Consider the following 57,671-nt stretch of genomic DNA (forward strand, 5'->3'; position numbering starts at 1 on the left):
GGCTCCGGCCCCGACTTCGGGTCCGACCGCGGCCCCGGCTCCGGCTCTGGCTCCGGCCCGGGAGCCGGTCATGGTCTCGCGCCGAACCTGCGGGCTGACGACGGAGCGGCGACGGTGTTCGCGTGCCTCGCGCTGGCCGGACTCATCGTGGCAACGCTGATGATCGGGCAGGTGGGTGTGGTGGTTGTAACCCGGCATCAGGCGCAGGCCGCCGCGGACTTGGCGGCACTCGCGGCGGCGGGTGCATTGACCGAAGGGGCTGATGCGGGATGCGCGGCGGCGGGTGAAGTCGCACGCCGGATGGGAACGCGCATGCAAGAGTGCGAAGTCGCAGAGTGGGATGCCACTGTGATTGTTAACAGGAATGTACCAATGAGTCTGTTAGTCGTCGGCATGGTGCGCGCAGTGGCACGGGCCGGACCCGTTGAAGACTGAGAGAAACCTAAGTGCGGACGCGTCCCGTTGTCGTTGTCCCGAGTAGCGGAAATCGGCAATTGCCCTGGCCGTTTAATTTCAGACGGCACAATTGTCCGCAGGCGCGCGGATAAAGTATCTAATGAATGCGCATGTACGCAGGCGGCGATGTGGCAATAGCGCAGTTAACCTGAATAAATTCCTCTTTATTCGACCACCGCTCCTGGACCGACGTCCAGGCATACTGCCCGCCGCCGTCACCCGGTCCGCGCAGGTCAGGTCGATATCCGGTCACGCGTCGAGCTCGGCCCCGTCACGAACCGAGCTCGACGACGTCACCGGACGGACAGCTCGGCCAGCACCGCGGTGAGTAATCGTGCGGCGCAGGCCTTGTCGAGCGGATGGTTCCCGTTCCCGCACTTCGGCGACTGCACGCAGGACGGGCAGCCCGCCGCGCACCCGCACGACTCGATCACCGCGAGGGTCGCCGAGAGCCAGCGCTGCAGCTGGGCGAACCCGCGCTCGGCGAACCCCGCACCACCCGGCTGACCGTCATAGACGAACACCGTCGGCAGTCCGGTATCCGGATGCTCGGCGGTGGAGACTCCGCCGATATCCCAGCGATCACAGGTCGCCACCAGCGGCAACAGCCCGATCGCCGCATGCTCGGCGGCATGCAGCGCGCCCGGCACGTCCGCCGCGTCGATCCCGGCCAGCGCCAACAACTCCGGACTGACCGTGTACAGCACCGCCCTGGTCACCAGCGTGTGCTCGGGCATATCGAGTTCGACCAGGTCGAGCACCTCGCCGCTGACCAGCGTGCGCAGATACCCGACCACCTGACTGGTCACCCTGACCTGCGCCAGCGCCGTCATCACCCGGCCGTGAACGCGCTGCTCGGTCAACTCGTCGATGGCGATCGAGGTGACCGATCGGGCACTGGTGGTCCACCCCGGCTCAGCGGCGTGCACGAACGCGACACCGTCCTCGAGCTCCAGCTCATCGACCACAAAGGTCTCCCCTTGATGCAGATGCACCGCCCCCTGATGCAACGTCGCCGGCGCCCGCCCGGCATCGGCCGTGCCGAGCAATCGGCCCGTCTCCCCATCGACAATGGCCACCGGCGTACCGATCCCGCCGCGCACATCCACGGCGTCGTGCGGCTGCGTCTCGGCGGTCACGTACCAGCGCCCGCGGTCCTCGGCCCCCACCCGCCGCCTGATCAGCCCTTTCTCGGCCAGCCCGGTGAGCACCTCGAGCGCGCCGAGCTCGTCCACCTCCGCGTCGGTGAGCGGCAGTTCCAAGGCGGCACAGAGCAATTGCGGGCCCAGCACATAAGGGTTGCGCGGATCGGTGATGGTCGCCTCGACCGGCTTGTCCAGCAACGCTTCCGGATGATGCACAAGATAGGTATCCAGCGGATCGTCCCGAGCTACGAGCAGCACCAACGACCCCTGCGTGCGTCGCCCTGCCCGCCCGGCCTGCTGCCAGAACGACGCGACCGTCCCGGGAAAACCGCAGATCACCACCGCATCGAGCCCCGCGATATCCACCCCGAGCTCGAGCGCGTTGGTAGTCGCCGCCCCGAGCAACGAACCATCCGACAACGCCGTCTCCAGCGCCCGCCGATCCTCCGCGAGATACCCGGCCCGATAGGCGGCAACCCGCTCGGCCAGGTCCGGATCGACCTCGCTGAGCAGCCGCCGCGCATCCATCGCGGTCAGTTCGGCCCCGCGCCGCGACCGCACGAAAGTCAGCGTCCGCGCGCCCTCCACCACCAGGTCCGCCATGATCCGGGCGGCCTCCGTGGTGGCCGCTCGCCGGACCGGTGCACCGTTTTCCCCGGTCACTGTGGTGAGCAGGGGCGGCTCCCACAGCGCGACGGTGCGCGGCCCCTGTGGCGACCCGTCCTCGGTGACCGCGACGCACGGCGCCCCGATCAGCCGCGAGGCAGCGGCCGCGGGCTCGGCGGTGGTCGCCGAGCACAGCACGAACACCGGATCGGCTCCGTACCGTGCGGCGATCCGCCGCAACCTGCGCAGCACCAGCGCCACGTGCGAACCGAAAACCCCGCGATAGGCATGGCATTCGTCCACCACCACGTACTGCAACCTGCGCAGCACCCGGGCCCAGCGCTGATGCGAGCGCAGGATCCCCACATGCAGCATGTCGGGATTGGTGAAAACCCAGCGTGCGTTGGCCCGCACCCACTGCCTGATCTCGGCCGGCGTATCGCCGTCATAGGTTGCTGGATGAATATCGCGCAGCGGTCCCTCGTGGGTCAGCGCGCCGACGGCCCGCAGCTGATCGGCGCCGAGCGCTTTGGTCGGTGACAGATAAATAGCCGTGGCGCGCGGATCCTCGCGCAACGCGGTCAATACCGGCAGTTGATAACCCATCGACTTGCCGGACGCGGTCCCGGTGCTGACCACGACGTGCGCGCCGCCGTGGGCGAGGTCGGCGGTGCGGGTCTGATGACTCCACGGCGCGTCGACTCCGGTGTCCTGTAATGCCGAGATCACTTCTGCCGATGTCCAATCGGGCCAGGTGGTGACCTCGGCGGCGCGTGCCGGTAGCTCTACGACATGGGTCAGCCGGGGGTCGTCGGCAGGGTCACCGGCTAGGACACGATTCAGCAACGATGTCCCGTAGCCGAGGCCGTTGTCCGGCGTTGTCCGTGCGGTCGAGTTCGCCGGATTCATGCGGCGCGCGCCGCGACACGCTGAGAAAGTGTGAAACGTGCGCGAGTAGGAAGCCCTACCTGCCAATTCGATACCAAATAGCGACCTGGGTCACAGGCTGTTTGCCATACGCGCACTCGGTTATCGGGAGGCAAACGAACCTCAAGTCTGGATTCTGGCATTGTGTCCCTCACCTGCGCATTCGCAAGATCAACTTTTTTGCAAATTGTCGGTAACTCGACTGTTGAATTGCTCGAAGACATGGTTCACTGGTTCCTGGTCGCAAGCTTCTGTGTTCGAGGGTCGGATCCAAAGTCCAAACCGTCAGCAGGATCGATGTTGCGAACGGTGTGCTTGGTGCTTTCCTGCAGGGGGAACCAACAGTACAGCGGTCGGAACGGGCCCGGTGGACGAACCCAGTTGTCCGCCGTTCCGGTAAGAAAAGAGAAGGAACAGAATGGCACAGGGAACTGTGAAGTGGTTCAACGCGGAGAAGGGGTTCGGCTTCATCGCGCCCGAGGACGGCTCCGCTGACGTCTTCGTCCACTACTCCGAAATTCAGGGGTCGGGCTTCCGCACCCTCGAAGAGAACCAGAAGGTCGAGTTCGAGGTCGGCCAGGGCACCAAGGGCCCGCAGGCCACCGGAGTTCGCGCGCTCAGCTGAGCGACGCAATCCAACTCTCGTCCCTCACCGCCGGTAACCCGGGGGTGGGGGACGAGCTATATCTAGGGCAAAGACACACCCAGGCGACTCGGGTTCGACGCTGGTGAACACGCCGTGGCACAGCCGGGGCCTGAACACAAGGCATACTGAGTCGCAGTGACGCGCGTACGCTCTGTGGTTCAAGTCGCAAGCACTCGACCACACGTAGCGTCAAGGTATAAACGTGTCTGGTGGCGACGCCCAGCCGTCGTCCCCGCTTGCCCCAGCCGCGCACAGCGCCGAAAAGCGCCGACGCGGGTCGACAGGAAAGGTGTATTCGCCGGTGGCAACACGAGACCGCGGTGCAGCCGACCAGGGCCGTCCCCTGCGTCGTCTCGTGATCGTCGAGTCCCCAACCAAAGCCCGAAAAATCGCGCCCTACCTAGGCCGTAACTACACGGTCGAGGCCTCGGTGGGACATATCCGGGACTTGCCACGTGGGGCGGCGGACGTTCCCGCCAAATACAAGGGTGAGTCCTGGGCGCGCCTCGGCGTCGACGTGGACCACGACTTCGAGGCCATCTATGTGGTGAGCCCCGATAAGAAGGCCAAGGTCGCCGAGCTCAAGAGCTTGCTGAAGGACGCCGACGAGCTCTACCTCGCCACCGACCCCGACCGGGAGGGCGAGGCGATCGCCTGGCACCTCCTGGAAACGCTCAAGCCCAAGGTCCCGGTCCGGCGCATGGTCTTCCACGAGATCACCGAGCCGGCCATTCAGGCGGCCGCGGCCGACACGCGAGACCTGGACAACGATCTGGTCGACGCGCAGGAGACCCGCCGCATCCTGGACCGGCTCTACGGCTATGAAGTCAGTCCGGTGCTGTGGAAGAAGGTCATGCCCCGGCTCTCCGCCGGTCGCGTGCAGTCGGTCGCCACCAGGGTGATCGTGCAGCGCGAGCGCGAACGGATGGCCTTCCGGTCGGCCGAATACTGGGATATCGCCGCGAAGCTCGACGCGGGCCCCGGCGAAGACGGCGACACGAGCAACCCGCGGACCTTCGGTGCGCGGCTGGTGAATGTCGCCGGCGCGCGCGTCGCGACCGGTCGCGACTTCAGCTCGGACGGTCAGCTCAAGACCGCGTCCGGCGTGGTCGTGCTGGACGAGGGCTATGCCCGCCGGTTGGCGCAGGCGCTCGACGGCGCCGATCTGGTGGTCTCCTCCGCGGAGGCCAAGCCGTACACCCGCAAGCCGTATCCGCCGTTCATGACCTCGACGCTGCAGCAGGAGGCCGGGCGCAAACTGCGCTTCAACTCCGAGCGCACGATGCGGGTCGCGCAGCGGCTGTATGAAAACGGCTACATCACCTATATGCGTACCGACTCGACCACGCTGTCCGAGTCGGCGATCGCCGCGGCCCGGTCGCAGGCGACTCAGTTGTACGGCGCCGAGTATGTGCACCCGACCCCGCGGCAATACACCCGCAAGGTGAAGAACGCGCAGGAGGCCCACGAGGCGATCCGCCCGGCCGGCGACACCTTCGCCACCCCTGGTCAGTTGCACGCGCGGCTGGACAACGACGAGTTCCGGCTCTACGAGATGATCTGGCAGCGCACGGTCGCCTCGCAGATGGCCGACGCCAGGGGCACCACGCTGACGTTGCGCATCACCGGCACCGCCACCACCGGCGAGGAATGCGTGTTCTCCGCCTCGGGCCGCACCATCACCTTCGCCGGCTTCCTCAAGGCCTACGTGGAGAGTGTGGACGAGGAGGCGGGCGGTCAATCCGACGACGCCGAATCCCGGCTGCCCGCGCTGGCCGAGGGCCAGGGCGTCACCGCGGTCGAGCTGAATCCCGATGGGCACAGCACGAATCCGCCCGCGCGATACACCGAAGCGTCGCTGATCAAGACGCTCGAAGAACTCGGCATCGGCCGTCCGTCGACCTACGCGTCGATCATCAAGACGATTCTCGACCGCGGCTATGTGTACAAGCGCGGTAGCGCGCTGGTGCCGTCGTGGGTGGCGTTCGCCGTAATCGGTTTGCTGGAGGAGCATTTCGGCCGGCTGGTCGACTTCGACTTCACCGCGGGCATGGAGGACGACCTCGACGCCATCGCCGGCGGTCGTGAGCAGCGCGGAAGTTGGCTGTCCAGCTTCTATTTCGGCGGCGAGACCGGTGTCGAGGGTTCGGTCGCGCGCTCCGGCGGCCTGAAGAAGATGGTCGGCGAGCGCCTCGACGACATCGATGCGCGAGAAGTCAACTCCATCAAGCTCTTTGCCGACGACGAAGGCCGCGACGTGGTCGTCAGGGTCGGCCGGTACGGGCCGTACCTGGAGCGAATGGTCATCAATCCCGATGACCCCGAAGGCAATTCGATCTCGCAGCGGGCCAACCTGCCCGACGATCTGCCGCCGGACGAGCTGACCATCGAGGTCGCCGAGAAGCTGTTCTCGACGCCGCAGGAAGGTCGCTCACTCGGTATCGATCCGGCGTCCGGGCACGAAATCGTCGCCAAGGAAGGACGTTTCGGCCCGTACGTCACCGAGGTGCTGCCCGAACCGGCCGCCGAGGAGACCCCGGCGCCCGCCAAGAAGACGGCGAAGAAGGCGGCCGCGCCCAAGCCGCGCACCGGGTCGCTGTTCAAGTCGATGGAACTGGCGAGCGTCACGCTCGACGACGCGCTCAAGCTGCTGTCGTTGCCGCGCGTGGTCGGCGCGGACCCGGCCTCCGGCGAGGAGATCACCGCGCAGAACGGCCGTTACGGCCCATACCTGAAGAAGGGCACCGATTCTCGCTCGCTCACCAGCGAGGATCAGATCTTCGACGTCACCCTCGACGAGGCGCTGAAGATCTACGCCGAGCCGAAGCGGCGCGGACGGCAGGCCTCGGCCACGGCGCCGCTGCGCGAGCTCGGCAACGACTCCGCCTCCGGTCAGCCGATGGTGATCAAGGACGGACGGTTCGGTCCGTACGTCACCGACGGCGAGACCAACGCCACCCTGCGCAAGGGCGACGAGATCGAGTCCATCACCCCGGAGCGGGCGATGGAGTTGCTCGCGGATCGACGTGCGCGCGGACCGGTGAAGAAGAAGGCGGCGGCCAAGAAGGCGCCCGCGAAGAAGACCGCGGCGAAGAAAACCGCGGCCAAGAAGGCCACCGCGAGCAAGTCGACGACGACCAAGACGGTCGCCAAGAAGACCGCCGCGCAGAAGACGGCGGCGAAGAAGACCGGCGTCGGGAACTCCTGAGTTCGCGGGTCGGGCGGACGGCCGTAATCTACGGTCCGAATGCTCGACCTGCGAAAGGATCCACCCATGGCCGACCAGGAACGCGAAGACCTGATCAGCATCCTCGCCAACCAGCGCGATCTGTTCCGAATCACGGTGCGCGGCATCGACGATGAGCAGGCACGCCGGCGCACCACCGCCAGCGAACTCACCCTCGGCGGGCTCCTGCATCACCTGATCAGCTGCGAGCGGCACTGGACCACGGTGCTCGTCGAGCGGGACGAGACCGCGGCACTCGATCCCGCGCAGTTCGACGGCGAGTACGTGATGGCCGAGGGTGAGACGGTCGCGGGGTTGCTCGCCGAATGGGACGAGGTCGCGGCGGCGACGGCGGAACTCATCCGCACGGTGGACAGCCTCGACACCTCGGTCCCGACGCCGACCGCTCCCTGGTCGCCGGAGCGGATCTGGTGGACCGTGCGCTACACGCTGCTGCACATCCTGCGGGAGATCGCACACCATTCCGGGCACGCCGACATCATCCGCGAAGAACTCGACGGCGCGAACAGCACCTACTCGCGGATCGCGTGAACCGCGCTATTTGCCCAGCACCCTGAGGAATTCGCGCATCCAGGCCGGGTGATCGGGCCAGGCGCGGCCGGTGACGATGTTCTCGTCGACATAGGCCTCGCTGTCCACGAACTTGCCCCCGGCCGCCTCGATGTCCGGCGCCAGCGCCGGGTACGCGCTGCACGAACGGCCGACCAAAATGCCTGCGGCAGCGAGGATCAGCGGTCCGTGACATAGCGCGGCGATGGGTTTGCCCGCCTCCGCGAAGTGCCGGGCCAGGCGCTGGCAGTCGGGGTTGTTGCGCAGGTACTCCGGCGCTCGGCCACCCGGCACCACCAGCGCGTCGTAGGTGGCCGGGTCGACATCGGCGAACGCGACGTCGGCCGGCCAGCTGTGCCCGAGCTTTTCGGTATAGGTATCGAAGCCGTCGACGAAGTCGTGCACCACGAACTGCAACTTCTTCACGGCCGGGGCCGCGATGTGCACCTCATGGCCCTCTTCGAGCAGACGCTGATACGGGTACATGACCTCGAGGTCTTCGGCCGCATCGCCGGTGATCAACAGGATTCTCACGGTGATTCCACCTCCTTCTCGAGGATCCGCCCGGCCGGCGGCCCGGTCAATACCGGTCCGCGCGTCGCCCGGACCCCGACCGGGCGATCCGTGTCGGTGCGGGCCGCTAGGGTGTACGGCGTGGCAGGAGTCTTCGATCGATTGGTCGGCCAGGAGGCGGTCGAGTCCGCGCTCACGACTGCCTCGGTCGCGGCCCGCGCGGAGGTCGTCCAGGGCGCGATGACGCACTCGTGGCTGTTCACCGGGCCACCCGGATCGGGCAGATCCGTTGCGGCACTGTGCTTTGCGGCCGCGCTCCAGTGCACCGATCCCGGCACGCCCGGCTGCGGGCACTGCCATGCCTGCACCACCACCATGGCGGGCACACACGGTGACGTGCGCCGGGTGATTCCGGAGGGGCTGAGCATCAGCACCAAGGAGATGCGCGAGATCGTGCAGATCGCCTCGCGCAGGCCGAGCACCGGCCGCTGGCAGGTGGTCGTCATCGAGGACGCCGACCGCTTGACCGAGGCCGCGGGCAACGTGCTGCTGAAGGTGGTCGAGGAGCCGCCGGACCGGACGGTGTTCCTGCTGTGCGCGCCGTCGGTCGACCCCGAGGACATCTCGGTGACCCTGCGTTCGCGCTGCCGGCACGTGCACCTGGTGACCCCCTCGGTGCCGGCCATCGCACGGGTGCTGCGCGAACGCGACAACCTCGACGAGAAGACCGCGAACTGGGCCGCCTCGATCAGCGGCGGACACGTCGGCCGGGCCCGCCGCCTGGCCACCGACGCGGAGGCGCGCGAACGTCGCCAACGCGCACTGGCTTTGGTCGCCGCCGCCTCGAAACCCGGCGCCGCCTATGCCGCCGCCGACGAACTGGTCAAGGCAGCCGACGACGAAGCCAAACAGATGAGCGCCGGCCGCGACGACCGCGAACGCGAGGAACTGGCGACCGCGATGGGCGCGGGCGGCACCGGTAAAGGCGCTGCGGGCGCCACCCGTGGTTCGGCCGGCGTATTGAAAGATCTGGAACGCCGCCAGAAATCCCGCGCCACCCGAACCGGCCGCGACTCGCTCGACCGTGCCCTCATCGACGTGGCCGGCGTCTACCGCGACGCCCTCGCCGTCCGCTTCGGCGCCGCCCGCAACGGCTCCGGCGTGGCCCTCACCCACCCCGACCTGTCCGACCAGATCCACGACCTGGCCGACCGCGTCCGCCCCGAGGGCCTGCTCAAATCCATCGACGCCGTCCTGGCCTGCCGCGAAGCCCTCGACGTCAACGTCAAACCACGCTTCGCCCTGGCCGCCCTGGCCGCCGCGTTGACCGCCGCCCAAACCACCTGACCCAGCCCCCGATGACCACCCGTTTTCGCGATCCAGCCCCCGAGACGATAGACTCGCCACGCCGAAAGGCACGCCGCCTTAGCTCAGTCGGTAGAGCGCTTCACTCGTAATGAAAAGGTCGCGAGTTCGATTCTCGCAGGCGGCTCCATACCCCAGGTAGGGCCGATTTCGGCCCTCACCGGAGTTCCACCTATCTGGCTGAACTCCCAACTAAGTCACTCAACGCCCGCTGATCAGGTGGGATCACTTACCGCACGGTTCAAGGCATCAGCCGTCGCGTGATGCACCCGGCCGCGTGCCATGTGGCGCCGCTGGGTCATCGCAGGATCACATCCTGAAGTTGCCGACTTGGCCTACGCGCGCTCAGGTGACCTGCGCGGCCACCAGGGTCTCGAAGGTATAGGGCCGCAGGCCATCGGTACGGCCGGTGAAGTACCGCTGCTGGAGGTCGGCACATGTGGGGTGGTCCACGACCTTCAGCCCGCAGCGGCTGATCAGCCGCTCGATCTCCGATGCCGGCCAGCCAGGCTGAAGCGGCTCGCCGACGGAAGCTGCGATCGGCGTATAGATACGGGCGAATTCCGTTCCCCTGTCATCGAGCGCAGAGTCCTCGGCCCGGTAGGAGAACACCACCTCGGACCCGGGAGCAGCCGTCGCGATCGTGCGCAACGTCGACTCGATCGCCTGTGCCGTCAGATAGGGGGCGACGCCCGTCCAGCTGAACATCGCCGGCTGTGCCCAGTCGAATCCGGCCGGGCCCAGCGCATCCTGAATAGATTGGGCCTCGAGATCAACCGGCACGAATACTTGTGAGTCGCTGAGCGGCAGGCCGAGCTCCCGGACCCGCTCGAGCTTCCAGGCCTGGGAGGCCGGGTGATCGATCTCGAACATCGTCAGCGAGCCGAGCAGATCTGGCCGCCGCCACGCGAACGAGTCGAGGCCCGCGCCGAGGATCACGTACTGGGTGAAGGCGCCGGCAGCCAGCCGGTCCTCGGCGTACCGGCTGCGGGTGCAGACAGCCGCGCGGGACTCGCGGCGGACCGGGTCGGGGAACAGCGGATCGAACCGGTCGCGCAGCTGCTGCCATACCGGGCCGACGAGCACCAGTGCCAGCGCATCGTCCAGTACCCACGGCGACGCCGTCTCCAGGCGAAATAATCCACGTGACACGGCCGCAAACATCGCCGTCCTGCTCGGTGTGCTTTCCATGCACTCCTCCTCGCCGGCCAGAACCCCGCATGCCGGCCACGCCCGCCCACTCCGTGCACTACACAGGATGCGCCTGAAGGGCTCTGACTGCCATAGCGAGATGGCCTGGCCGCCAAGATCTGTCGCCATCGGGGCGCTCGGGCATCGCGAGCGAGGCGAGCCAATGGCACGGGCCGAATGTCGGATCCGGGGCGCCCGATCCCGGAGCTACGCGTCGGCGTGCTCGCTCGTCGCGTCGCGGACCCCCGGTTCGATAACCCCTGCATGCGGATTGCATGCGGATTCGCATGCAGGGGTTGCTCGTCGTTACTCCGCGTCGTTCTTGCTGTAGTAGACCGTGATCGACGGCCAGTCACCGTCCGCGGTGACCTCGGTGTGCAGGATCAGGTCCGCCACCGTGATCGGGCCGAGGGTTTCGATCGTGGACGCGATGGTGCGCAGCAGTGCCGGCACGTCCCCTTGGCCGGGGCCGGCGGGGTTCGCCTGGGAGAAGTGCAGTGCCTGGTAGTCGGTCGATGTCATGAAGGTCCCCTATGGTTCTGCTCGAACTACTTGCGGCCGCGCTTCTGCTTGTTCCGGTCGCCATCGTACTTTTCGGCCTGCTTGATCTTCTGCATCGCGCTGTTGTACGCGGCCCGGTCGTACGGGCGGCCGGCGTTCTTGTTATCGACGGCTTCCTGCTCCGCGGCCGACAGTTGCGCGCCCTGCGGCGCCTTCTGCGCCACCACGATGCTCGTGGGCGCGGCGCTGGCCAGCTGCGCCTCGACCACCGACCCGATCGAGAGTGCGGCGAGCACGGTGAACGCGGCAGCGGCAGACTTTGCGGAGTACTTCAATTCGGTTCCCACCCTTCGAATTTGCCCGACGTGACCGGTGCCCCCATCGGAGTGACGCAATCAAATTCCTTGCGCTACTACAGGATTAGATGCGGCACTCGGCCGGTCGGTTCCCTCCGGGCGTTGTGCGGTAGCTCACATTGCTCGCCGGCGGCAGGGCTCGTCGCACAGCGGTGGATTCAGGCCTCAGCGGTCGCTGCCATGTCTCGTTCGATCCACGAAAAAAGAAAGTTCGAGGGCGTGTCGATCTTCGGTCACCCCCGTTCGACCTAAGGGTGAAAGGGTCCAGCAGGGATCCGGATGAACCGAGGAGACAAACCATGAAGTACATGCTGGTGATGCGCGCGACGGACGAGGCCTACGCCGGGATGGGTGAGGTCGACTTCGAGAAGATGCTGGAAATCGTGGGGCAGTTCAACGAGGAGCTGATCCGGGCCGGGGTGCTGCTCGCGGCGGAGGGGCTCACGGATCCGGCCGAGGGCGTGGTGGTCGATTACTCTGCCGAGCAGCCGATCGTCACCGACGGCCCTTACGGTGAGACCAAGGAGTTGTTCGGCGGCTTCTACATTCTCAACGTGGCGTCGAAGGAGGAGGCGATCGAGTGGGCCAAGCGGATGCCGATGGCCGCGCCGGGATTCAAGACCGAGATCCGGCGGGTCGCCTCGATCGAGGAATTCCCGCAGGACAACGAGTGGGTCAAGAAGGAGCGGGAGTGGCGCGAAGCCACCGGCCAGCTCTGACCGGGACGGCGGGCGATGGCCGAGCACACCGGTCGTGAGGCCGTCGCTGCCGTCTGGCGGATCGAATCCGCGCGGATTGTCGGCGCGCTGGCGCGCTACACCGGCGATTTCTCGCTCGCCGAGGACCTCGCGCAGGAGGCACTCGCCGAAGCGCTGGTGACCTGGCCGCGCGACGGGGTGCCGAACAATCCCGCGGGCTGGCTGCTCACCGTCGGCCGGCGGCGCGCCATCGACGCGTTTCGGCGGCGCTCGGCCCTCGACGACCGGTACACGGCCCTTGCCCACAACTTGAGTGAAGGCGGCGCCGTGTCGGGTAGCGAACCGGCCGAGCCTCCGGCGGCCGGTGACGTGCTGTGGGATCCGGATCAAATCGATGACGACATCCTCGCGCTGATGTTCATCTCCTGCCACCCGACGCTGTCCCGGGACGCCCGGGTCGCGCTCACACTGCGCGTCGTCGGCGGCCTGACCAGCGACGAGATCGCCAAGGCCTGCCTGGTGCCGACGGCGACCGTGCAGGCGCGCATCACCCGGGCGAAGAAGACGCTGGCCGCGGCCAGGGTGCGGTTCGAGGTGCCGTCCGCGCAGGAGCGGAGCGAGCGGCTCGGCTCGGTGCTCAACGTGGTCTATCTGATCTTCACCGAAGGATCCTCGGCCAGTTCCGGCAGCGAACTGATCCGGTCCGAGCTCGCGGGCGAGGCGCAGCGCCTGGCCCGGGTGCTCGCCCGGTTGGTGCCGAACGAGCCTGAGGCACAAGGACTTCTGGCGCTGTTGGAACTGACCGCGGCGCGCTTTCCCGCCCGCACCGGACCGGACGGACACCCGGTCCTACTGGCGGACCAGGACCGCCGACGCTGGGATCGCGCCGCGATCCGCCGTGGCCGTGCGGCTTTGGACCGCGCCGTGCGAGTCGGGCGAGGTCTCGGCGCTTACGGCCTACAGGCCGCGATCGCCGAATGTCACGCTGTCGCACCGTCAGTCGAGGAAACCGCGTGGGAACGCATAGTGCTGCTGTACGAAGCCCTCGGCCGACTAGCCCCTTCCCCGGTGGTCGACCTCAACCGCGCGGTCGCGGTCTCGATGGCACAGGGACCAGCCGCCGCCCTCCCGATCGTCGACGAATTATCCTCCACCCCAGAACTTTCCAGCACCCACCTGCTCCCGAGCGTACGCGGCGAACTCCTGATCCAACTGGGCCGAAACGCCGAAGCCCGCACCGAACTAACCCGAGCAATCACCCTGTGCGGCAACGACCGAGAACGCGCCGTCCTCACCAACAAACTCACCACCCTGGACTAACCACCGCCAGCCCGCCCAACGGGACATGATGGCGCAGACACGCCGCAGCGGCCGCCACCATGTCCCGTTCGATGACCTTGCGAGCAAACTCCCTGGTTAGGCGGGCAGTTGCACCACTATTATTGCGGCATGTCTCTCCCGAGCATCGAGCGGCCGGACCTCCCTGAGTTCATGACCTGGGAGGAATTGCAGCGCCTTCCCGAGCAGATCGCCGAGCAGATCGAGCTATGGGACGGCCGAGTGGTTTGGGTCCGTCGTGGGCCTGCCGAACATCAGACCTTCATGCGCCGTTTGACGAATTCCATCGAGCGTTGCGCGTGGAAGGTCATGTCCGAGAGCCCGGAGCATTGCTGGCAGGTCAATCTAGAGACCAATGTCTTCTTGGGTGCCAACGGGAAGTCCAACTTCTTGACGCCGGACTTCCTGGTTCACCGCTGTCTGGAATCTGCGTACCAAGATGTACGCGCCGCAGATGTCCTGTTGGTCGGTGAAGTGTTGTCCCCGTCCAACACGCAGACCGACGTCGAGGCCAAGAAAGGCCGGTACGCCGGTGCCGGGATCCCTTGGTACTGGGAGGTCAGGTTGGCACCCGAGTCGAGTGCCATTGCGACCGTCCGTGCCTACGCGCTGGAGTCGGGGCACGGGCATCTGCCGGACGGCGTGCACCCGCTACGCACGAACAACTACCTGCTGGCCGGCGAATGGACCCACGCCGACGAGGCGGGCATCGAGATCGAGTTCCCGTTCTCGATCGCCATCCCATGGACCGAGCTCGAATTCTGACCTAGCCCGTCCAACGGGACATGGTGGCTCTGACACGCCGCAGCGGTCGCCACCATGTCCCGTTCGATAGAAGCGGGTCAGCGGGGGCAGTGGACGGTGTAGTTCCAGTCGGTGCCGCCGGGGCCGGTGACGCGGACGAGGACGGCGGTTGCGGTGCCGGGCGGGATGTTGATCACGGCTGAGCCGGTGCCCTCGTTGATGTCGTCGCCGATGTAGCCGGTGTTGTGGACGCGGGCGCCCTGGTAGAAGACCTCGATCTGGTCGGGGATGTTGAAGGTTTCGTAGGACAGGACGAAGGAGGCCGGGCCGGGGCGGCCGAGCTGGTGCATCGTGTTGGTGACGCCGGGGCCGCCGGCCTGGGTCGATTGGTTGCACTGCTGGGTCGGCGGGGCCGGGGTGCCGGGTCCGCTACCGCTGCCGCTGCTGCCGGGTCCGCCACCGCTGCTGCCACTTCCGCTGCCGCTGCTGCCCGACGGCGGAGCCGCGGACACGCCCGCGGCCACCGCCGTGGTCACCGCTGCCGCCAGGACAACCGCCGTTGCTGCCGTGCGAATGCCGAGAAGTCGAAAACCTGAAGTACTCAACGTATTTCCTTAACAAAATGTTTGGGGAATGTACGTTGAACACGATCCCATCGGGATCGATCGGCGGATATCCGCTGTTCAGGCGACAGTTGTTCAGACGACAGCGCCGACTCAGTCGAACGGCGGACGCTCGTCGGTGACGGTGTACTTCATGACGTAGGTGTTCTTGATGGTGATGTCGAGGGCGGGGGCATCGGCCACCGCGCGCCAGGCTTCGAGATTTTCCGGGGTGTCCCAGCGTTCGTACACGTTCACCCGGTCCGGGTCGACGGGATCGGCGGTGATGGCGCAGTCGAGGCAGCCGGGGGCGGATCGGCTGCGGCTGAGCAGGTCCTGGAACGCGCTGACGTACGCGTCGCGCTGGGCGGGGTCGACTTCGGCGTAACCGGCGATGATCAACATTCGCGAAACCTCTTCTGCTGAGGGGGATTGCGTGCTCAGCAGTAAGGACGATCGCGCGGCGGGGAACTCATCGGTGCGTGGGTGTTGCTCCTGGGCCGGGCGCCGTTGACCGGCCCAGGAGAACGTTCGGGGGTCAGCCCGCGACGGCCGTGCGGACCGTGGCCTGCTGGGCGACCAGCTCGAGTTCGGCGTTGAAGCGGTCGGCGGCCTCGATATTGCCGAGATGGCCGGTGGGCCAGCTGTGGTACGCGGCGAGGTGGCCGGTGCGGGACAGGGTGTCGGCGATCCGGCGGGCCATCCGCTCCGGCAGCAGCCGGTCGAAGCTGCCGGAGATGACCGTGGTGGGGATGGTCAGGTGTGCCGCGCCGTCGCTGACGTCGAGGTCGGCCAGGGCGGCGGCGTGCTTGCCGCGGGCCAGCGGGCGACAGGAGCGGACGATGCCGAGGGCGAAGTTCACCTCGTCGGCGCTGGCGTGCTTGCTCATCACCCGGTCCTTGAGCACCGCGCCGACCAGCCAGCCGCCGGGCAGCGGGACCGGGCTGGTCAGCACGGTCTCGGAGACGAAGGTCGGCAGGCGCAGCGGGGCACCGAGCACGGTGACCGGCTTGTTCTGCACGGTGAGCTGCTTGTTCAGCAGCGGGAGCAGGTCGGTGTCGTAGCGGATGTTACCCGCGGTGGTGTTCAGCAGGATGGCGGCGGAGGCGCGGCGGGTGACCTGCTCGGGATAGCGAGCCGCCCACGCCTGCACGGTGATTCCGCCCATGCTGTGGCCGGCGAGCACGGCGCGCTGGCCGGGGCGCAGGGTGGCGTCGAGGACCGCGGACAGGTCGTCGGCCAGGGTGTCCCGGCTCGGCATGCGCCGGCCGAGCTCGCTGGCGCCGTGCCCGCGCTGGTCGTAGCAGACCACCCGATACCGGTCGGCGAACGCGTTGATCTGCGGGTTCCAGTACTCGATGCTGCAGCTCCAGCCGTGGATCAGCACGATCACCTCGCCGTCGGCGGGGCCGTACGCGTGCACCCGCAGGCGGGCGCCGTCCACGGTGGTGACCGGGATGATTTCCAGGGGAGCTGTGGGAGCGTTCAACGACGCGGTCCGGAAGGTGCGTGATCGCAATCCGGCACGGTAACCGGCGGTCAGGGCGCCATTACGCGCGTCCGCCAAAGTCTTCATCGACTTCACCAGCATCGGGCACTCCTTTGTGTCTGCCGCCACAGTACAGTGCAAGCTGAGTGCTTGCTAGTGCAAGCGCGCCGCAGCGGAACTTCTGGCTCGTAGGCTTGAATACCCGGAATTCGGTGCAGTGACACTGTCTGTTTTCACAAAGAATTAACGTCCGGAGCAGGCCTCTGCTGTCTTCATCGCCAACGGCGCGGGAGCGCGTTAGCCCGCGAAAGTGGCGATCCAGTAACGGTTTCCGCGCGCCCGCTCAGTCGGCGGGGTAGAGCGCGGCGATCACCTCGGGGATCACCAGGCACACCTGATCGTCCGGATGGAAGTCGTTCGGCACGTCGCTGCGGTTGGGTGCGCGGACGAACACCACGACCGAGGAGCCGTCGCCGGGATCGATCTCGACCGCGACCATTCGCTGGCTGCCATCGTCGAGATCGCGATGCCCGGGTGCGGACCAGTGCCCCACATGCCCGAATTCGAGCTTGCGAGTCGCGTTGACCGTGAATCCGTCGAGCCTGGCAGAACCAGCGGCGTCCACAGCGGAAATCATACTCTACCTGCGCAAATAGCAAATATATTCGATCTTGTCGGACCCCGGTGCGATGATCGTGGGGTGGCTTCCGACGAGATCGGCTTCGCAGCACCCATCCCCGTCCTGCGCATGTTCGACGTCGCGCGGGCATACGAGTTCTATCGCGACTACCTGGGTTTCACCGTCGACTGGGAGCACCGGTTCGGCGACGACTTCCCGCTGTACGCGCAGGTCTCCCGGGGCGCGGCGGAACTACACCTCAGCGAGCACCACGGTGACGGGACCCCGGGCACAGTCGTGTGGTTGGCCGTCGCCGACGTCAAGGCGTGGTACGCCGAGCTGACGAAGAAGGAATACCGCTACGCCAAACCGGGGCCGCCCGAGGCCGGCCCGGGCGGACTCGGCTTCGAGCTGATCGATCCGTCCGGCAACACCCTGCGCTTCGCCCAGCCCGAGTAGGACCTGTGGCGGTGACCGGCGGCACGCAGTTACCGTTGGTGCTGTGGACAGCACGCACGTCGCACCGGAACCGGCGGCGCACCAGCAATCAGCGCCCCCGACCAGGCAGGGTCTGCGTGGCGTAGGAGTTCCGCTGCTGGTGGCCGGCGTGGGCATCGGGATCGGCGTGCTGCTGCACGTACGCGACCCGCACGTCGAAGGCTCCTACGGTGTCTGCCCGGTCTACGCGCTGACCGGATTCTGGTGCCCCGGCTGCGGCGGCATGCGGGCGATCCACAACCTGACCGACGGCCACCTGCTGGATTCGTTGCACAGCAACCTGCTTGCGGTTCCGCTGGTGCTCGCGTTCGTCCTGTGGATAACCGACTGGACCCTGCGCGCCTGGCGCGGTCAGCGGATGCGCCTGCCGTCGATCAGCCGCGCCACGATGTGGACCTTCTTCGCGCTGCTGACCGTCTACACCGTGCTGCGCAACACCCCGTGGGGAACCTGGCTCGCCCCGGTGTGATCAGGCCCGGCGTGCCGAGACGATTCCGCCGCCGCGAACCGGGCAAGCTGCACCCATGAGCGATTCCTTGAAGGACCGGGTCCGCGCGAAGCTACTGCGCCAGCTCGCGGAGGATGGTGTGCCGGACACCGAACACGACGACACCCGTCAGCTCTCGGTCGAATCCGATCTCGAGGCGCTCAACAGCGTCCCCGACGACGACCCCCTCGTCGAAGAACTCGCGTCGCGCTACCTGGTGTTCTGACCTACGCCGCGGACGGCGGGAGTTGCGGCAGCGGCTTGCCGACCAGCCAGCTGTCCCACAGCGGCCGCAACGGAATCCGGCTGTAATGCCCGGCCAGATCGGTGAACTCCTCGGTACTCACCGAGCCGTGCCGGTAGCGAATCGTCCACTCCCGCAACAGATCGTAGAAACCCAGATCGCCCAGCTCCAGGCGCAACGCGTGCAACGTGAGCGCACCGCGCTTGTACACCCGATCGTCGAACATGTGCTGCGGGCCCGGGTCGCCGACCGCGATGTCCTGCGGCTGCCTGGACAGATTGTGCCGGGCCGCGCGGGCCAGCTGATCGGCCGTCGGCCCGCCCGCCTCCTCGGACCAGATCCACTCGGCGTAACAGGCGAAGCCCTCGTGTAGCCAGATGTCGCGCCACTGCCGGATGGTCAGGCTGTTGCCGAACCACTGGTGTGCCAGCTCGTGCGCGACCAGTCGTTCGGCGCCGCGCCTGCCGTCGCAGTGGTTGGCGCCGAAGATGGAGATGCCCTGCGCCTCGATCGGGATCTCCAGCTCGTCGTCGGTGACGACCACGGTGTAGCCCTCGAACGGGTACGGCCCGAACCGCTCGCTGAAGACCTCCATCATCTGCGGCTGCCGGGCGAAGTCGTGTTCGAAGTTGGCGCGCAACCGGACCGGGGCCACGGCGTGCATGGGCACCGAGTTGGCCGGGGACACGATGCGGTGCTTCTGATACGGCCCGATCTGGATGGTCGCCAGATAGGTCGCCATCGGTTCGGCCTGTTCGTACACCCAGGTGGTCTGGCTGGCCTTGACCTGCTTGCGCAGCAGTGTGCCGTTGGCCAGCGCGTAGTACGGACTGTCGGTGGTGATCGAAATCCGGTAGCTGGCTTTGGAACTCGGATGGTCGTCGCACGGGAACCAGGACGCCGCGCCGTTCGGCTGGCTGGCCACCAGCGCGCCCTCGGTGAGTTCCTCCCAGCCGACCGCGCCCCACGGTCCGCGCACCGGGCGCGGGATGCCGCCGTACTGCACGACCAGCGAGAGCACGCCGCCCGCCGGAATCCGCTGCTGTGGGGTGATCACCAATTTGCCGCGCTGGTGGGTGTATTTCGCGGCCTTGGCGCCGTTGACGAACACCTTGGCCACGGTGAGCGCCTGGGACAGATCGAGCGCGAAGCGCGGCTGCACGGCGGTGGTCACCGCGGTGATCTCGGCGCGACCGGCCAGCCGGTTGCCGGTGACCTTGTAGGTGAGGTCGAGCTCGTACCGCGATACCCGGTAGCCCCGATTTCCGTTCTGCGGCAGGTATTCGTCGATCGGCGCTTCGTAGAACTTCCCCGGCATCAGCGGGCCGCTCCCGGGTCGCCTCCGAACCAAGGCGCGATCGGGTTGCCCCACCAGCGAGTGGACGGGGGAACGGTGTCGCCGCGCATCACCAGCGAGGCGGGGCCGATGGTCGCGCCCTCGCCGATGGTCGAGGCGGGCAGGGCGACGCAGTGCGGGCCGAGGGTGGCGCCGGCCCCGAGGGTGACCGTGTCCATGGACATGATGCGGTCGTGGAACAGATGGGTCTGCACGACGCAGCCGCGTTCCACGGTCGCGCCGTCACCGAGTGTCACCAGGTCCGCCTCCGGTAGCCAATAGGACTCGCACCATACCCCGCGGCCGATCTTGGCACCGAGTCCGCGAAGCCACAGGTTCAGCACCGGAGTACCCGTCGCGGCGCGCGCGAACCACGGCGCGGCAACGGTTTCCACGAAGGTGTCGGAGACCTCGTTGCGCCAGACGAACGAGCTCCACAGCGGATGTTCCTCGGCGCCGATCCGGCCGACCAGCAGCCACTTCGCGGCCACCGAGCTCGCGCCCGCGATCGCGCCGGCGGCCAGCAGCACCACACCGCTGAGCAGCGCGGCGGGCAGGTGACCGAGGCTCTGCGCGAGCCAGGCGAGGGTGAACAGCACACCCAGCCCGATGGCGAAGGTGACCAGCACCGGGAACAGGCGGCAGGTCTCGACGACGGCGCGGGCGATCCGCAGCTTCGGCGGCGGATCGAAAGTGCGTGCGGTGTCCGAGCTTTCCGGCGCGCGGCGCAATCGGACCGGCGGGCTGCCCAGCCAGGACGAGCCCGCCTTGGACTTGGACGGCGCGGCCGAAAGGACCGCGACCAGACCGTTTTTCGGCACCCGGCGACCGGGCGCGGTCATGCCCGAGTTGCCGAGGAACGCGCGCTTGCCGACCTTCGCCTCGCCGATGCGCAGCCAGCCGCCGCCGAGTTCGTAGCTGGCGATCATGGTGTCGTCGGCCAGGAACGCGCCGTCGGCCACGGTGGTGAACTTGGGCAGCAGCAGCACGGTCGACGCCTCGACGCCCTGGCCGATCTTCGCGCCGAGCAGGCGCAGCCAGATCGGCGTCAGCAGGCTCGCGTACAGCGGGAACAGGAAGGTGCGCGCGGAATCGAGCAGGCGCTCGGTGGACCAGACCTGCCATCCCGTCCGGCTGCGCACGGGGTGATAACCCTCGCGCAACCGGAAGCTGAGCAGCCGCACCAGGATGATGGTGATCGCCGCGTAGACCGCGAGACTGAGCAGCGTCGCGACCGGCAGGATCGCGAACGCGCGGCCCAAACCGCCCGCGAGCGTGCGGGTATCGCGGATGAACCAGGCGATGAACAGCCCGCCCGCGCCGAGCCCGAGGATGGGCACCGCGGCCAGCGCCATCGAGGTGACGCCGAAGATCGCCACCCAGTGCGCCGCCCGGTCGGGCGTGTGCCCGGGCCAGCGGTGCTGTGCCTTACCGATTTTCGCGGCGGGCGAGCCCGCCCACTCCTGCTCGGCCTTGACCTTGCCTGCGACCGCGGAGCCGGGGGCGACCTCGGCGTTCTTGCCGATCCTGGTGCCGGGCAACAGGATCGAGCGGGAGCCGACCACCGCGCCCGGTCCGACGGTGACCGGGCCGATGTGCACGACGTCGCCGTCGATCCAGTAACCGGACAGGTCCACCTCGGGTTCCACGCTGCACCCGTCGCCCAGTTCGAGCATGCCGGTCACCGGCGGCAGCGTGTGCAGGTCGACGCCCTTGCCGATCTTCGCGCCGAGCGCCCGGGCGAACGGCACCATCCACGGTGCGCCGGAAAGGTTTTCGGCACCGCTGGCCTCGGACAGGCGCACCGCGGCCCACAGCCGCAGGTGCACCGCGCCGCCGCGCGGATACCGGCCGGGTTCGACCCCGCGCAGCAGCACCCGGGCACCGGCCACGCAGATCGCCATCCGGCCGGGCGGGGAGATGAAGAGCAGGAACGCCGCCAGGGTCCACCACCAGGACAGGTGCGGCAGCCACGGCAGCGAGCCGGACCAGCCCGCGACATTGCCGACGATCGCCAGCCAGGTGAGCCATTGCAGGCCGGTGAGCGTGGTGAGCGGGATGGTGGCGAGGACCTGCGTCCACTGTGCGCGTCGCGGCGTCGGTTGTACGACGCGTTCCTCGACGGCGACGGCCGGTGTGCTCTGCTCCAGCAGTTCCACCAGCGCGCCGAGGCGGGGATGGTCGTAGAGGTCGGCGACGGTGATCTGCGGATAACGCGCACGCAGCGCGGTGACCATCTGGGCCGCCGAGAGCGAGCCGCCGCCCAGGTCGAAGAAGTCGGCGTCGAGATCGGTGACCTCGCCGCCAAGCACCGAATCCCACAGCTGCGCAACCCATTGCGCGGTGCCGGTGAGATCGTTGTCGTTGTCGTCCTCGGTGCTGTTCGGCAGCGGCCACGGCAGCGCGTTGCGGTCGACCTTGCCCGAGGTGCGGGTGGGCAGTTCGTCGACGATCGCGAGCCGGGGGACCAGCGGGGACGGAAGTTGTTCGGCGAGTTGGGCTCTGGCCGCCTTGGTATCGAAGTCGGGGCCCGGTCCGGTGAGGTAGCCGACCAGGATCTTGTTGCCCGCCTTGGTCGTTCGGATCGCGGCGGCCGCGCCGGTGACGCCGGGCAGGTGTTGCAGCGCGTTGTCGATCTCGCCGAGTTCGATGCGGCGGCCGCCGAGCTTGATCTGGTCGTCGGCGCGGCCGAGGAACACCAGGCCGGCGCTGTCGTTGCGGACCAGATCGCCGCTGCGATAGGCGCGCTCCCAGCCGACCGAGGGCAGCGGCGCGTACTTCTCCGCGTCCTTCGCCGGATCGAGGTAGCGGGCCAGGCCGACGCCGCCGATCACCAGTTCGCCGGATTCGCCCTCGCCCACCGGGTTTCCGGCCGCGTCGATCACCACCAGGTCCCAGCCGTCGAGCGGCAGGCCGATCCGGATCGGCCAGGAGCCGTCCAGCAGCGCGGCGCAGGCGACGACCGTTGCCTCGGTGGGGCCGTAGGTATTCCAGACCTCGCGATCCGTATCCCCGTTTCCGGCAAGGCGTTCCGCGAGTTCCGGCGGCACCGCCTCACCGCCGAAGATCAGCAGCCGGACCGCGTCCAGCGCCTCGGCGGGCCAGGTCGCGGCCAGCGTCGGCACGGTGGACACGATGCTGATCTCCCGGCGGACCAGCCAGGGGCCGAGGTCGGCGCCGGTGCGCACCAGGTCACGCGGGGCGGGGACCAGGCAGGCGCCGTTGCGCCAGGCCAGCCACATCTCCTCGCAGGAGGCGTCGAAGGCGACCGAGAGCCCGGCCAGCACCCGGTCGCCCGGGCCGATCGGGGCGTTCGGCAGGAACAGATTGGCCTCGGCGTCCACGAACGCGGCGGCGTTGCGATGAGTCACCGCAACACCTTTCGGCGTTCCGGTGGAGCCGGAGGTGAAGATGATCCAGGCGTCGTCGGCGGGGGTCGGCAGCGTACTCTTGCTCGCGTCGGCCGGGTTGTCCGCGGTGGCCCGGATGCCCGCCGGTGTCGTCTCGATGCCCGCGCCGGTGACGATCGCGGTGACCTGCGCCTCGCCGAAGACCAGCTGGGCTCGTTCGTCCGGGTCGTCGGCGTCGACCGGCACATACGCCGCGCCCGCGTACAGGACGGCGAGGATGGTCAGGTAGAGCTCCCGCGAGCCGGACGGCATCCGCACGCCGACCCGGTCGCCCGGCCGCACGCCCGCGTTGGCGAGCCGGGCCATGGTCTTCTCGATCTCGACGACGAGTTCGAGGTAGCTGAGCACCACCTGGCCGTCGTCGATGGCGGGGGCGTCGGGGTGGGTCAGCGCGGTCGCGGTCAGGATGTCGACGAGGGTCCGGGCCGGTGGCGTGTGCGCGGTCCGGAGCAGGGGATCAACCGTCGCATCAACCTGTGGTTGGAGCATGACGCCCTGCCCACCTCCCATTCGACCTGCCTCGCACTTCCCTGATGTTGTTTGTGTCATAGCTGGGTTACCAGTTGGCAAACACTGTGGTGACCAGTTGTCCACGGTACTCGGGGTTGTCGACGTTTGTTGTTCACCGGCGCGGTTGCCTACGGCTCGACGGCAGGCCGGGTTGTTGCAGGTCGTGGCGATTTCTGCCGGGCACGCCGAAGCAATGCCTGGTGGACGGGCCGCGCGGCGGGTTCGCCGGGCGGTCGCTGCGCCGGTCCGGTCAGCGCGGTGTGATTCCCCACATGAGCTTGGTGATCTTGCAGCTCAGGGCGTTTCGGGGCGGATCGGCTCAGGCCGCGGAGGCGGCGGTGCCGAGGCCGAGGGTGGCCAGGATGGCGGCGCTGATCTGTTCGAGCCGATCCCGGAGCTTCGGGCGGCGCAGCAGCGCGACCGCGCGGGAGGCCGCCAGGGCCAGGAGCACCATCGCTACCGCGGCGATCGACGATTCGACCGCGCCGAGCGCGAGCGTGTTGGCGAAGGTGACCTCGGTCAGGAACTGGGGCAGCACGGCGAGGTAGAACAGGCCGACCTTCGGGTTGAACATGCACGAGACGACGCCCGCGGTGAACGCCGAGCGAACCGAGGTGCGGGTGCCGCGCGCGGCGGCCGGCAGGTCCTCGGCGGCGCCGGATTCCCGGGCCGCCCGGCGCTGCCGCCGCTGATCGAGCAGCGCGCGAATACCCAAGTACACCAAGTAGATTCCGCCGATCAGCTTCAGCATGCGGTACGCGGTGGCGGACTGCTCCAGCAGCGCGGCGACACCCGCGGCGACCACCACCGCCCACAGGATCCCGCCCAGCGCCGACCCGATCGCGGCGGCGATCCCCGGTCGCGCGTCCACCAGCGAGAACCGCAGCACGAGGAACGAATCCGGCCCCGGCGTCAGCGCCAGCAGGACGCACAGGCCGATGAAGCTGATCAGCAGCGAAAGTGACACCCCACGAATGTGAACCCATGCCGGGCGAATTGGCAACGGCTTTATCGACCGCCGACACACGCGACGAAGTCATGGTTGACAGCGCGGGGGACCGTCTGCCAATCTCGGTTCAGGTCATGAGTACCAGCGTTCAGCCCCGGCTTGCTGGTCGGCAACCCTCCTCCGCGGTGGGGTGCTCCGGGTGACGACCAGGCCGACGCCCGACCGGGTGCGGCAAGCGCGGACTCGACGAATCTCTTGATCCCGGGTCCCAGAGCCGACGGGAATTCGTGATGACTGCTGTTGTGACCCAGGACTGTGCCCCCCTCGCCCGGGTTTCCGGTGACGACCTCCAGGTGCCGCTGGTCCAGGGGGGGACCACCGCCTACGCCAACTTCGACTACGCCGCGAGCGCGCCGGCCCTGGCCCAGGTCACCGACCGGATTCAGCAGCTGCTGCCGTTCTACGCGAGCGTCCACCGCGGCGCCGGCTACGCCTCGCGGATCTCCACCGAGTGCTACGAGGCCGCCCGCGGTTCGGTGACGCGCTTCCTCGACGCGGCCGACGACCAGGTCGTCGTGTTCACCCGCAACACCACCGACTCGCTGAACCTGCTCGCGTCCTGCGTGCCCGGCGACACCGTGGTGCTCGACATCGAGCATCACGCCAACTTCCTGCCCTGGACCAGGCACGGCCGCCGCGTCGTGCAGGCCGCGGCGACGGTCGAGGAGACCATCGGGCGGCTGGTCGCCGAGCTGTGCAGCAAGCCCGCCGCGCTGCTCGCGGTGACCGGCGCGTCCAATGTCACCGGCGAGGTGCTGCCGCTCGAGCGCCTGGCCACCATCGCGCACCAGTGCGGCGCCCGCATCCTGGTCGACGCGGCTCAGCTCGCGCCGCACCGGCGAATCAGCCTGCGCGACACCGGTATCGACTACCTCGCGTTCTCCGGACACAAGCTGTACGCGCCGTTCGGCGCCGGCGTGCTGGTCGGCCGTCGCGACTGGCTCGACCGCGCGGAGCCGTACCTGGCCGGCGGCGGCGCGGTCCGTGAGGTGACTACCGCCGGGGCCGAGTGGGCGCCCGCGCCGCAGCGGCACGAGGGCGGTTCGCCCAACGTGCTCGGCGCCGCCGCGCTCGCCGCCGCCTGTGACGCGCTCTGTGCGATCGATGCGGAAACCCTCGCCGCCACCGAACATCAGCTCGCCGATCGACTCCGCGCCGGTCTCGCCGCCATCCCCGGCGTCAACCTGCTGCGCATCTGGTCCGACGCCCCCGACACCGTCGGCATCGTCGCCTTCACCCTGGACGGATTCGTCCCCGGCCACGTCGCCGCCTACCTCTCCGCCGAGCACGGCATCGGCGTCCGCGACGGCCGCTTCTGCGCCCACCCCCTGCTCGCCCGCCTCGACCTCGACGGCGCCCTCCGCGCCAGCATCGGCCTCGGCACCACCCCCGCCGACGTAGACCGCCTCGTCCAAGCCATCGCCACCCTCGTCCACACCGGCCCGTCCTGGAACTACGCCACCACCCAAGGCCTCTGGAACCCCACCCCCGAAACCCGCCCCTTCACCTCCGAAGCCCCCACCGGCGCCGCCCCCTGCCTCATCGGCTAGACACCCGGCCGCGGTCGCCCGCCGTCGAAAGTGCTGTTCAGTCGCCGAGTTTGGTGGGGCGGTGGTAGCGGCCGTTGTAGTAGAGGAGAGGGGCGGCGGCGGGGGAATCGTTGGTGTTGTCGTGGACTCGGGTTACCAGGCCGACGACGAGGGTGTGGTCGCCCAAGGGGATCAGTTGGTGAATGGTGGCGCGGAGCCAGATGGGGGTGCCGTGCAGGACGGGCTCGCCGGTGTCGAGGGTGGTCCAGAGGGAGCGGTCGGTGAAGCGGTCGGCGGCGGTGCGGGCGAAGCGCTGGGCCAGGTCGTGCTGGTGTTCGCCGAGGAAGTGGATGACGACGGAGTCGGCGTCCAGCAGGGCGGTGAGGCTGGATGAGGTGTGCGCGATGTTGAACGAGACCAGCGGCGGGGCCAGCGACAGGGACGCGAACGAGGTCGCGGTGAAACCGATCGGGCCGTTCGGGGAGTTCAGTGTGACGACGGTGACGCCGGCCGGGTAGTGGCGCATGGACGCGCGGAATTGCTCGGCGGTGATCCCGCTCAGATCATCGGGGATCTGGAAATCCGTGGCGGGCCGTTCTGCTTCGGTCACCAGTCCAAAACTACGCTCCGCCGCCTCTCCGCGTATTCAGGCCAGATCTAGGTGCATCGACAGCGGCGTCGGCGACCGGCGGAGATATTGGTGTCGAGTTAGCCCGTGCCCGGGGAGTTACCCATGTTCTTGCGAGATCAGTCGACGTCTATCGGGAGACCTGCCGTGATCCGGACCAGCTCGTGAAATGACGTGCGGAAGACGGTGTTCGGGTGCCCGCCCGCGGCCCATACCTCGCGATGGTTGGACAGGGCGGTGTCCACCCAGGTGGGGAGGTTGGTGGGGTGGCCGACCGGGGCTACGCCGCCGAGCGGTTGGCCGGTGACCTCGCGGATCATGTCGGCGGGGGCGTGGGTGAGGGTGCCTTCGAGGCGTTTGCCGGTGGACTCCAGGTCTACCTCGTGGGCGCCGGAGACCAGCAGCAGCACCGGGTCCTCGTCCAGCAGGAACACCACGGAGCTGGTGATGGCGCCCACTTCGACACCGAGGGTTCGGGCGGCATCCGCGACGGTGGGGGTTGGTGCCGGCTGGGTCACGATGACACCGTGATGGCCTCGGGCGATGAGGGTGTCCGCGACTCGGCAGGCGATCGGTGGCAATGTCGACCTGCGCATGCCACCAGAGTAGAGCGATTGCGGATGGTGCGCCGGGCTACTCGGCGAATGCGTCAGTATTCCGGGTAACCCTCACTCGGCCCGAGCATCTGCGCGATGCGCGTCCGCGTGATCTGCGCCAGCTCGGTCACGCTGCCGCCCGAGACCTGTTCGTGCACAACCGCTTCGAGCGCCCGATCCAGATCGCCCTGGGACAGCGCGAGCAACTCGACATCGGCCGTGGCCAGCAGCGCGTCCCGATCCGAATACGGCCGGGCGTCGGCGAGCACGGCGGCCCAGGTGACATTGGCGCAGCAGGCGAAGAGCGCGTGAATCGCACGGGCCCGGGAGATTTCGTTGAACCGGTCGAGGCCGATTCCTTGATACATCAGCATGATCGCCTCCGAATCTATGAACGAGGTTTGCTGACGGTCTCCATGATCCGCTCGCGGACGAGCTGGGACCTAGTGCGCCGCACCGATTTTGCGCAGCGTTTACATGGGGCGCGATTGTGCGTCGCGACGCGAACCCGAACGGGCCGGCCGGGTCTGCACGAAGCGGACGCACCTGGTCCAGGCCTATTTCCGGGATGCGGAGTATCGGCGTCCAGCATCCTCGATACGCTGTAAGAATGACTGATTGGCAGGCGTTCACCGTAGAAACGAAGGACCACGTCGCGCAGGTGACGTTGACCGGTCCCGGCAAGGGCAATGCGATGGGCCCGGATTTCTGGCGGGAGCTGCCGGAGATCTTCCAGGAGCTCGACACCGACGCCGAGGTGCGCGCGATCGTGCTCACCGGTTCGGGCAAGCATTTCTCCTACGGCCTGGATCTGCCGGCCATGGCCGGCACGTTCGGCCCGCTGATGGCCGACCGGGCGCAGGCCGCGCCGCGCACCGAGTTCCTGGTGGAGCTGCGCAAGATGCAGGCCGCGGTGACCGCGGTGGCGGACTGCCGCAAGCCGGTGATCGCGGCGATCTCCGGCTGGTGCATCGGCGGCGGGCTGGACCTGATCGCCGCCGTGGACATCCGCTACGCGAGCGCGGACGCGAAGTTCAGCCTGCGCGAGGCGCGGGTCGCCATCGTCGCCGACATCGGCTCGTTGCAGCGGCTGCCCGGCATCATCGGCGAGGGCCAGCTGCGCGAACTCGCCTACACCGGCAAGGACATCGACGCGGCGCGGGCGGAGAAGATCGGCCTGGTCAGCGACGTGTTCGAGGACCAGGAAGCGGTACTGGACGCGGCACACGCCACGGCACGCGAGATCGCCGTCAATCCGCCGCTGGTGGTACAGGGTGTGAAGGACGTGCTGGATCAGCGGAACAAGGACGAGGTGGCCGCGGGGCTGCGCTACGTGTCCGCGTGGAACTCCGCGTTCCTGCCGTCGGAAGACCTCGCCGAGGCGCTCAAAGCGGTGTTCGAGAAGCGGGCACCGGAGTTCAAGGGCAGGTAAAGCTCGGTATATCACTTGCCCCAGTAGGAGGCTCGTCCGCATACTTGCATCGCGCAACTAATTGATTGATGCAAGCAAAGGTTTGGGTTTGGACGAGCAAACGGTCGACACGATCGCGATGCAGCTTTCCCGATTGCAGCGAATCCGTGACCGCACCGCGGCCCAGATCGGCACGTGGACCAAGGACGGTCTCGATCCCGCGGCATACGGCACGCTGCTCCGGCTGTGCTGTGACGGCCCGATGCGCTCGGGCGCACTGGCCGGTGCGTTGCATTCGGACGCGTCGACGGTGAGCCGCCAGGTGGCACAGCTGGTCGCCAAGGAATTGGTCGAGCGGCAGGCCGACCCGGCGGACGGCCGGGCCACGGTGCTGGTCGTGACGGAACGTGGCCGGACGGTCGCCGAAGAAGTCCGCAGGCGGCGCAACGAGAACCTGTCCCGGGTGATGGCCGAATGGGCGCCGCAATCCCGGGCCGAGTTCGCCGAACTGCTCCGGCAGTTCGTCGACGACTTCGAGCGCACCAGACCCGAGATGATCGCCGCGATGCGCCGCAATTGGGATCAGACCTTTACTGGGACGGAGAACACGTGAGCGAGCTACGCGAGCGAACCGAAGACACAGCCGCCGTAGGCACGACGGAGCCGAGCGTTAGCGAGGCGCAGTCGTGACTACCGCTGAGAAGGTGGAGGCGCCACCCGCGTTCACCCACCGTCAGATTCTGGTGATCCTGAGCGGGCTGATGCTCGGGATGCTGCTCGCAGCGCTGGACCAGACGATCGTGTCCACCGCGATCCGCACCATCGCCGACGACCTGGACGGCTACTCGTTGCAGGCGTGGGCGACCACCGCCTACCTGATCACCGCGACGCTGGCGACGCCGCTGTACGGCAAGTTGTCCGACATGTTCGGCCGCAAGCAGTTCTTCATGCTGGCCATCGCGATCTTCATCGTCGGCTCGCTGCTGTGCACGATGGCCCAGTCGATGTATCAGCTCGCGGCGTTCCGCGCCGTGCAGGGCATCGGCGCCGGCGGCCTGATGTCGCTGGCGCTGACCATCCTCGGCGACATCGTCGGGCCGCGCGAGCGGGCCAAGTACCAGGGTTACTTCCTGGCCGTGTTCGGCACCTCCAGCGTGATCGGCCCGGTCCTGGGCGGCGTGCTGGCCGGGCAGGACACCATCCTCGGGGTCAGCGGCTGGCGCTGGGTGTTCCTGGTGAACGTGCCGATCGGCCTGATCGCGCTCGCGGTGGTGTACCGGGTGCTCAAGCTGCCGAAGCGGCCGCATTCCACCGACCGGGTGGACTGGTGGGGCGTGTTCGTCCTCGCGGTCGGCCTGGTCCCGCTGCTCATCGTGGCCGAGCAGGGGCGCGAATGGGGTTGGGCCAGTGGGCGTTCCATCGCCTGCTACGTGATCGGCGTGCTCGGGGTGATCGGCTTCGTGTTCGTCGAGAAGGCGCTGCGCGACGCCGCGCTGATCCCGCTGCGGATCTTCAAGAACAAGACCTTCGCGCTCGGCGTGGTGATCTCGTTCGTGGTCGGCGCGGGCATGTTCGGCGGCATCTCGCTGCTGCCGCAGTACCTGCAGGTGGTGCGCGGGGCCAGCCCGACAATGGCGGGTCTGCAGATGCTGCCCATGGTGCTCGGCCTGATGACCGGTTCGGTCGTGTCCGGCCAGCTGATCTCGCGGACCGGCCGCTACCGCAGCTTCACCATCATCGGCGCGAGCATGCTGACGCTGGGCCTGTTCCTGCTGCACTTCCTGACCGCCGACACCCCGCTGTGGCTCGCGATGATCTTCATGGCGTGCACCGGTTTCGGGCTCGGCAATCTGATGCAGCCGCTCACCCTGGCGTTGCAGAACGCGTTGCCGCCCAAGGACATGGGCGTGTCCACCGCGGCCGCGACGTTCTTCCGGCAGATCGGCGGCACGCTCGGTGTCGCGGTGTTCCTGTCCATCCTGTTCGCCCAGCTGACCCCGAACATCTCCGACGAGATGCGCAGTGCGGCAGCCGATCCGCAGTTCCAGCACGCGGTGGTCGAGGGTGCGCAGAGCAGCAACCCCGCCGATGCCGCGCTGGCGAAAGGCCTGCTCGCGCAGGACACTTCGGCCGCGGGTTCGGTGCTCAAGGACAGCTCGGTGATCCAGCAGCTGAGCCCGGATCTGGCCCGCCCGTTCAAGGTCGGCTTCGCCGAGTCCATGTCGACGGTGTTCCTGTCCGCGACCGGGATCGCGTTGCTCGCGCTGATCCTGGTGCTGTTCTGGCGGGAGGTGCCGCTGCGCATGGTCAGCGGCATCCAGGCGGCCAAGGACGCGGCCGCCGACGAGTCGAATTCGGTACTCGACGCCGAGGCGCGGGTGGTGGATCAGGCTGGGCTGCTGCTCGGCGGCGGCGAGGCGGTGAGCCCGCCGAACGGCAGCGGCCACCGCGACGGCGCTGCGGGGAGATCGACGGACGGTTCCGGTTCGGCGTGACCGAACCCGGTCCCGCCGCGCCCGGGTCGATGAGGGACTCGGGCGCGGCGGCGACCGTGCGGGCGCACCCGCCTGCCGTTCTGACAGCATGACCAGGGTGATGGTGGCCCTGCGCGCGTTGCGCGATCGATTACGGCACCTGCCTGGTGCGATCGGGTACCTGGCGGTCGGCGCCGCGACGTCGGTGCTCGCCATGTTCGCGGTGATCGGCCTGCTGCTGGTCGCCGCGTTCTGCTTGATCGGCGTGGGGATCCCCGCGCTGCCCGAGGCGGTCCGGTTGGTCCGGCCGCTCGTGGGGTTCGAACGCCGCAGGGCGGCAAAGCGACTCGGTGAGCCGATCATCGAGGCCTATCGGCCGCTGACGGGTGGGCTGCGGCAGCGGGTGACGGCGGTGTTCACCGATCCGGCGAATCGCCGGGATTTCGCCTGGCTGGTCGCGCATACGCTGACCGGAATCTATGTCGGGCTCTTCGCTGTCGCGCTGCCGATCAGCGCACTCGTTCAGTTGGCCACCCCGGTGATTTGGCAGCGTGTTCCGCCGGGCGAGCTGACCAGTTATGGATTCGAGGTCGACTCCTGGCCGCGGGCGGCGTTGAGTTTCCTCATCGGGATCCTGGTCGGCTTACTGGCCTTGCAGATCCCGCTCGTCGCGCGCTGGCAGGCGCTGCTGGCCCGGACCCTGCTCGGACCCGCCGAGGGCACCGTGCTCGCCGACCGGGTCGCCGCGCTGACCGCCACCAGGGCCGCCGCGCTGGACGCGCACGGCGCGGAGCTGCGCCGGATCGAGCGCGACCTGCACGACGGCGCGCAGGCCAGGATCGCGGCGGTGATCATGCAACTCGGCCTGGCCGATCAGCTGCGTGACCAGGATCCCGAGGCGGCGCAGGGGCTGGTGCGCAAGGCGCAGGACACCGCGACGGCCGCGCTCGCCGAACTGCGTGACGTGGTGCGCAACGTGTATCCACCGGTGCTTTCGGATCGAGGCCTGGTGAGCGCCATCTCGGCGATCGCCGCGCGCAGTCCGATCCCGTGTGTGCTCGACTCGAGCGAGATCGGCAGGCGGCCAGCGGCGGTCGAGGCCGCGGCCTATTTCGTCATCACCGAGGCGCTCACCAATGCCACCAAACATTCCGGCGCCGAAGGCCTTTCGCTGACCATCGGCGGCCCGCCGGAACTGCTGCGGATCGAGATCCGCGACGACGGCGTCGGCGGCGCCGTGGAAACCTACGGCGGCGGCCTGGCCGGCATCCGGCGCCGGGCCGAGGCGCTCGACGGCAGCATGGTGCTGACCAGTCCGCCCGGTGGCCCTACTGTGTTGCGGGTGGAGCTGCCGTGCGGGTCATGATCGCCGAGGACGACGCCCTCCTGCGGGAGGGTCTCGTGCTCTTGCTGAGCACCGCGGGCATCGAGGTGGTCGCCGCGGTGGACAACGCGGACGATTTCCTCGCCGCGGTGACCGCGGACCGGCCGGACGCGGTGGTCGTCGACATCCGATTGCCGCCGACGTTCACCGACGACGGTTTGCGCGCGGCGGTCCGCGCCCGCAAGATCCATCCCGGCCTGCCGGTGCTGGTGCTGTCGTCCTGGGTGGAGGACAGCTACGCCGCCGAACTGCTCGGTGACGGCGCGGGCGGGGTGGGCTATCTGCTCAAGGAGCGGGTCGGCAAGGTCGATCGCTTCCTCGATTCGCTGCGCCGGGTCGCCGCGGGCGGCACCGCGATGGACCCCGAGGTGATCTCGCAGCTGCTGGTGCGGCGCAAGTCCGACGATCCGCTGGCGGCATTGACCGCGCGCGAACGCGAGGTGCTCGCCCTGATGGCGGAGGGGCACAACAACGCGACCATCGCCGAGCGGATGGTGGTCAGCGAAGGCGCTGTGCACAAACACATTCGGAGCATCTTCGCCAAGCTCGGACTGTCCACCGAGGATGTCGGGCACCGCCGGGTGCTGGCCGTACTCGCCTATCTGAACGCGTGAAGGCCTGAACCCGTTGGGGCTCAGGCCTTCACGCCGGGTCTAGTCCGCCTGGCAGGTGAGGTCGGCGGCGGGCAGCGTGCCGTCGCGGAAGTAGGTGTTCACCGCCGCGTAGGTGCAGGAGTTCTGGTAGCGCCCGAAGATCCAGTGGATCGGGACATCCTGCAACGTGACCATGCGCGACGCGCTCAGGTCGTGGTGCATGGCGACCGCGCCCGCGTAGGCGGTCCGGGTGTCACCGGTGGACTGCACGATCAGGGCGGGTACCGAATTCCGCACCACGGTGGCGGGTTCGGCGGGCGGGGCCCAGAACGCGCACGGGGTGATGTTATTGCTGAACGCGCCGAACACCGGTTGCGCGGCCCGCGCGGCTTCGATGTTGCGCCAATAGAATCCGGGATCGCGCGGGGCGGCCACGTCGCCGCACAGGATCGCCATCTGGGACGAATTGTCTTGCGGCCGTGCCTTCAACGCGTATCCGAGGGTGGCATCCAGGGTCGGGTCGACATCGACCGGCTTGCCGTCGGCGGCATCGGCGATCTTGCGGATCTGCCCGGCCAGCATCTCGTACTGGTTCGGGGCATCCAGCCCGACGAACAGCACCAGCGGTATCCAGTGATCGTCGACCTCGTACTCGCCCAACCGGATCGGCTTGTCCGCGCCCCGGCGAATCAAGTCCTGCACCGCGCCGCGAACCTGGGCCCGGCTGGTGCCGAAATGGTATTCGCCGTCGCGCGCGGCGACCCAGTCCGCCCACAGGTCGAGCGCGGCCTCGTTGGGCGGCCCCATCGCCTGCATCATGCCGACCGTCCCGTAGTTGTCCGGATCGGCCGCGCTGTCCAGCACGATCCGGTCGCTGCGCTCGGGGAACATCTGGGTGAACACCGCGCCCAGGTAGGTGCCATAAGAGGTGCCGTAGAAGTTGATTCGCTCCTCGCCGAAGATGCCGCGGATGACGTCCATGTCGCGCGCGGTGTTGCGGGTGGTGATGTAGGGCAGCCGGGCCGCCTCCGTGGTGGCGCAGCGGGCGGCCAGTTCGCCTTGCATCGCCACGGATTCGGCGAAGCTCGCCGCGTCGACGCCCGCCGATTGCAGGCCGATGCCGCGGGGCCAGCGGCACTGCACGGGGGAGGAGCGGCCGACGCCGCGCGGGTCCATGCCGATCAGGTCGTAGCGGGCCCGCACCTCGGGCGTCATCGCCTTGCTGACGGTGACCATGAAGTCCAGGCCAGCGCCGCCCGGCCCACCCGGGTTGGACAGCATGACGCCGCGCTTCTGCGCGGGATCGGTGGCGGCCAGCCGGGAGATCGCCACGGTGAGGGTGGGGCCTTGCGGCTCAGCGTAATTCAGCGGCACGGTGACATCGGCGCACTGCGCACCCGCCCCGTCCAATTGGGGTTCGCCGCATGCCTTCCAGTCCAGCTGCTGACTGTAGAAGCGGTCCAGCGCGGGCGGTTCCGCCTTCGCGGCGGGCCCCGCGCAGCCGATCAATCCGGCGCCGGCCACCAGGCTGGTGACCGAGGCCAGGACGGCCGTCAGCGCTCGTGTGCGTTTCACTGATGATCCTTCGATGTCGTTCGGCCGCAACCGATATCGGCGCGGTGGGTCAGGCGGAGCAGAGCGCGGCGTCGAGCACCCGGTTGACCGCGTCGGCGGTCTCCTCGGAGGTCGGCAGCTGATTCACGGTGACAGTGACCGCGGTGCCGTCGGCGGTCACGCCGTTGCGCGTCTCGAAGCCGGGAATGCTGCCGCCGTGGCCCCACACCTCTTTGCCGCACGGCGTGGTCCGATGGATGAGCGCGAGACCGTACTCGGCGCCCGGCATCCGATCGAACGGCACGGTGCGCTGCATCTCCGCCAATTGTGCTGGGGCCAGCAGCTTTCCGGTCAGCAACGCGGTGAAGAACCGGTTCAGGTCGGTCGGCGTGGCGACCATGTCGCCGGCCGTGCCGCCCCAGGACGGGTCGAGATCGGTGAAGTCGACCGACTTGCCGCCGAGCAGGTGGTAGCCCTGGGGATGCGAGCCGCGGATGGTCGTTTCGCGCGCCGCCGGCACATAGGTGTCGCGCAGGCCGAGCGGTTCGATGATCCGGCGGCCGATCTCCTCGGCGGCCGGATGCCCGGTCACCCGCTCGATGAGCAGGCCGGCGATCAGGTAGTTGGTGTTGGTGTAGACCGATTTCGCGCCGGGTTCGAAGTTCGGCGGCGCGGTCATCGCCCGGCGGACCAGTTCGGCCATCTCGAAATGCTGCCAGCGCAGCGCCTCGTCGTCCGGGTTCAGCTGCTCGGAATGGTCCTTGACCACGCCGTCCGCGGAGCCGTGCCCGAGGTAGTCCGGCAGGCCGCTGGTGTGCTGCAACAGCTGGCGCACCGAGATCCGATTGCCGTCGTTGCCGCTGCCCTGCACCAGGCCGGGCAGGTAGCGTTCGATCGGCGCGTCCAGCTCGACCTTGCCCTCGGCGACCAGCTGCATGATCACCGTCGCCACGAATGTCTTCGTGTTGCTGCCGATCCGGACGCGACCGTCCTCGGGGAACGGCGCGCGGGTGTCCAGGTTGCCCGCGCCCGCGGTGAAGGTGCGATGGCCACCCTGGCCGTCGATCACCACCTGCACGCCGGGCGTTCCGGTGCGCACCACGTCGTCCATCGCGGTGGCGACCGCAGCCGGTGCCGGCTTCGCCGAATCCTTCGGCGTGGGGTCCGAAGTGTCACCGCCACACGCGGATACGGCGAGTACCGCACCGACCATCGCGGCCGAAAGGACCGCTTTCCCGCAGTTACGGCGAAATGGGTTCATGAGCAGTGATTTCCTCCTGTTCGAGCCGGAAGGCATGGGTGCGTCCCCGACGGTTTCGAGCCTAGGAATCGGCGGCCGTCCGGCCCATGCCACGCGCACCCGAATCCGGGGTAGGGCCTACTGGGGACGGTTGGTGGTGCTAGCACCACCAACCGGCGGTGATTCGCCGAGCGCGGTGGCCGCCGCCCGGAGCGCGTGCAAACATACGGTGACCGGGATCTGTACATCTACAACCGATCTCGACCCATCGAGGGTGGACATCCGGCCTGGTCCGATGTCCGCTCCCGTGCCCTATACCAGCGCCCGATCAGTTAGTTGTCATGAAAACCTCATGAATCCATTGCTTGGATGTCTGAACGACGACGTCGGATCGGCAGTGGCTCATCGGTGACTTCGCGCGGGGCTGGTCGTCGAGACGTCCGACGATTGTCTACGTTCATCGTTGAACGATCGACGGTCAGAGAGAGAGGACCGAATGCTGAAGTTCGCGGTACTCGGCGAGGTGCGTGCGTGGCGCGACGAGCTGGAGCTCGATCTGGGCTCCAAACAGCGCAGAGCCTTGCTGGCGGCCCTGTTGCTGCGCAGCGGACGTTCGGCGACGGTGCCCGAACTGATCGACGGCGTCTGGGGCGAGCATCCGACGCCGAGCGCGATCGGCGCGCTGCGCAACCACATCCTGCACCTGCGCCGGGCGCTGGAGCCGGACCGGCCGACCGGAGCGGCCGCCACGGTGCTGGTCGGGTTCGGCGGCGGCTACGCGCTGCGGCTGGCCCCCGGCGTGGTCGATGTGGAGCAGGTCGAGGACATGCTGCTCGACGTGCAGCCGGAGCGGATCGGCACCGAGCCGGAGCACACGGTCGAGCGGGCCCGCGAACGGCTCGACGCCGCGCTGCGGCTCTGGTCCGGCACGCCGCTGGCCGGGCTGCCCGGCCCCTACGCCGAGCGGCAGCGCACCCAGCTGGTCGAACGGCGAATCGCGTTGCTGGAGCAGCGAATCGAGCTGGACCTGCGCCTGGGCCGCTACCCCGAGGTGATCGCCGAACTGACCCCGCTGTGCGGCGAGCACCCGATGCGTGAGCAGATCCGCGGCCTGCTGATGACCGCGCTGTACCACGCGGGCAGGCAGGCCGAGGCGCTCGCGGTGTACGCCGACACCCGCAAGGTGCTGATCGAACGGCTCGGCATCGAGCCCGGTCAGCAGCTCGCCGAACTGCACCAGCGCATCCTGCGCGCGGATCTTAGGGTGCCCCAGCGCGATACCGACAACGCGGGGGTCAGCGTGCGCCCGCCGCGGCGCACGGTCGGCCGGGTCGCCCAGTTGCCCGCCGACGTCGTCGACTTCACCGGCCGGGCCGACACGGTCCGGCAGATCAGCGAATGGCTCACCCGGGCAGACGGTTTCGCGGTGCCGGTGTGCGTGATCGCCGGCATGGGCGGGATCGGCAAGAGCGCGCTCGCGGTGCACGTCGGGCATCGGGTGCGCGAGCAGTTCCCGGACGGGCAGTTGCACGTCGACATGCGCGGCTTCGCGCAGGCCCGCGGCCCGGCCGGGCAGTCGGGAACCCCGGCCGCGGACACCCTCGGCGATTTCCTGCGCGCCCTGGGCATTCCGGAGGGCGAGATCGCGCCGACGCTGGCCGAGCGCTCGGCCCAGTTCCGCAGCTTCCTCGACGGCAAGCGGATGCTCGTCGTGCTGGACAACGCCCGCGACGTCGATCAGGTCACCCCGCTGATCCCCGGCACGCCCGGCTCCGCGGTGTTGATCACCAGTCGTTCGTCCATGCCCGAATTGCCGTGCGTGGTCGGCATTCTCGGGGTCCGGCTCGATGTGCTGGAGCGGGTGGAGGCGCGCACGCTGCTCGCCGGGATCGCCGGGCTGCGCCGGATCGGCACCGAGTCGGCCGCGGTGGACAGCGTGCTCGACGCGTGCGGCGGGCTGCCGCTCGCCGTCCGGATCATCGGCGCGCGATTGGCGGCCCGGCCCAACTGGAGCGTCGCCAGCCTGGCCGAGCGGCTGGCGGACGAGAAGCAGCGGCTGGGCACGCTGCGCAGCGGCGACCTCGCCGTGGAGGCGGCGTTCCGGCTCAGCTACGACCAGCTCGATTGCGCACAGGCCAGGGCATTCCGGATGCTGGCGGTGCCGGAGGTCGCGGAGATCTCGCTGGACGGCGCGGCCGCGATCCTCGGCTCGGACCGGATCCTGGTCGAGGAACTCTGCGAGTCGCTGGTCGATCTGAACCTGATGGAGACCAGCGCGTCCGGGCGCTACACCTATCACGATCTGCCCCGGCTGTTCGCCCGCGAACTGCACCTCGGCCCGGATGCCGGCGAGCCGGTGTCCGGCGCGCTGGTCCGCCTGCTCGACTTCTATCTCGCCACCATGAAAAACCTGATGGCGGTGTGTAATCCGGGGTCGCGGCTACCGGAACATCTGGGATCAACGGTGGCCGAAGGACTCTCGTTCCGGGACACCATCGCCGCGCAGTACTGGCTCGATGTCGAGCGACCGAACCTGATCTCGCTCTACGAACAGACCGCGCGGGTGGGCGGCGCCGCGCTCGCGCCGGCCGCCGACATCGCCTGGGCCACCGCGGAATTGATCGATGGCGGGCCGCACTGCCAGGAGCTGTCCCGGGCGCTGGACAAGCTGCTCGGCGCGGCCCTGCGGGCGGGTGACCGCCGGGTCGAATGCCGGATCCGGGTGACGCTCGGCGCGATCTACAGCTATTCGCTCGGCACGCTGCGCCAGGGCCGCGATCATCAGCGCATCGCGCTCTCGCTCACCCCCGACTCGGCGGACGACGTGCGGCTGACCGCGTTCGCTGCGCAGCTGCTCGCCTCCTCGACCAGGATGGGCACCGAAACCGCGGCCTCGCTCGGGCACGCCGAACGCGCGATCCGCCTGGCCCGGCGGGTCGAGGATCCGGCGGTCGAATGCGCCAGTCTGGTGCATATGGCCAAAACCCTGTCCGACGCAGGCAAATTCGCCGAGTCCCAGGACCGGGCGACCGAGGCGAAGACGCTGGCCGCGAAGATCGGCAACGCCGCACTGGAGGCGATGGCGACGCACGAGCTGGGCGTGAGCCGCGGCTTCCAGGGCGACCACGCGCAGGCGATCGAGCTGTGCCGCGAGTCGCTGCGACTGGCCCGGCTCAGCGGGGTGGAACTGCGCGAAGGCTGGGCGCTGGCGCGGCTGGCGCACGTGCACATGATGGCCGGGCAGCTGGAACAGGCGGAGCCGATCGCCGAGGCGGCGGTGCGGATGCTCAACCGCGCCATCGGGCCGCTGTCGCGGGCCCGGGTGCTGGTGATGCACGGGCTGATCCTGCAGGCGCTCGGCCGGACCCATCAGGCCTACTGCGTATACCGTTCGGCGGCAGAGGCTTTCGCGCCGATGGAGGACGCGCACTTCACCCACGAACGGCTCGACGGCGAGGTGGAGGCGCCGATCCTCGCGCTGCTCGGGGAACACCTGGACCAGGTGATCGCCGAACGCAATCAGCGGCGCGCCGCCGGATAGCACGCGAAAAGCGGGAAGCCCGAAGGACTTCCCGCTTTCCAGGCCGTACGGCTCAGTGGCCGCCGTTGTCCTTCAGCCGCTGGATCGAGGCGGTGATCTCCGTCTCGGCCTCGGCGCGGCCGACCCACTCCGAGCCCTTGACGTACTTGCCGGGCTCGAGATCCTTATAGCGCTCGAAGAAGTGCTTGATCGCGGCCAGCTCGAACTCGGGCACATCCTTCAGGTCCTGGATGTGGTCCCAGCGCGGGTCGCCGGCCGGCACGCACAGCACCTTGTCGTCGCCGCCTGCCTCGTCGACCATCTTGTACATCGCCACCGGGCGCACCTCGATGAGGCAGCCGGGGAACACCGACTCGGGCAGCAGGACCAGCGCGTCCAGCGGGTCACCGTCCTCGCCGAGGGTGTTCTCGATGTAGCCGTAGTCGGCGGGGTAGACCATGGAGGTGTAGAGGTGCCGGTCGAGCCGGACCCGTCCGGTCTCGTGATCGACCTCGTACTTGTTCCGAGAGCCCTTGGGGATCTCGATGGTGACGTCGAACTCCACGCCATCTCCTTCGGTGCATCTATGAGCATGAGCAGTCACGACTGCCGACTCGCCAGGTTGTTCGGGGGAACGGTTGCGCAACGAGGATAGTGTGGTCGGCGGGGACATGGGTGCGGCAGGCGGCTGCTGCGGAAATCAGTCGAGGAGAGCTGCGGGCTGTGGTTGGTAAGAACATCGGTGGCTTGGCTGCCCGGCGGCGCCGCAACATCTGGATCGGACTCGGCGTGACGCTCGCCGTCGTCCTCGCGGCGGGTGGCGGCGTACTGCTCACGGTGAAGCCGTGGACCGACGAATTCCGGCACGGCGGGCTGACCACGGCCGCGCCGCCGGCGCCGGTCCGGCCGTTCCCACAGGTCGTTCCGGCGCCCTCGAACGCGCCCGCGCCGAGCCCGGCCGGCATCGCCGCCGCGCTCGCGCCGGTCATCGGCAATCCCGATCTGGGCTCGTTCTCCGGGCAGGTCACCGACGCCGACAGCGCGACGGTGCTGTGGAGCGGCGATCCGACCCGGCCGATGATCCCGTCCTCGACCGCGAAGATCCTGACCACGGCCGCCGCGCTGCTCACGCTGCCGGACAACCACCGGCTGATCACCAAGGTGGTCGCCGGGGCCGCGCCGAACGAGCTGGTGCTGGTCGGCGGCGGCGATCCGACGCTGACCGCGGAGCCGGAGGGCAAGGGCTACTACCCGAATGCCGCGCGGGTGTCGGATCTGGTGACCCAGATCAAGAACTCCGGCCGCAGCATCGACACGATCGTGGTCGACACCTCCGCCTACCCCGGGCCGAGCATGGCCAAGGGCTGGGATCCGGTCGACATCCACGACGGCTCGATCGCGCCGATGGAGTCGGTGATGATCGACGGCGGCCGGTTGCAGCCGCTGGTCGAGTACTCGCCGCGCACCCCGACGCCCGCGCTCGACGCCGGGCGCAGGCTGGCCACCGAGCTCGGTCTCGATCCGGCCCGCGTGCGGATCGGCAATGCGGCGCCTGGCGCGGCCGAAGTGGCGAGCGTGGAATCCGCGCCGCTGCGCGACCGCCTGCGCGACATGATGGTCTACTCCGACAACATTCTCGCCGAGGCGGTCGGGCGGGAGATCTCCGTGGCGAACGGCGGCGAGGCCTCGTTCGCCGGCGCGGTCGACGCGGTCCGCACCGCGCTCGGCAAGGCCGGTTTCGACCTGGCCGGGCTGGACATGCAGGACAACAGCGGCCTGTCGGTGGACGACCGCATCCCGGCCAAACTGCTGGACCGGGTGGTCGCGACCGCGGCCAAGCCGAACGCGTCGACCGCGGTGCAACCGGCCGGCACCAAGGCCAGGCCCGAGAACGACCGCCTCGCATCGACTTTGGCGCCACTGCTCGACGACCTGCCGATCGCGGGCGCGACCGGGTCGCTGACCAGCCGCTATGTCGAACGCAATCGGCAGGGCGCGGGGTTCGTCCGGGCCAAGACCGGAACTCTGTCGGTGTCCAGCGCGTTGGTCGGGTATGTGCTCGACGCCGATGGGCGGGTGCTGACCTTCGCGTTGATGTCGAACGATCGACCGCCGGAGGTGAGCAGACCGGCATTGGATGCGATCGCAGGCACGCTACGCAACTGTGGATGCTCGTGACGGGTGGTTGACAATGCACGGAGAAAGTTCCGACCCAGCTGATACCGGCTCGGGTTCAGTCGTGCCCGCCGGCAACGGGGTGGTCGAGCAGTCCAAGAGCCGATCGGGGTTCTCCGGTGCCGTCGACTGGAAACTGGCCGCGAAGACCGGCGCGGCCCTGGTGCCGTCCGGGCCGCGGACCTCGCGTTTCTCCGCCGAGCAGGTGGTCGCCGAATTGGCGGAGGCGTCCGTGCGCGCGGAGGGACCGGTCCGCGAGGTGAGCATGCTGCTCGACGACCAGCCGGTGCCCGCCGCCCGGATCGTCGACCGGCCCGGCTGGATCGCCGCGGCCGCCGACTCGATGGGCCAGCTGACCGGCACCGGCGCCGACACCGGTGATCGTGGTCTGCTGCAAGGCAAACCGGCCGGCGTGCAGGCGGGCGCGATGCTCGCCTTCCTGTCCACCGCGATCCTCGGCCAGTACGACCCGTTCACCGGGCCGGACGGCACGCTGCTGCTGGTCGCGCCGAACATCATGGCGGTCGAACGCGCACTCGGCGTCTCGCCGAGCGACTTCCGGCTCTGGGTCTGCCTGCACGAGGTGACCCACCGGGTGCAGTTCTCCTCCGCGCCCTGGCTGGCCGACTACATGCGGTCCAATGTCGAGGTGCTCGGCGAGGTCGGCGACGAGCCGCTCAACGAGATGCTGTCCCGGTTGCTCGACGAGGTGCGCGATCGCCGCCGCGGCAGCCGTCCCGACGATCCGGCCGCGCGCGGCGTGGTCGGTCTGCTGCGGGCCACCCAGGCGCCGCCGCAGCGCGAGGCGCTGGACCGGTTGCTGATGCTCGGCACGCTGCTGGAAGGGCACGCCGATCATGTGATGGACGCGGTCGGCCCGGCGGTGGTGCCCTCGGTCGAGCAGATCCGGTCCGCGTTCGACCAGCGGCGCAAGCGCCCGACGAACCCGTTGCAGCGGATCATGCGGGCGCTGCTCGGTGTCGATGCGAAGGTCGCGCAGTACGTCCGCGGCAAAGCGTTCGTGGACGACGTCGTCGGCCGGGTCGGCATGGAACGGTTCAACACTATCTGGACGAACGCCGAAACCCTGCCCCGCACAGACGAAATCGAACGCCCGGAACTCTGGGTCACCCGAGTCCTCGGCTGACTCCCCGCCCCCGCTCGAGGGCCCACGACTCGGTCGGCCGCGCACGAATTGGCCGGCCGCGCACGGATTGGCGTGCCGCGCACGGATCGGCGGGCGATTTCGTGCGCGCCTGCACAATCTGTGCGCACCGGACGGCGAGTTGGGTTGGCCGGTGGGTGCACCGCATTGGCATGGATTGCGCGGCTGCGCACGGGTTGGTGGGCTGCGCATGGGTTGGTGGGCTGCGCACGGGTTGGTGGGCTGCGCATGGATTGGTTTGCGATTCTGTGCGCACCGGTACAACCTGTGCGCGCCGGGGTGCGAGTTGCGTCGCTTGGGCGTCGGTAGGCTCCGGTTATGGTTTCGCGTTGGCGGGTGGGTGCGCCGCGGCGGTTGCCGGAGACGGCGGCGGTGCTGGAGGTGCGGCGCGCTGTGCGGGACTGGGTTGCCGGCCATGTGCCGAGCGGGGATGCCGGGACTGCCGTCGCGGTCGGGCTGTCCGGCGGAGCGGATTCATTGGCACTTACTGCCGCGGCTGTTGTCGAGGTGGGCGCGGTCGACGCGTTGGTCGTCGACCATCAATTGCAGGCGGGCTCCGATGTGGTCGCCGCCGATGCCGCAGCGGCCGCGCTGGCGCTCGGCTGCCGCTCCGCCCGGGTGATCCCGGTCGAGGTCGACGGCGACGGCGGGCTTGAGGCGGCGGCGCGCAGGGCTCGATACACGGCCTTGGACGAAGCGCGAGACGGGCTGCCGGTCCTGCTCGGGCACACCCTCGACGATCAGGCGGAAACCGTATTACTCGGATTGGCCCGCGGGTCCGGCGGACGGTCCATTCACGGGATGACCGAATGGGCCGAGCCATGGGGCCGCCCGCTGCTCGGGGTGCGCCGGGCGGTGACCCGGCAGCTGTGCGCGGACGTGGATGTGCCGCCGTACGAGGACCCGCACAACACATCACCCGAGTTCACCAGGGTTCGGCTGCGCACCGAGGTGCTGCCGTTGCTGGAGGACGTGCTCGGCGGCGGGGTCGCCGGCGCGCTCGCGCGAACCGCCGGGCAACTGCGCGAGGACGGTGCGGTGCTCGACGCACTCGCGGGTGAGCTGCTGCACACCGCGAGTGATGGCGCGACCCTCTCGATCGAGACGCTCGCCACTGCGCCGGCCGCGCTGCGCCGCCGGGCGATCCGGGCCTGGCTGCTCGCCGGCGGGGCGAAAGCGCTGACCGGCAAGCATTTACACGCGGTCGACGAGCTGATCACCGACTGGCGCGGGCAGGGCGGCGTCGCGGTCGGCGGCGGCCGGGCGGGGAGCAGGTTGGTCGCGGCGCGCGAACATGGCAGGCTGACACTGCGGCGTGAGCGTCAGGCCCGGAGACGGTAGCGAAGCGTGACCACGCAGGGCCAGGGAACGCCGCCAGTGTTACTGCGTCTGCGCAGCGGTCGATGACACATAATGGATCGGCCGTCCGGGAGCGAAAACCAGAAGGGAACAGCTGACGTGTACGGGGACGACATCGCGTCTGTTCTGATCACCCAGGAAGAGATCGCCGCCAAGACGAAGGAGCTCGCCGAGCTCATCGCCAAGCGCTATCCCGCCGACGCCCCCGAGGGCGACCTGCTGCTGGTCGGAGTGCTCAAGGGTGCGATCTTCTTCATGACCGACCTGGCCAAGGCGTTGTCGATCCCGACCCAGATGGAGTTCATGGCCGTCTCGTCGTACGGGTCGTCCACCTCGTCCTCCGGCGTGGTCCGCATCATGAAAGACCTGGACAAGGACATTGCCGGGCGCAATGTGCTGATCGTCGAGGACATCATCGACTCGGGGCTGACCCTGTCCTGGCTCAAGCGCAACCTGTCCACGCGCAACCCCGCCTCGCTCGAGGTGGTCACGCTGCTGCGTAAGCCGGACGCGCTGCGCACCCACGTCGACGTCGCGCACGTGGGCTTCGACATCCCGAACGAGTTCGTCGTCGGCTACGGCCTCGACTACGCCGAGCGCTACCGCGACCTGCCCTACATCGGCACGCTGGACCCGAAGGTCTACTCCTAGCGGTCCGGCAGGATCCCGAAAATCGTTGCGGGGGAGCCGGAACCGCTGCGATAGAGCGGGCTGCCGACCAGGATCCAGGCGCCGGTCGCGGGGATCGCGGCCAGATTGGCCAGGCACTCCAGGCTGATCCGGTGCTCGCCGTAGAGCAGCCTGGAGACCGCGTAGGTCTGGTCGGTGCCCAGGTCGGGGCCGAAGGTGTCGATGCCGAGCGCGCCGCGATGGCCGAGCCGGCCGGTGCGCAGCAGCCACTCGATCGTCTCCACCGCGAATCCCGGTTGGTGGTCGGCGGATTCGGCCGTGCCGATGAATTCCGGTGTGCCCCATTTGGCGTCCCAGCCGGTCCAGGCGATCACCGCCGCGCCGTTCGGGATTCGGCCGTGCCTGCCCTCCCACTGCTTCAGATCGGCGACGGTGATCGCGTAGTCCCGGTCGCGGGCGCACTGATCGCGCAGGTCGACCTTCACCGCGGGCAGCAGCAGATCGTCCAGGTCGAGCTCGTCGGCGGCCAGGCCGTCGGAATGGAAGTGGATCGGTGCGCCCCAATGGGTTCCAGTGTGCTCGCCCTGCTGGATATAGCGCAGGTAGTAGCCGTCGTTGGCGACCGTCGCGACGATGTCGGTGCGGAACTCCGGATCGTCCGGGTACAGCGGCGTGGTCGCCGGATCGTGCACGTGCGACAGGCTCACCAGCCGCCCGAGCGGGCGCGGCGAGGTCATCGCTTCCGCTGCGGGATGGCCCGCGCGAGCGCCAGCAGGTCGGCCTCTAGCCAGCGGAACAACCGGTAGGTAACCACAAATGCCAGGATGCCACCCACGCTGAGCAAGCGCACCGGAACGATCACCAACTCCAGATCGCCGGCATCGACGAAGGTCGCCCCCGCCACCCCGAGCAGCGGCACCGAGGCCGCGACGCCGAGGTAGAAGTTGCCGCGCCGGGCCAGGTTTCGCAGCTGGCGCTCGTCGCCGGGCCCGATTCCGCCGCGCACCAGCAACTGTGGATACACCGACCGGACGGCGTAGACCATGATCGGGAAGAACGGATAGGCCAGCGCGATGGCGGCGCAAACCACCTGTGCCGCAAAGAAATGCAGGAACGTCTTCGGCGGCAGGTCGACGCCGGTGAAAGCCAGTCCGAGCGGCCAGATCACGCCCGCGGCGAGCCAGAAACCGAAGGGCACCAACACCGCCCAGTCGCCCATCAGCAGGGTGTCGCGGCGGGCCTTCGCCAGCGTGCGCGCGGAATACTCGCGGCCGCGGGCCAGGCGGAAGCCGATGGTCAGCGGCCGGCGGGTGAGGAAGATCAGCAGTATCGCCGCGACCGGGAAGGCGATCAGATTGTTGACCAGTCCGACCGTGGCGAACTTGGCCTGATCGTCGGCCGACATCCGATCGATGATCAGGGACTGGTTCAGCTGGATGTTGTACCAGCTCGCGAGCACGTTCGGCACACCGATGCAGAGGGCCGCGAACGGGATCAGCCAGCCGCGGGCCCGGTGGGCCAGGCTGGTCGGCGGCGGATCGGCCAGGTTGCGGGCGCGGGCATCGAGGCAGAGGTCGAGTTGCCCGGCCAGCTCGGCGCCGTTGCGCCAGCGGCGTTTCGGGTCGGCGTGCAGGCAGTCGAGGAGCACTCGGCGCAGGGCGGCCGGGGTGTCGGCTGGTAGCTGGGCGAGCGCGGTTTCGGTGACTCCGGCGCGGCGGACGTCGAGCATGCGCGCGTGCGTCTCGGCCGGGGTATCGCCTGTCTGCCGGGTGTCCTCGAACGGGCTTGCGCCCGTGAGCATTTCCCACAGCAACACGCCCAGCGAGTAGATGTCGCTGCGGGTGCCCGGCGCGGGCAGGGCCGGATCGAGCAGCCGGGCCAGTTGCTCCGGTGATCGGTAAGGCAGTGAATCATCCTCGTGCTGAGCCGGATTCACCGCGGCCGGGCGCGGGCCCGACTCGCTCAACGCGAAATCGGCCAGCTTCGGAATGCCTTCCGCGGTGAACAGCACGTTCGCGGGCTTGAGGTCGTGATGCAGAACCCCGTGGTGCTCCGCGTAATCCAGCGCGTCGGCCAGCCGCCTGCCCACCCAGGCCACCGTTTCCGGCCAGCTGAGCGTGGCGATCTCGGACCGCACGCTCGAATCCGACGGCCGGATCTCGCCTTTCGCCTCCATCGCGGCATCGATGGCGCGCAACAGCAGTGCGCCGCCGTCGGATTCGGGGCCGGTGCGCCGCTGGGCGAGGACGCCGATCGCGGTGCCGCCGGGCAGGTACTGCATGTAGACCAGGCGCGGCGCGGCAGCACCGAGGAGCGAGCGGCCGGGATCGGCAGTCGCGTTGCTGTCGCGGGGCACGCGTGCGCCGGGCAGCGCCTGTGTTCGCGTGGGGCGCGGGAAATCGGTGCTGCGGGCACGCGGACTGGCGACCGTCGCAGCGCCGGTCTGGTCCAGGGGAGCGCTGTTGACGGCGGTGTCATCGGTGTCCAGCGGACTGGCAACGGTGGCGTCATCGGGGGAGTCGACACGCGCGGTGTCGGCTGGAGCGAGGTTGCGTGGCGCGGTGATGGCGGGGGCATCGTCGCGGCCGGGGCCTGCGATCGTGGCTTCGTCCGGGACCGTCCGCTCCAAGCTGTGGAAACCGGGCGGCCGGGCGCGGACGGTTCGTTGTGGCCGGTCGCCGGTGTCGCGGACGGAATCGTCTGTCTCCCAGTCGAACGCGTCGTCGGCATCGAAATCCTGAACCGGGCCGGTGCTGAGCAGTCGCTGATCGAAGACGCGGACGATGTGCGCGTGATCGAGCTGCGCCATCGTGTGCGGCGCGGTCGCCCGCCCCGCCGAAAGCCGCACCGCGACAAGCCGTTGCATGGAGCGCTGCCTGGCCAGGAAGACGCGGCCGAGCATCCCGGTGCCGAGATCGGTGATCAGGTCGAAGTCGTCGATCTGCCGTCCGGGAGCCAGATCGGCCAGTGCGGCAATGGCTTCGGTCGATTCCGCCGTGCCGAAGTCGGCGGTGCTGTCGTCGATGCCGAACGCGGCGAGCCGTTCGCGCACCTCGCCGGCGAGGTCGGGGTACTCGGCGACGAACTCGTCGATGGCCAGCGGGGCATGCCGGCGGCGGGCCAGGAACTCTTCGCAGAGCAGGTCGGCCAGTTCGGGACTGTGCTCGACCTCCGGAAATTCCTTGCGGTACTCGGCGATCCGCTTGCCCAGCTCGGCGGCCATGGCCCAGCGCTCGCGCAGATCGATGCGCAGCAGATCGGCCAGCACCGCGAGCCGCACCTGGGCGCCGTCGGGCACGTAATCCGCCAGGCGCGGCGGCGCGAACGAGTCGGCCCGCAGGCAGCGTTGCCACTCGGCGGCGAACCGCGCGACGGCATCGGCGCGCGGGGAGCTCACGTGCGGGTCTCCACGGCAGGCTCGGCCACGTCGAGTTCGGACACCGCCGCAACGGTATTCGGTCCGGCCGACTCCGGCGCGACGACGCGCTCCAGTGCGCGCAGATCCGCCTCCAGCGCACGGAACAGCAGGTAGGAGCCGACGAACGCGAGGATGCCGCCCGCGCACAGCACCCGGACCGCGAAGATCACCAGCGGAATGTCCGGCGGCGGCAGGAAGGTCACGCCCGCCACCGCGAGCAGCGGCACCGACGCCGCGACCGCGAGATATCCGTTGCACCGGCGGTCCAGCCCGCGCAACCAGACGGCGTCCGCCGGGCTGATGTCGCCGTGCCGGAGGAACAGCGGATAGATGCAGCGCACCATGTAGAACGTCAGCAGGAAGAACGGATACGCCACCGCGATCGCCCCGCACACCACCAGGGACGCGAGGAAGTGCACGATCGCCCGCGCGGGCAGGTCGCCGGTCACCAGTTGCAGGGTGAGCGGGAAGGTGATGCCGGACAGCACCCACAGCGAAAACGCCACGGCGACAGCGCGATCCCCGAGCAGCAGGGCGTCGCGCCGGGCATGGCGCAGCGTCTCCGGGTCGTATCGTCGTCCCTTGCGTAGCCCGCGCGGGACCGTCAGCAGCGACCGCGACATGTACACCACGATCGCGATGCCCGCGGGGAAGAACACCGCGTTCACCACGCCGGTGATCACCACGAAGCTGTGCTGGGCGTCCTCGTTCAGCCTGCTGATGATCAGGTGCTGGTTGTGCTGGATGTTGTACAGCGAGGCAAGCACATTCGGCAGCCCGACCGACAGCAGCGTGACCAGCACCAGCCACGGCCGCAGGCGCAGCCGCCAACTGGTCGGCGCGGGATCGACGAGTTCGCGGGCGCGCGGATCCAGGCACAGCTCCAGCTGCCGGGCCAGCACCGACCCGTTTGCCCAGCGGTTCGTCCGCTCCGGCGACAGGCAGCTCAGCAACACTCGCCGCAGCGCCGCCGGGCAGTCGGGCGGAACCCGTTCCAGCGCAGCGGCATCCACGCCGGAGCTGCGCCGCTCCAGCATGGCCTCCAGGGTCGTGTCGTCGCCGTGGTCGTCGGCGCCTGCGGTGCTGTCGTCGAACGGTTTCGCCCCGGTGAGCAGTTCCCACAGCACCACCCCGAGCGAATAGATGTCCGCGCGGGTGTCCAGATCGGCGGCGCTGCGGCCGAATCCGGGATGACAGGCCTCCAGCTGCTCCGGCGACATATACGCCAGCGAGCCGCCGAAGTAGGACACCGGACTGGTGCCCTCGACGTTGCGGCTGAAGCTGATGTTGAAGTCGGCCAGCTTCGGCACCGCCTCGGCGGTCAGCAGCACGTTGGCCGGTTTCACGTCGCGGTGCAGCACGCCGTGCGCCGAGGCGTAGTCCAGCGCCTCGGCCAGCCTGCGGCCCAGCCACGCCACGGTTTCCGGCCAGCTGAGCGCGGCGATCTCGGCGCGCACGCTGGAATCGGTCGGCCGGATCTCGCCCTTCTCCTCCATCGCCGCGTCGACGGCGTCGAGCAGCAGCTGGCCGCTGCGTTCGGCGGGCGGGGTGGCGCGTACCCAGCGCAGCACGCCGAGCAGCGTGCCGCCGGGCAGGAACTGCATGTAGAGCAGCCGCAGCCGGCGTGCGGCCCCGGTGCCCTCGTCGAGCACCCGCTGGTCGAAGACCCGCACGATGTAGTCGTGATCGAGCTGGGCCAGGGTCTGCGGCTCGGTGCCGTGGTCGGTGGAGATCTTGACCGCGACCAGCCGTTGCAGCGAGCGCTGCCGGGCCAGGAACACGCGCGCGAACGCGCCGCTGCCCAGCCCGGTGAGTAGATCGAAATCATCGATCCGCTGGCCGATTTCGATGCGATCGAGCGCGTCGAGGCGGCCCGGTCCGGTGCCGATCGTAGTGGGAATGGCTGTCGCCGTTCCCGTCAGATCAGTTGTGGTCGCTCGGGTCACTTCTGAACCACGAGTCGACTCGGTGGTTCGGTTCAATTCGTTATCCACGAAGGCGGCTCTGGTGCGCGCGAGCGCGGTCAGCGTGGAATCCTCGAGCGCCGCCCGGCGGGTGCTCTGATCGACATCGTCGGCGTTCAGCAGCGCGCGCAGTTCGCTCGCCTGGTGTGGATATTCGCGCAGACATTCGCGCGGATCGACGCGTTCGCCGCTGTGCCTGCGGATGACGAACTCCTCGTACACCAGCCCGGCGGGGATACTTCCGGGCTGAAGTTCGGGAAACTCGGCGCAGTATTCGGTGAGCCGTTTCCGGGTGTCCGGACCCGGGTTCGCGCCGAGCACGGTCCGGCGCAGCCAGCGATGCCGCAGGTCGACGCGGATCAGCTCGAGCAGCGCCGCGGTGCGCAGGGTATGCGCGTCGGGCAGGAACTCGGCGATCTCGGGCGGGCCCGCGGATTCGTAGGCGGCGTCTTCCCAGGCGGCGGAGAAGGCTGCGACAACACTGAATTCGGCCCGTGTCGGGAGCTGGCCAAAACCAGCACCCGGGTCGAAACCAGTGGTGGATTCGGAACTTCTATCGGAGTCGGCACTCATTCTCGGACCTAGTGGCTTCGGCGGACACCGAAGAATCCGCACTGGTCGGTCTGTGGATGTCGCGGAGAAATTCCGCCACACCCGACGCCATCGTCCCCCGAGCAGTATTCGGAATGATAACTTGCGGCTTGAGAGCGATCACCCGAATTCGACAACGATGCGACGGGGGACGACCAGCACATGCAGATCAAAGCCACAGCGGTGGCGGACGCGGAGATAGTCGGCGCGCCACCTGTTCGATCGAACACCGAAGCGAGTGCGCCCGCTCAAGATAGTCCGCTGGGCGCGAACGACCAAATCCCCGCCGACCCGGCCGACAAGGAGCCCGCGCGCGGGCCGGCCGCGACCATCGCGGCGGGCGTGCGCGAGGGTTCGCTGACCGCGACGGAGGTGGTCGAGACGACCATGGCCCGGATCGTGGCCGAACACCGGAACACCAATGCCTTCAGCGTCATTCGCACCGAGAAGGCCAGAGCCGAGGCGGCCGCGCTGGAGCAGCGCGCCGATCTCGACGTGCTGCCGCTGGCCGGGGTGCCGATCGCGATCAAGCACAACATCGCGGTGGCGGGCGAGACCATGCGGTCGGGCTCGGCGGCCACCGACGCGCGTCCGGTCGCCGACGATCACGCGGTGGTGCGCAGGCTGCGCGCCGCGGGCGCGGTGGTCGTCGGCCTCACCACGGTGCCGGAACTCGGTTTGTGGGGAACCACCGATACCCCGGAGCGGATCACCGGCAATCCGTGGAATGTCGCGCGCAGCGCGGGCGGCTCGTCCGGCGGCGCGGCCGCCGCGGTCGCCGCCGGGCTGGTGCCGATCGCGCACGGCAACGACGGGCTCGGTTCGATCCGGGTGCCCGCGGCCTGCTGCGGGGTGTACGGCATCAAGCCGGGCCGCTACACGGTGCCCGCGGAGATCGGCGTCGACTCGTGGTCGGGCATGTTCGAAAATGGTGTGCTCGCAACGACAGTCGGCGACGCGGCGCTCGCGCTATCGGTGCTGGCCGCCCGGCCGGACCTAGCCGAGGTGGAGCCGCCCGGCCGACTACGCATCGGCCTAGCCGTGGCTTCGCCGCTCCGCTGCTTCCCGGTCGACCGGCACTGGACCAATGCCGCGCGCACCGCGGCCTCGGTCGCCGCCGCGGCGGGTCATCTGGTCGAGCCGACCACCTTGCCCTACGGCGACGCGATGTTGTCGATCTGCTTGCGCTGGTTGGCCGTTGGCGCCCGCGACGCCGCCGCGCTACCGCACCCCGACCGCCTGCAACCGCGCACCCGCCGCCACCTCGCGCTCGGCCGCCTGGTGCAGCGACTACGCCTGGTGCGACCGGCCCAGATCGACCGGGTCGAGGCGCGCCTGCTCGAATACTTCGAACGCTACGACGTGGTGATCACCCCCACGCTCGCCTGCCCGCCGCCCAAGGCGCGGGCCTGGCATCACCGTGGCTGGTTGGCGAATGTGCTTGCCACCGCCCGGTTTTCCCCGTTCACCCCGCTGTGGAACCTGGTCGGCTGGCCCGCCGCGTCCATCCCGATGGGCATGCATCCCGATGTCGGGACGCCGGTCGCGGCGCAGCTCGCCGGTCCGCCGGGCAGCGAATCCAGCCTGCTGCGGTTGTCCGCGCAACTGGAGTCGCTGCACCCGTGGCGGCGCACGATCAACTGATCAGGCGCTGACGGCGGGTTGCGGCTGCTGGACCGAGAACCCGCCGTCGACCGCGCGGCCGGCGAATTCGAGGATGGTCGGGCGCTGGTCGTCGGCCCGCCACGCGACGGCCAGTTCGCACGGCGCGAGGCCGGCCACCGGTCGCGCGGTGAGACCGGGCCAGCGGTACATCGGCACGTTGTTCTCGGCGAGCAGGCAGACACCCAGGCCGAGGCTGACCGCCTCCAGCTTGTCCTCGGGGGTCGCCGCCTCGGCGCCGATCTTCGGCTGCCGTCCGTTGCGCGCGTCGTTGCCGAGCCAGAAGTCGCGCACCGCACCGGCTTCGGTGGGCAGCGCGATGAACGGCTCGTCGAGCAGATCGGCGAACTCGATGATCTCCCGATCGGCCAGCGGATGGTTCTCCGGCAGCAGCACCCAGCGCGGCTCGGTGCGCAGCACCTGCCAGCGGTAACGGTTCGGGTCGGGCAGCGGCAGCCACACCAGCGACAGATCCGCCTGCCGTCCGGACAGGCCGCTGGACGGATCGGTCCACGAGGCCGCGTGCAGCGCGAGCCGATGACCGCTCGCGCTTTCCAGGTCGTTCAACAACCCACGGCCGAGCGCGGATTGGATGCCGACGCGCAGCACCTCGCCCGCCTCCTGCAGGGAGACGTTGGTGACCTCCCAGAGCTCCAGGATCTTGCGTGCGCCCTCGAGCAGTTCCTTGCCCGCCACGGTCAAGGCCACGCTGCGCTGGTTGCGGTCGAACAGGACCACGTCGAGCTGGCGTTCCAGCTGACGGATCTGACGAGACAGGGTGGGTTGAGCGATGTGCAGCCGCTGAGCGGCGTTGGTGAAGTGCAGTTCCTCAGCGACGGCGACGAAATACCGCAGGTCGCGCAAATGCGGGTCCATAGCCCCTTGCTATCAGAATCAGTCCTGAATTTCCAGCCTTATCAGGCCAGAAAGTTCGGATACGGGTACCAAAACGTTCTACAGGTTTGTTAGGGACAGCATATTGCTTGTGATGGTAGGACGCACCATCGACTCCGCGAATCTTTGGCATGCGACCGCCGATCGGGCTGGTCGAATGTAGTTGGGCGCGTGACCAGCAACGATGTTCGCCGGCGAGCTGTTAGCTGAGCTGGAATCGGCCGTCTCCGCGATTGCCGAGCGGCCGCTGGACACCCCCTTATGGCCGACGGGCGGTCATTTGCCCCCTCTATAGTGATTTTCGTCACAATTGGGTTTGTATTGCCGGTCAAATCGCTTCCCGGACACTCGCCGGACACGCAAAAAGGCGCTGCGGCCGGGATGAATCCCCGACCGCAGCGCCCGCCGCGCGATACCGATCTAGACGCTGCGCGCCCGATCCTCATACGCCTTGCGCTTGGCCACATCGACGTCGTCGAGGAACGCGTGGCCCGCGCCGAGCGCCCGGGCGATGCCGTCCCCGACCACGTCCGGCAGCAGCCCGACCACCTGCGAGATGATCCCCGCGACCGCGGTCACCCGGACCTTCGACTTCGGCGCGACGATCAACCCGACGATCGCGTCCGCGATCTCCTCCGGCTCGGCCGGGCGCAGCAGCTTCGGCGCGGTGACGCCGGCGCCGAGCTCGGTGTTGGTCAGCGTGGGCAGCACCGAGGAGAACCGCACGCCGGAATCGCGGTACTCCTCGCGCAGCGTGTCGGTGAAGCCGAGCACCGCGTGCTTGCTCGCGTTGTAGGTAGCCAGGCCGGGGATGTGCGTCTCGCCGGCCAGCGAGGCGATGTTGATGACGTGCCCGCGCTTGCGCGGCAGCATCCGGGCCAAACCCAGTTTGGAGCCGAGAATTACACCGTAGACATTGATGTCGAGGATGCGCCGGGTGATCTGGTCCGGCTCGTCGACCAGCTTGCCGGTCGGCATGATGCCCGCGTTGTTGACCAGCACGTCGATCGGGCCGACCGAGCGCTCGACCTCGTCGAGGAAGCTCTCGAACGAGGCCGGATCGGTGACGTCGAGCTTGCCGTAGAGCTCGAAGCCGCGGGCGGTACCGGACTCCTTGACGGTGGCTTCGTCGATGTCGCCGATGGCGATCTTGGCGCCCAGCGCCTGCAAGGCGGTGGCGGTAGCCAGGCCGATGCCGCGGGCGCCGCCGGTGATGACGACGACCTTGCCGCGAATCTTCGAAGTGTCCGTCACTTGTTGTCTCCCTTGAGTTTCAGCACGGCGGGCAGGTCGATGCGGCGCAGGCCGCGGGCGCCGGCGGCACGCATAGCGCCGAGGGCGAAGAGCAGCTTCGGCATCGAGTACGGGTACCAGAACAGCTCCTTGTCCTGGGTCGGCAGCATCGGCGCGGTGATCGCCTGCTGGCGGCAGTACTTGCGGACGCCGTTCGCGCCGCCCCAGCGCGCGCCGACGCCGGACTGGCCCCAGCCGCCCATCGGCAGCGCGAAGTTGAACAGGTTGCTGAAGACGTCGTTGATGTTCACCGCGCCCGCGTTCAGCTGCCGGGCGATCCGCTCGCCGCGGTCCTTGTCGCCGGTCCACACCGACGCGGACAGGCCGTAGATCGAATCATTGGCCAGCCGAACGGCTTCCGCCTCGTCGGCCACCTTCAGCACCGGCAGCGTCGGCCCGAAGGTCTCCTCGGTGATGCAGGACATGGTGTGATCGACGTCGACCAGCACGGTCGGCTCGAACGCGGTGCCGAACCCGGCCCGCTTGCCGCCGGTGAGCACCTTCGCGCCAGCCGCGACGGCCTCGTCGACGTGGCGCTGCACGATGTTCGTCTGGTTCTCGTTGGCCAGCGCGCCGACATCGTGCTTGGACTCGCGGCCGTCGATGCCCTGACGCAACGCCTTGACGTTCGCGGTCAGCTTGGCCACGAACTCGTCGTAGACCGGCGCCTCGACGTAGACCCGCTCCACCGAGATACACACCTGGCCGGAGTTGAACATGCCGCCGAACGCGATGCCGTGCGCGGCCCGGTCCAGGTCGGCGTCGGCCAGCACGATGGCCGGATCCTTGCCGCCGAGTTCCAGGCTGTACGGGACCATCCGCTCGGCGCAGGCCACGGCGATCTTGCGGCCGGTCGCGGTCGAGCCGGTGAACTGGATGTAGTCGGTGTGCTCGACCACCGCACCGCCGGTCGCGCCCGCGCCGGTGACCACGGCGAAGACCGGCGGGGCGCCGATCTCGGCCCAGCCCCTGGCCATTTCGAGCGCGGACAGCGGGGTCACCTCGGACGGCTTCAGCAGCACCGCGGCGCCCGCGGCCAGCGCGGGGATCACGTCCAGTGCGGGCATGGCCAGCGGGAAGTTCCACGGGGTGATCACGCCGACGACCGGGTACGGCTTGTACACCGTGGTCAGCTTCTTCACCCGGGCCAGCGGGCTGTGCGGGGACGGGTGGTCGTCGGCGAGGAACTTCGCGGCGCGGCGGGCGTAGTAGCCGACCAGGTCGGTCGCGAAGGCCGGATCGATCAGCGAGTCGACGCGCGGCTTGCCGGTCTCGGACTGCACCACGTCGGCCAGGGTGTCGGTGTTGTCGATCAGCCAGTCCTGGAACTTCAGCAGCCATTCCTTGCGGCCGTCCGGGCCGATGGCCTCCCACTCCGGCTGGAACAGCCGCAGCTCGCGGACCTTGGCGGCGACCTCGTCCGCGCTGGTGACGGGCACCGTCCCGACCAGCGCGCCGGTGCCGGGATTGCGCACCTCGAGGGTGGCGGGGGCGTCGGCCACCGGCTGCGCGGCCTGCTGCGCCGGTGCCTTCTTCGCGGCCGTCTTCCGGGCCGGTGCCTTCTTCGCCGCCGCGGGCGCTGGGTCGGTATTGGTCACGCTGTTCTCCCACTGACGTTGTGCTGTGAACCGCAATGGCTGATTGTGAAACAGACCACTGAACTATGATCGTGACACAATGGTTGGTGAGTTTCTTGGCTCTATTTGTCAATGGATACGCTCATATTTGTGCTCGGAGAACAATTCGGAGGAGTCGTGACCGCCGCATCACCGGAACGCATCGGGCCCAACAGTGAAGTGGTCCGCGACTGGCTGGCGGAGTACGTCTACGAGACGATGCGCACCGAGCAGCTCGAGCAGATCGTGGACCGGCTCGACAGCGCGATCATCGCCCGCGTCCCGGAGCTCGCCGACCGGGACATGCGCCGCGACCTGGCCGCCAGCACCCGCGCGCACGCCAGGGTGATGCTGAGCGGAATCACCAGCGACACTTTCGAATACGCGCTACCCGAAGAGGCGCACACCTTCGCACGAACCATCGCCCGGCGCGGCTTCGAACTGCGCATGCTGCTGCGGACCTATCACGTCGGCATGGAAGCCGTGCTCGACTACATGACCGACACCATCGATCAGCGCCCCGCGCCGCAGGAGATCGAGCGGGCGGTGATGCTGCGGCTGTTCGAGCGGGCGACCAAGTGGGTCAGCCTGTCGGTCGAATTGCTCACCGACACCTATATGGAAGAGCGCGAGCGGGTCCTGCGGGCCGCGTTGAACCGGCGCACCGAGACCGTTCGCGCGCTGCTGGCCGGGGACGAGCTCGACCTGGACCAGGCCTCGGCGCGGCTCGGTTACCGGCTCGGGCAGCGGCACATCGCCTTCGTGCTGTGGACCGACGAGCGCGAATCCGGCAGCGGGGACGACGAAATCGCCGGCCTGCTGGAGCGCGTCGCGACCAGGGTGGCGGCCGAACTCGGCACCGCCAGGGTGCTCACCGTCGCGTCCGGTTCGAGCGGCATGTGGGCCTGGGCCGGACTGGACGACCTGCCGAGCGCCGACGCGGCCCGGATCGAGCAGGAGCCCGGCGCGCTGGAGCGGGTCGCCGCCGGGCTGGTCGAATCACCGGTCCGCATCGCCTTCGGCGTACCCGCCGGGCAGGTCGCCGGATTCCGGCAGAGTCATCGCGAGGCGGTCGCCGCCCGGCAGGTGGCCGAGCGTGGCCCGGCCACGACGGCGCGGGTCATCGGTTATCGCGAGGTGGAGATCGCCTACCTGGCCGGCGCGGACGACGCGGCCATGCGCGGCCTGATCGGCCGGGAATTGCGCACGCTGTCCGGCTCGGACCCGAACGCGGCGCGCTTGCGCGCGACATTGCACGCCTATCTGAAAAGCCATCGCAGCCCGGAGGCCACGGCCAAACTGCTTGGGGTGCACAAGAACACGGTGCGATACCGGATCCAGCGAATCGAGGAACTGCTCGGTCATCCGATCGAGCAGCGCAGCTTGCCGCTGGAGGTCGCGCTGGCCTGCGTCGCCGCCTACGGGGTGGACGCGCTGCCCTGAACCGGCGCGCGAGCGATCAGTCGGACGCCGCGGTGACCGGGCGATC

The 57,671-nt window shown here is 68.8% G+C and carries 49 protein-coding genes, 1 tRNA gene and 1 riboswitch (1 of these 51 running past the window's edge); of the genes, 25 read left to right on the forward strand and 25 right to left on the reverse strand.

Features of this window, described 5'->3' with window-relative positions; all coding sequences use genetic code 11:
• Positions 1-435: Rv3654c family TadE-like protein (locus F3087_RS06660; protein ID WP_396897535.1), on the forward strand; the 435-nt coding region annotated here is incomplete at its 5' end.
• A 314-nt stretch (positions 436-749) separates the two neighbouring features.
• On the opposite strand, the gene F3087_RS06665 is transcribed toward F3087_RS06660, so the two are convergent.
• Positions 750-3,116, reverse strand: coding sequence for a DEAD/DEAH box helicase (locus tag F3087_RS06665; RefSeq protein ID WP_150400970.1), 2,367 nt, complete (start codon positions 3,114-3,116; stop codon positions 750-752).
• A gap of 436 nt (positions 3,117-3,552) precedes the next feature.
• On the opposite strand from F3087_RS06665, the gene F3087_RS06670 reads away from it, so the two are divergent.
• The 3 genes from F3087_RS06670 to F3087_RS06680 all read left to right on the forward strand — a co-directional run bounded on the left by F3087_RS06670 (position 3,553) and on the right by F3087_RS06680 (position 7,558).
• Positions 3,553-3,759, forward strand: a complete 207-nt coding sequence (locus tag F3087_RS06670; RefSeq protein ID WP_011206895.1) for a cold-shock protein — start codon at positions 3,553-3,555, stop codon at positions 3,757-3,759.
• A gap of 322 nt (positions 3,760-4,081) precedes the next feature.
• A complete protein-coding gene (gene topA, locus F3087_RS06675) occupies positions 4,082-6,988 on the forward strand; it encodes a type I DNA topoisomerase (RefSeq protein ID WP_150400971.1) in 2,907 nt (968 codons plus the stop codon).
• 66 nt (positions 6,989-7,054) lie between these two features.
• Positions 7,055-7,558, forward strand: coding sequence for a mycothiol transferase (locus tag F3087_RS06680; protein ID WP_150400972.1), 504 nt, complete (start codon positions 7,055-7,057; stop codon positions 7,556-7,558).
• A 6-nt stretch (positions 7,559-7,564) separates the two neighbouring features.
• Here the strand turns inward: F3087_RS06680 and F3087_RS06685 are convergent, their stop codons facing one another.
• The gene (locus F3087_RS06685) at positions 7,565-8,110 is read right to left on the reverse strand and encodes a DJ-1/PfpI family protein (protein ID WP_223884882.1); all 546 of its coding nucleotides are present in this window, start codon (positions 8,108-8,110) and stop codon (positions 7,565-7,567) included.
• Positions 8,111-8,230: 120 nt separating this feature from the next.
• On the opposite strand from F3087_RS06685, the gene F3087_RS06690 reads away from it, so the two are divergent.
• Together F3087_RS06690 and F3087_RS06695 are read left to right on the forward strand one after the other, a co-directional pair.
• Positions 8,231-9,436 carry a DNA polymerase III subunit delta' gene (locus F3087_RS06690; protein ID WP_150400973.1) on the forward strand — a complete coding sequence of 402 codons (1,206 nt, stop codon included), beginning with the start codon at positions 8,231-8,233 and terminating at the stop codon, positions 9,434-9,436.
• Positions 9,437-9,508: 72 nt separating this feature from the next.
• A tRNA-Thr gene (locus F3087_RS06695) sits at positions 9,509-9,584 on the forward strand.
• Positions 9,585-9,799: 215 nt separating this feature from the next.
• On the opposite strand, the gene F3087_RS06700 is transcribed toward F3087_RS06695, so the two are convergent.
• The 3 genes from F3087_RS06700 to F3087_RS06710 all read right to left on the reverse strand — a co-directional run bounded on the left by F3087_RS06700 (position 9,800) and on the right by F3087_RS06710 (position 11,493).
• The gene (locus tag F3087_RS06700; protein WP_150400974.1) at positions 9,800-10,645 is read right to left on the reverse strand and encodes a class I SAM-dependent methyltransferase; all 846 of its coding nucleotides are present in this window, start codon (positions 10,643-10,645) and stop codon (positions 9,800-9,802) included.
• Between the two features lie 306 nt (positions 10,646-10,951).
• On the reverse strand, positions 10,952-11,167 hold the full coding sequence (locus F3087_RS06705) for a hypothetical protein (RefSeq protein ID WP_150400975.1): 216 nt from the start codon (positions 11,165-11,167) through the stop codon (positions 10,952-10,954).
• A 26-nt stretch (positions 11,168-11,193) separates the two neighbouring features.
• The gene (locus F3087_RS06710) at positions 11,194-11,493 is read right to left on the reverse strand and encodes a hypothetical protein (RefSeq protein ID WP_150400976.1); all 300 of its coding nucleotides are present in this window, start codon (positions 11,491-11,493) and stop codon (positions 11,194-11,196) included.
• A gap of 308 nt (positions 11,494-11,801) precedes the next feature.
• Between F3087_RS06710 and F3087_RS06715 the strand changes: the two genes are divergently transcribed.
• The 3 genes from F3087_RS06715 to F3087_RS06725 all read left to right on the forward strand — a co-directional run bounded on the left by F3087_RS06715 (position 11,802) and on the right by F3087_RS06725 (position 14,303).
• Complete coding sequence (locus F3087_RS06715) at positions 11,802-12,221, forward strand: YciI family protein (RefSeq protein ID WP_150400977.1); 420 nt, start codon at positions 11,802-11,804, stop codon at positions 12,219-12,221.
• A gap of 15 nt (positions 12,222-12,236) precedes the next feature.
• Positions 12,237-13,520, forward strand: coding sequence for an RNA polymerase sigma factor (locus F3087_RS06720; RefSeq protein WP_150400978.1), 1,284 nt, complete (start codon positions 12,237-12,239; stop codon positions 13,518-13,520).
• Between the two features lie 171 nt (positions 13,521-13,691).
• A complete protein-coding gene (locus F3087_RS06725) occupies positions 13,692-14,303 on the forward strand; it encodes a Uma2 family endonuclease (RefSeq protein WP_223884883.1) in 612 nt (203 codons plus the stop codon).
• A gap of 77 nt (positions 14,304-14,380) precedes the next feature.
• Here the strand turns inward: F3087_RS06725 and F3087_RS06730 are convergent, their stop codons facing one another.
• The 4 genes from F3087_RS06730 to F3087_RS06745 form a co-directional block, all read right to left on the reverse strand.
• Positions 14,381-14,887, reverse strand: coding sequence for a hypothetical protein (locus F3087_RS06730; RefSeq protein ID WP_150400980.1), 507 nt, complete (start codon positions 14,885-14,887; stop codon positions 14,381-14,383).
• Positions 14,888-14,998: 111 nt separating this feature from the next.
• Positions 14,999-15,289: a putative quinol monooxygenase gene (locus tag F3087_RS06735; RefSeq protein ID WP_150400981.1), complete on the reverse strand. Its 291-nt coding sequence runs from the start codon at positions 15,287-15,289 to the stop codon at positions 14,999-15,001.
• A 133-nt stretch (positions 15,290-15,422) separates the two neighbouring features.
• The gene (locus tag F3087_RS06740; protein WP_150400982.1) at positions 15,423-16,475 is read right to left on the reverse strand and encodes an alpha/beta fold hydrolase; all 1,053 of its coding nucleotides are present in this window, start codon (positions 16,473-16,475) and stop codon (positions 15,423-15,425) included.
• Positions 16,476-16,716: 241 nt separating this feature from the next.
• Positions 16,717-16,998 carry a hypothetical protein gene (locus tag F3087_RS06745; protein WP_150400983.1) on the reverse strand — a complete coding sequence of 94 codons (282 nt, stop codon included), beginning with the start codon at positions 16,996-16,998 and terminating at the stop codon, positions 16,717-16,719.
• A 75-nt stretch (positions 16,999-17,073) separates the two neighbouring features.
• On the opposite strand from F3087_RS06745, the gene F3087_RS06750 reads away from it, so the two are divergent.
• The 3 genes from F3087_RS06750 to F3087_RS06760 are packed head-to-tail and all read left to right on the forward strand — an operon-like array spanning position 17,074 to position 18,203.
• Positions 17,074-17,451 carry a glyoxalase superfamily protein gene (locus F3087_RS06750; RefSeq protein ID WP_150400984.1) on the forward strand — a complete coding sequence of 126 codons (378 nt, stop codon included), beginning with the start codon at positions 17,074-17,076 and terminating at the stop codon, positions 17,449-17,451.
• Positions 17,452-17,494: 43 nt separating this feature from the next.
• Positions 17,495-17,959 (forward strand): DUF2752 domain-containing protein, encoded by a 465-nt coding sequence (locus F3087_RS06755; protein ID WP_150400985.1) that lies wholly within the window; start codon positions 17,495-17,497, stop codon positions 17,957-17,959.
• A 55-nt stretch (positions 17,960-18,014) separates the two neighbouring features.
• Positions 18,015-18,203 (forward strand): hypothetical protein, encoded by a 189-nt coding sequence (locus F3087_RS06760; protein WP_150400986.1) that lies wholly within the window; start codon positions 18,015-18,017, stop codon positions 18,201-18,203.
• 1 nt (position 18,204) lies between these two features.
• Here the strand turns inward: F3087_RS06760 and F3087_RS06765 are convergent, their stop codons facing one another.
• The 3 genes from F3087_RS06765 to F3087_RS06775 all read right to left on the reverse strand — a co-directional run bounded on the left by F3087_RS06765 (position 18,205) and on the right by F3087_RS06775 (position 24,444).
• Entirely contained in the window at positions 18,205-19,539 is a 1,335-nt protein-coding gene (locus F3087_RS06765; protein WP_150400987.1) for a M1 family metallopeptidase, read from the reverse strand.
• Complete coding sequence (locus F3087_RS06770; RefSeq protein WP_150400988.1) at positions 19,539-23,456, reverse strand: Pls/PosA family non-ribosomal peptide synthetase; 3,918 nt, start codon at positions 23,454-23,456, stop codon at positions 19,539-19,541. Before F3087_RS06770 ends, F3087_RS06765 begins: the two co-directional genes overlap by 1 nt.
• Before the next feature lie 340 nt (positions 23,457-23,796).
• Entirely contained in the window at positions 23,797-24,444 is a 648-nt protein-coding gene (locus F3087_RS06775) for a LysE family translocator (RefSeq protein WP_150400989.1), read from the reverse strand.
• Positions 24,445-24,556: 112 nt separating this feature from the next.
• Positions 24,557-24,670, forward strand: a riboswitch (SAM riboswitch).
• Positions 24,671-24,716: 46 nt separating this feature from the next.
• Between F3087_RS06775 and F3087_RS06780 the strand changes: the two genes are divergently transcribed.
• Complete coding sequence (locus F3087_RS06780) at positions 24,717-26,036, forward strand: aminotransferase class V-fold PLP-dependent enzyme (RefSeq protein WP_150400990.1); 1,320 nt, start codon at positions 24,717-24,719, stop codon at positions 26,034-26,036.
• Between the two features lie 37 nt (positions 26,037-26,073).
• On the opposite strand, the gene F3087_RS06785 is transcribed toward F3087_RS06780, so the two are convergent.
• The 3 genes from F3087_RS06785 to F3087_RS06795 all read right to left on the reverse strand — a co-directional run bounded on the left by F3087_RS06785 (position 26,074) and on the right by F3087_RS06795 (position 27,613).
• Complete coding sequence (locus F3087_RS06785; protein WP_150400991.1) at positions 26,074-26,625, reverse strand: flavin reductase family protein; 552 nt, start codon at positions 26,623-26,625, stop codon at positions 26,074-26,076.
• A 137-nt stretch (positions 26,626-26,762) separates the two neighbouring features.
• Entirely contained in the window at positions 26,763-27,239 is a 477-nt protein-coding gene (locus F3087_RS06790; protein WP_150400992.1) for a YbaK/EbsC family protein, read from the reverse strand.
• Positions 27,240-27,292: 53 nt separating this feature from the next.
• Entirely contained in the window at positions 27,293-27,613 is a 321-nt protein-coding gene (locus F3087_RS06795) for a 2-oxo-4-hydroxy-4-carboxy-5-ureidoimidazoline decarboxylase (RefSeq protein ID WP_150400993.1), read from the reverse strand.
• A gap of 236 nt (positions 27,614-27,849) precedes the next feature.
• Between F3087_RS06795 and F3087_RS06800 the strand changes: the two genes are divergently transcribed.
• The 5 genes from F3087_RS06800 (at position 27,850) to F3087_RS06820 (ending at position 33,122) form a co-directional block, all read left to right on the forward strand.
• On the forward strand, positions 27,850-28,671 hold the full coding sequence (locus F3087_RS06800) for a crotonase/enoyl-CoA hydratase family protein (RefSeq protein ID WP_150400994.1): 822 nt from the start codon (positions 27,850-27,852) through the stop codon (positions 28,669-28,671).
• A gap of 88 nt (positions 28,672-28,759) precedes the next feature.
• Positions 28,760-29,263: a MarR family winged helix-turn-helix transcriptional regulator gene (locus F3087_RS06805; RefSeq protein ID WP_191093820.1), complete on the forward strand. Its 504-nt coding sequence runs from the start codon at positions 28,760-28,762 to the stop codon at positions 29,261-29,263.
• Between the two features lie 73 nt (positions 29,264-29,336).
• A complete protein-coding gene (locus F3087_RS06810; RefSeq protein ID WP_150400995.1) occupies positions 29,337-31,145 on the forward strand; it encodes an MDR family MFS transporter in 1,809 nt (602 codons plus the stop codon).
• An 88-nt stretch (positions 31,146-31,233) separates the two neighbouring features.
• Positions 31,234-32,490 (forward strand): sensor histidine kinase, encoded by a 1,257-nt coding sequence (locus tag F3087_RS06815; protein ID WP_223884884.1) that lies wholly within the window; start codon positions 31,234-31,236, stop codon positions 32,488-32,490.
• On the forward strand, positions 32,478-33,122 hold the full coding sequence (locus F3087_RS06820; RefSeq protein WP_150400996.1) for a response regulator: 645 nt from the start codon (positions 32,478-32,480) through the stop codon (positions 33,120-33,122). The genes F3087_RS06815 and F3087_RS06820 overlap by 13 nt, the downstream gene beginning before the upstream one ends.
• Positions 33,123-33,161: 39 nt before the next feature.
• On the opposite strand, the gene F3087_RS06825 is transcribed toward F3087_RS06820, so the two are convergent.
• Together F3087_RS06825 and F3087_RS06830 are read right to left on the reverse strand one after the other, a co-directional pair.
• Positions 33,162-34,676, reverse strand: a complete 1,515-nt coding sequence (locus tag F3087_RS06825; RefSeq protein WP_223884885.1) for an alpha/beta fold hydrolase — start codon at positions 34,674-34,676, stop codon at positions 33,162-33,164.
• Positions 34,677-34,725: 49 nt separating this feature from the next.
• The gene (locus F3087_RS06830) at positions 34,726-35,916 is read right to left on the reverse strand and encodes a serine hydrolase domain-containing protein (protein WP_223884886.1); all 1,191 of its coding nucleotides are present in this window, start codon (positions 35,914-35,916) and stop codon (positions 34,726-34,728) included.
• Between the two features lie 475 nt (positions 35,917-36,391).
• Here F3087_RS06830 and F3087_RS06835 point away from each other — a divergent pair, with 475 nt between their 5' ends.
• On the forward strand, positions 36,392-39,436 hold the full coding sequence (locus tag F3087_RS06835) for an AfsR/SARP family transcriptional regulator (RefSeq protein ID WP_150400998.1): 3,045 nt from the start codon (positions 36,392-36,394) through the stop codon (positions 39,434-39,436).
• Positions 39,437-39,488: 52 nt separating this feature from the next.
• Here the strand turns inward: F3087_RS06835 and F3087_RS06840 are convergent, their stop codons facing one another.
• Positions 39,489-39,980 carry an inorganic diphosphatase gene (locus tag F3087_RS06840; protein WP_150400999.1) on the reverse strand — a complete coding sequence of 164 codons (492 nt, stop codon included), beginning with the start codon at positions 39,978-39,980 and terminating at the stop codon, positions 39,489-39,491.
• A gap of 173 nt (positions 39,981-40,153) precedes the next feature.
• On the opposite strand from F3087_RS06840, the gene F3087_RS06845 reads away from it, so the two are divergent.
• The 4 genes from F3087_RS06845 (at position 40,154) to hpt (ending at position 44,765) form a co-directional block, all read left to right on the forward strand.
• Positions 40,154-41,593 carry a D-alanyl-D-alanine carboxypeptidase/D-alanyl-D-alanine-endopeptidase gene (locus tag F3087_RS06845; protein ID WP_150401032.1) on the forward strand — a complete coding sequence of 480 codons (1,440 nt, stop codon included), beginning with the start codon at positions 40,154-40,156 and terminating at the stop codon, positions 41,591-41,593.
• Between the two features lie 13 nt (positions 41,594-41,606).
• Complete coding sequence (locus tag F3087_RS06850; RefSeq protein ID WP_150401000.1) at positions 41,607-42,737, forward strand: zinc-dependent metalloprotease; 1,131 nt, start codon at positions 41,607-41,609, stop codon at positions 42,735-42,737.
• 336 nt (positions 42,738-43,073) lie between these two features.
• Entirely contained in the window at positions 43,074-44,096 is a 1,023-nt protein-coding gene (gene tilS / locus F3087_RS06855; RefSeq protein WP_150401001.1) for a tRNA lysidine(34) synthetase TilS, read from the forward strand.
• 117 nt (positions 44,097-44,213) lie between these two features.
• Complete coding sequence (gene hpt / locus F3087_RS06860; protein ID WP_150401002.1) at positions 44,214-44,765, forward strand: hypoxanthine phosphoribosyltransferase; 552 nt, start codon at positions 44,214-44,216, stop codon at positions 44,763-44,765.
• On the opposite strand, the gene F3087_RS06865 is transcribed toward hpt, so the two are convergent.
• Genes F3087_RS06865 through F3087_RS06875 form a run of 3 tightly spaced genes read right to left on the reverse strand, consistent with a single transcriptional unit; the run spans position 44,762 to position 50,699 of the window.
• Positions 44,762-45,481 (reverse strand): cyclase family protein, encoded by a 720-nt coding sequence (locus F3087_RS06865; RefSeq protein WP_150401003.1) that lies wholly within the window; start codon positions 45,479-45,481, stop codon positions 44,762-44,764. The two genes, hpt and F3087_RS06865, sit on opposite strands and share 4 nt — an antisense overlap.
• Positions 45,478-48,141 (reverse strand): serine/threonine-protein kinase, encoded by a 2,664-nt coding sequence (locus F3087_RS06870; protein WP_150401004.1) that lies wholly within the window; start codon positions 48,139-48,141, stop codon positions 45,478-45,480. The genes F3087_RS06865 and F3087_RS06870 overlap by 4 nt, the downstream gene beginning before the upstream one ends.
• Positions 48,138-50,699, reverse strand: a complete 2,562-nt coding sequence (locus F3087_RS06875; RefSeq protein ID WP_150401005.1) for a serine/threonine-protein kinase — start codon at positions 50,697-50,699, stop codon at positions 48,138-48,140. The genes F3087_RS06870 and F3087_RS06875 overlap by 4 nt, the downstream gene beginning before the upstream one ends.
• Before the next feature lie 180 nt (positions 50,700-50,879).
• Between F3087_RS06875 and F3087_RS06880 the strand changes: the two genes are divergently transcribed.
• On the forward strand, positions 50,880-52,361 hold the full coding sequence (locus F3087_RS06880; protein WP_150401006.1) for an amidase: 1,482 nt from the start codon (positions 50,880-50,882) through the stop codon (positions 52,359-52,361).
• On the opposite strand, the gene F3087_RS06885 is transcribed toward F3087_RS06880, so the two are convergent.
• The 3 genes from F3087_RS06885 to F3087_RS06895 form a co-directional block, all read right to left on the reverse strand.
• Positions 52,362-53,255: a LysR substrate-binding domain-containing protein gene (locus F3087_RS06885; protein WP_150401007.1), complete on the reverse strand. Its 894-nt coding sequence runs from the start codon at positions 53,253-53,255 to the stop codon at positions 52,362-52,364.
• Positions 53,256-53,693: 438 nt separating this feature from the next.
• Positions 53,694-54,527: an SDR family oxidoreductase gene (locus tag F3087_RS06890; RefSeq protein WP_150401008.1), complete on the reverse strand. Its 834-nt coding sequence runs from the start codon at positions 54,525-54,527 to the stop codon at positions 53,694-53,696.
• Entirely contained in the window at positions 54,524-56,164 is a 1,641-nt protein-coding gene (locus tag F3087_RS06895; protein ID WP_150401009.1) for an aldehyde dehydrogenase family protein, read from the reverse strand. Before F3087_RS06895 ends, F3087_RS06890 begins: the two co-directional genes overlap by 4 nt.
• A gap of 156 nt (positions 56,165-56,320) precedes the next feature.
• Here F3087_RS06895 and F3087_RS06900 point away from each other — a divergent pair, with 156 nt between their 5' ends.
• Complete coding sequence (locus tag F3087_RS06900) at positions 56,321-57,625, forward strand: PucR family transcriptional regulator (RefSeq protein ID WP_150401010.1); 1,305 nt, start codon at positions 56,321-56,323, stop codon at positions 57,623-57,625.
• 16 nt (positions 57,626-57,641) lie between these two features.
• Here the strand turns inward: F3087_RS06900 and F3087_RS06905 are convergent, their stop codons facing one another.
• Positions 57,642-57,671, reverse strand: the 3' portion of a protein-coding gene (locus F3087_RS06905; RefSeq protein WP_150401011.1) for a DUF2277 domain-containing protein. It continues 192 nt past the right edge of the window; 30 of the gene's 222 nt are visible here — the last part of the coding sequence; its start codon lies off the right edge, out of view; its stop codon occupies positions 57,642-57,644.

The sequence above is a fragment of the Nocardia colli genome (assembly GCF_008704205.1).
In the GTDB taxonomy this organism is placed as follows: domain Bacteria; phylum Actinomycetota; class Actinomycetes; order Mycobacteriales; family Mycobacteriaceae; genus Nocardia; species Nocardia colli.

Bases quoted from the DNA above. Each gene is read 5' to 3' on its own strand.
- F3087_RS06665 (WP_150400970.1), bottom strand. From the start codon at position 3,116: ATGAATCCGGCGAACTCGACCGCACGGACAACGCCGGACAACGGCCTC.
- F3087_RS06670 (WP_011206895.1), top strand. From the start codon at position 3,553: ATGGCACAGGGAACTGTGAAGTGGTTCAACGCGGAGAAGGGGTTCGGC.
- F3087_RS06680 (WP_150400972.1), top strand. From the start codon at position 7,055: ATGGCCGACCAGGAACGCGAAGACCTGATCAGCATCCTCGCCAACCAG.
- F3087_RS06700 (WP_150400974.1), bottom strand. From the start codon at position 10,645: ATGGAAAGCACACCGAGCAGGACGGCGATGTTTGCGGCCGTGTCACGT.
- F3087_RS06705 (WP_150400975.1), bottom strand. From the start codon at position 11,167: ATGACATCGACCGACTACCAGGCACTGCACTTCTCCCAGGCGAACCCC.
- F3087_RS06715 (WP_150400977.1), top strand. From the start codon at position 11,802: ATGAAGTACATGCTGGTGATGCGCGCGACGGACGAGGCCTACGCCGGG.
- F3087_RS06720 (WP_150400978.1), top strand. From the start codon at position 12,237: ATGGCCGAGCACACCGGTCGTGAGGCCGTCGCTGCCGTCTGGCGGATC.
- F3087_RS06725 (WP_223884883.1), top strand. From the start codon at position 13,692: ATGACCTGGGAGGAATTGCAGCGCCTTCCCGAGCAGATCGCCGAGCAG.
- F3087_RS06735 (WP_150400981.1), bottom strand. From the start codon at position 15,289: ATGTTGATCATCGCCGGTTACGCCGAAGTCGACCCCGCCCAGCGCGAC.
- F3087_RS06740 (WP_150400982.1), bottom strand. From the start codon at position 16,475: ATGCTGGTGAAGTCGATGAAGACTTTGGCGGACGCGCGTAATGGCGCC.
- F3087_RS06760 (WP_150400986.1), top strand. From the start codon at position 18,015: ATGAGCGATTCCTTGAAGGACCGGGTCCGCGCGAAGCTACTGCGCCAG.
- F3087_RS06765 (WP_150400987.1), bottom strand. From the start codon at position 19,539: ATGCCGGGGAAGTTCTACGAAGCGCCGATCGACGAATACCTGCCGCAG.
- F3087_RS06770 (WP_150400988.1), bottom strand. From the start codon at position 23,456: ATGCTCCAACCACAGGTTGATGCGACGGTTGATCCCCTGCTCCGGACC.
- F3087_RS06780 (WP_150400990.1), top strand. From the start codon at position 24,717: ATGACTGCTGTTGTGACCCAGGACTGTGCCCCCCTCGCCCGGGTTTCC.
- F3087_RS06790 (WP_150400992.1), bottom strand. From the start codon at position 27,239: ATGCGCAGGTCGACATTGCCACCGATCGCCTGCCGAGTCGCGGACACC.
- F3087_RS06795 (WP_150400993.1), bottom strand. From the start codon at position 27,613: ATGCTGATGTATCAAGGAATCGGCCTCGACCGGTTCAACGAAATCTCC.
- F3087_RS06800 (WP_150400994.1), top strand. From the start codon at position 27,850: ATGACTGATTGGCAGGCGTTCACCGTAGAAACGAAGGACCACGTCGCG.
- F3087_RS06815 (WP_223884884.1), top strand. From the start codon at position 31,234: ATGACCAGGGTGATGGTGGCCCTGCGCGCGTTGCGCGATCGATTACGG.
- F3087_RS06830 (WP_223884886.1), bottom strand. From the start codon at position 35,916: ATGAACCCATTTCGCCGTAACTGCGGGAAAGCGGTCCTTTCGGCCGCG.
- F3087_RS06835 (WP_150400998.1), top strand. From the start codon at position 36,392: ATGCTGAAGTTCGCGGTACTCGGCGAGGTGCGTGCGTGGCGCGACGAG.
- F3087_RS06850 (WP_150401000.1), top strand. From the start codon at position 41,607: ATGCACGGAGAAAGTTCCGACCCAGCTGATACCGGCTCGGGTTCAGTC.
- tilS (WP_150401001.1), top strand. From the start codon at position 43,074: ATGGTTTCGCGTTGGCGGGTGGGTGCGCCGCGGCGGTTGCCGGAGACG.
- F3087_RS06865 (WP_150401003.1), bottom strand. From the start codon at position 45,481: ATGACCTCGCCGCGCCCGCTCGGGCGGCTGGTGAGCCTGTCGCACGTG.
- F3087_RS06875 (WP_150401005.1), bottom strand. From the start codon at position 50,699: ATGAGTGCCGACTCCGATAGAAGTTCCGAATCCACCACTGGTTTCGAC.
- F3087_RS06880 (WP_150401006.1), top strand. From the start codon at position 50,880: ATGCAGATCAAAGCCACAGCGGTGGCGGACGCGGAGATAGTCGGCGCG.
- F3087_RS06885 (WP_150401007.1), bottom strand. From the start codon at position 53,255: ATGGACCCGCATTTGCGCGACCTGCGGTATTTCGTCGCCGTCGCTGAG.